At 61.9% G+C, this 56,846-nt stretch carries 55 protein-coding genes (1 of these 55 only partly in view); 26 read left to right on the top strand and 29 right to left on the bottom strand.

Annotated features, from left to right (window positions below; genetic code table 11):
* The 4 genes in view from DQ397_RS02500 to DQ397_RS02485 are tightly spaced (each overlapping or abutting the next) and all read left to right on the top strand, a layout consistent with a single transcriptional unit that may run on beyond the window.
* On the top strand, nt 1-370 hold the final stretch of the coding sequence (locus DQ397_RS02500; RefSeq protein ID WP_043213880.1) for a monovalent cation/H+ antiporter subunit D. It extends 1,310 nt beyond the left edge of the window; only the last 370 of its 1,680 coding nucleotides appear in the window; the start codon falls outside the window, past its left edge; the stop codon is at nt 368-370.
* Nucleotides 367-855: a Na+/H+ antiporter subunit E gene (locus DQ397_RS02495; protein WP_043213879.1), complete on the top strand. Its 489-nt coding sequence runs from the start codon at nt 367-369 to the stop codon at nt 853-855. Before DQ397_RS02500 ends, DQ397_RS02495 begins: the two co-directional genes overlap by 4 nt.
* Nucleotides 852-1,130: a K+/H+ antiporter subunit F gene (locus tag DQ397_RS02490; protein WP_043213878.1), complete on the top strand. Its 279-nt coding sequence runs from the start codon at nt 852-854 to the stop codon at nt 1,128-1,130. The genes DQ397_RS02495 and DQ397_RS02490 overlap by 4 nt, the downstream gene beginning before the upstream one ends.
* Nucleotides 1,127-1,492 (top strand): Na+/H+ antiporter subunit G, encoded by a 366-nt coding sequence (locus DQ397_RS02485; RefSeq protein ID WP_043213876.1) that lies wholly within the window; start codon nt 1,127-1,129, stop codon nt 1,490-1,492. Before DQ397_RS02490 ends, DQ397_RS02485 begins: the two co-directional genes overlap by 4 nt.
* Nucleotides 1,493-1,520: 28 nt before the next feature.
* On the opposite strand, the gene DQ397_RS02480 is transcribed toward DQ397_RS02485, so the two are convergent.
* The 5 genes from DQ397_RS02480 to DQ397_RS02460 form a co-directional block, all read right to left on the bottom strand.
* Nucleotides 1,521-1,727 carry a hypothetical protein gene (locus tag DQ397_RS02480; protein WP_043213874.1) on the bottom strand — a complete coding sequence of 69 codons (207 nt, stop codon included), beginning with the start codon at nt 1,725-1,727 and terminating at the stop codon, nt 1,521-1,523.
* Nucleotides 1,724-2,194, bottom strand: coding sequence for a hypothetical protein (locus DQ397_RS02475; RefSeq protein WP_043213872.1), 471 nt, complete (start codon nt 2,192-2,194; stop codon nt 1,724-1,726). The genes DQ397_RS02480 and DQ397_RS02475 overlap by 4 nt, the downstream gene beginning before the upstream one ends.
* Before the next feature lie 277 nt (nt 2,195-2,471).
* Entirely contained in the window at nt 2,472-2,750 is a 279-nt protein-coding gene (locus DQ397_RS24445) for a hypothetical protein (protein WP_167358110.1), read from the bottom strand.
* Nucleotides 2,702-2,896 (bottom strand): hypothetical protein, encoded by a 195-nt coding sequence (locus DQ397_RS24660; RefSeq protein ID WP_043213867.1) that lies wholly within the window; start codon nt 2,894-2,896, stop codon nt 2,702-2,704. Before DQ397_RS24660 ends, DQ397_RS24445 begins: the two co-directional genes overlap by 49 nt.
* 179 nt (nt 2,897-3,075) lie before the next feature.
* Nucleotides 3,076-3,480 (bottom strand): TraR/DksA C4-type zinc finger protein, encoded by a 405-nt coding sequence (locus DQ397_RS02460; RefSeq protein WP_043213866.1) that lies wholly within the window; start codon nt 3,478-3,480, stop codon nt 3,076-3,078.
* A gap of 327 nt (nt 3,481-3,807) precedes the next feature.
* Between DQ397_RS02460 and DQ397_RS02455 the strand changes: the two genes are divergently transcribed.
* A complete protein-coding gene (locus DQ397_RS02455; protein WP_148921461.1) occupies nt 3,808-8,352 on the top strand; it encodes a DUF6543 domain-containing protein in 4,545 nt (1,514 codons plus the stop codon).
* Between the two features lie 35 nt (nt 8,353-8,387).
* Here DQ397_RS02455 and DQ397_RS02450 read toward each other — a convergent pair whose 3' ends face one another.
* The 8 genes from DQ397_RS02450 to DQ397_RS02415 all read right to left on the bottom strand — a co-directional run bounded on the left by DQ397_RS02450 (nt 8,388) and on the right by DQ397_RS02415 (nt 20,614).
* Entirely contained in the window at nt 8,388-9,161 is a 774-nt protein-coding gene (locus tag DQ397_RS02450) for an enoyl-CoA hydratase (RefSeq protein WP_043213863.1), read from the bottom strand.
* Between the two features lie 13 nt (nt 9,162-9,174).
* Complete coding sequence (locus tag DQ397_RS02445) at nt 9,175-10,302, bottom strand: acyl-CoA dehydrogenase (RefSeq protein ID WP_043213860.1); 1,128 nt, start codon at nt 10,300-10,302, stop codon at nt 9,175-9,177.
* An 8-nt stretch (nt 10,303-10,310) separates the two neighbouring features.
* Nucleotides 10,311-11,504: an acetyl-CoA C-acyltransferase gene (locus DQ397_RS02440; protein ID WP_043213858.1), complete on the bottom strand. Its 1,194-nt coding sequence runs from the start codon at nt 11,502-11,504 to the stop codon at nt 10,311-10,313.
* Nucleotides 11,505-11,516: 12 nt separating this feature from the next.
* Nucleotides 11,517-12,284 (bottom strand): SDR family NAD(P)-dependent oxidoreductase, encoded by a 768-nt coding sequence (locus DQ397_RS02435; protein ID WP_043213855.1) that lies wholly within the window; start codon nt 12,282-12,284, stop codon nt 11,517-11,519.
* An 11-nt stretch (nt 12,285-12,295) separates the two neighbouring features.
* Nucleotides 12,296-13,942 carry an AMP-binding protein gene (locus DQ397_RS02430; RefSeq protein WP_043213853.1) on the bottom strand — a complete coding sequence of 549 codons (1,647 nt, stop codon included), beginning with the start codon at nt 13,940-13,942 and terminating at the stop codon, nt 12,296-12,298.
* Between the two features lie 121 nt (nt 13,943-14,063).
* Nucleotides 14,064-18,551 carry an NEL-type E3 ubiquitin ligase domain-containing protein gene (locus DQ397_RS02425; protein WP_148921460.1) on the bottom strand — a complete coding sequence of 1,496 codons (4,488 nt, stop codon included), beginning with the start codon at nt 18,549-18,551 and terminating at the stop codon, nt 14,064-14,066.
* 69 nt (nt 18,552-18,620) lie between these two features.
* Nucleotides 18,621-19,652: an AraC family transcriptional regulator gene (locus DQ397_RS02420; RefSeq protein ID WP_043214117.1), complete on the bottom strand. Its 1,032-nt coding sequence runs from the start codon at nt 19,650-19,652 to the stop codon at nt 18,621-18,623.
* 98 nt (nt 19,653-19,750) lie between these two features.
* Nucleotides 19,751-20,614 carry a LysR substrate-binding domain-containing protein gene (locus DQ397_RS02415; protein ID WP_043214119.1) on the bottom strand — a complete coding sequence of 288 codons (864 nt, stop codon included), beginning with the start codon at nt 20,612-20,614 and terminating at the stop codon, nt 19,751-19,753.
* A gap of 113 nt (nt 20,615-20,727) precedes the next feature.
* Here DQ397_RS02415 and DQ397_RS02410 point away from each other — a divergent pair, with 113 nt between their 5' ends.
* Together DQ397_RS02410 and phnX are read left to right on the top strand one after the other, a co-directional pair.
* Entirely contained in the window at nt 20,728-21,834 is a 1,107-nt protein-coding gene (locus DQ397_RS02410; protein WP_043214121.1) for a 2-aminoethylphosphonate--pyruvate transaminase, read from the top strand.
* A gap of 37 nt (nt 21,835-21,871) precedes the next feature.
* Entirely contained in the window at nt 21,872-22,699 is an 828-nt protein-coding gene (phnX, locus tag DQ397_RS02405) for a phosphonoacetaldehyde hydrolase (protein WP_043214125.1), read from the top strand.
* A gap of 100 nt (nt 22,700-22,799) precedes the next feature.
* Here phnX and chrR read toward each other — a convergent pair whose 3' ends face one another.
* Nucleotides 22,800-23,357, bottom strand: a complete 558-nt coding sequence (gene chrR / locus DQ397_RS02400; RefSeq protein WP_043214127.1) for a class I chromate reductase ChrR — start codon at nt 23,355-23,357, stop codon at nt 22,800-22,802.
* 154 nt (nt 23,358-23,511) lie between these two features.
* Between chrR and DQ397_RS02395 the strand changes: the two genes are divergently transcribed.
* Nucleotides 23,512-23,730: a hypothetical protein gene (locus DQ397_RS02395; RefSeq protein ID WP_043214129.1), complete on the top strand. Its 219-nt coding sequence runs from the start codon at nt 23,512-23,514 to the stop codon at nt 23,728-23,730.
* Here DQ397_RS02395 and DQ397_RS02390 read toward each other — a convergent pair.
* From DQ397_RS02390 to DQ397_RS02375, 4 genes are all read right to left on the bottom strand, one after another.
* Entirely contained in the window at nt 23,714-25,975 is a 2,262-nt protein-coding gene (locus tag DQ397_RS02390; protein ID WP_043214131.1) for an Orn/Lys/Arg decarboxylase N-terminal domain-containing protein, read from the bottom strand. The two genes, DQ397_RS02395 and DQ397_RS02390, sit on opposite strands and share 17 nt — an antisense overlap.
* Before the next feature lie 129 nt (nt 25,976-26,104).
* A complete protein-coding gene (gene dnaQ / locus DQ397_RS02385) occupies nt 26,105-26,881 on the bottom strand; it encodes a DNA polymerase III subunit epsilon (protein ID WP_043214132.1) in 777 nt (258 codons plus the stop codon).
* Between the two features lie 131 nt (nt 26,882-27,012).
* On the bottom strand, nt 27,013-27,459 hold the full coding sequence (gene rnhA / locus DQ397_RS02380) for a ribonuclease HI (RefSeq protein ID WP_043214135.1): 447 nt from the start codon (nt 27,457-27,459) through the stop codon (nt 27,013-27,015).
* 39 nt (nt 27,460-27,498) lie between these two features.
* Nucleotides 27,499-28,257, bottom strand: a complete 759-nt coding sequence (locus tag DQ397_RS02375) for a class I SAM-dependent methyltransferase (protein WP_043214136.1) — start codon at nt 28,255-28,257, stop codon at nt 27,499-27,501.
* An 82-nt stretch (nt 28,258-28,339) separates the two neighbouring features.
* On the opposite strand from DQ397_RS02375, the gene gloB reads away from it, so the two are divergent.
* The 11 genes from gloB to DQ397_RS02320 all read left to right on the top strand — a co-directional run bounded on the left by gloB (nt 28,340) and on the right by DQ397_RS02320 (nt 41,215).
* Entirely contained in the window at nt 28,340-29,107 is a 768-nt protein-coding gene (gloB, locus tag DQ397_RS02370; protein ID WP_043214138.1) for a hydroxyacylglutathione hydrolase, read from the top strand.
* Nucleotides 29,108-29,207: 100 nt separating this feature from the next.
* Entirely contained in the window at nt 29,208-30,635 is a 1,428-nt protein-coding gene (locus DQ397_RS02365) for a lytic transglycosylase domain-containing protein (RefSeq protein ID WP_043214141.1), read from the top strand.
* A 167-nt stretch (nt 30,636-30,802) separates the two neighbouring features.
* Entirely contained in the window at nt 30,803-32,635 is a 1,833-nt protein-coding gene (locus DQ397_RS02360) for an extracellular solute-binding protein (RefSeq protein WP_202959342.1), read from the top strand.
* Nucleotides 32,632-34,479 (top strand): extracellular solute-binding protein, encoded by a 1,848-nt coding sequence (locus DQ397_RS02355; RefSeq protein WP_043214145.1) that lies wholly within the window; start codon nt 32,632-32,634, stop codon nt 34,477-34,479. Before DQ397_RS02360 ends, DQ397_RS02355 begins: the two co-directional genes overlap by 4 nt.
* Nucleotide 34,480: 1 nt before the next feature.
* Nucleotides 34,481-35,554, top strand: a complete 1,074-nt coding sequence (locus DQ397_RS02350) for a microcin C ABC transporter permease YejB (protein WP_043214147.1) — start codon at nt 34,481-34,483, stop codon at nt 35,552-35,554.
* Between the two features lies 1 nt (nt 35,555).
* Nucleotides 35,556-36,575, top strand: coding sequence for an ABC transporter permease (locus tag DQ397_RS02345; protein WP_043214149.1), 1,020 nt, complete (start codon nt 35,556-35,558; stop codon nt 36,573-36,575).
* Nucleotide 36,576: 1 nt separating this feature from the next.
* Nucleotides 36,577-38,175, top strand: a complete 1,599-nt coding sequence (locus tag DQ397_RS02340) for an ABC transporter ATP-binding protein (protein ID WP_043214151.1) — start codon at nt 36,577-36,579, stop codon at nt 38,173-38,175.
* 269 nt (nt 38,176-38,444) lie between these two features.
* Nucleotides 38,445-39,008 carry a TetR/AcrR family transcriptional regulator gene (locus DQ397_RS02335; RefSeq protein WP_043214153.1) on the top strand — a complete coding sequence of 188 codons (564 nt, stop codon included), beginning with the start codon at nt 38,445-38,447 and terminating at the stop codon, nt 39,006-39,008.
* A 45-nt stretch (nt 39,009-39,053) separates the two neighbouring features.
* On the top strand, nt 39,054-39,533 hold the full coding sequence (locus tag DQ397_RS02330; protein ID WP_043214154.1) for a nuclear transport factor 2 family protein: 480 nt from the start codon (nt 39,054-39,056) through the stop codon (nt 39,531-39,533).
* A 392-nt stretch (nt 39,534-39,925) separates the two neighbouring features.
* Nucleotides 39,926-40,171: a DUF2790 domain-containing protein gene (locus DQ397_RS02325; RefSeq protein ID WP_043214157.1), complete on the top strand. Its 246-nt coding sequence runs from the start codon at nt 39,926-39,928 to the stop codon at nt 40,169-40,171.
* A 27-nt stretch (nt 40,172-40,198) separates the two neighbouring features.
* Nucleotides 40,199-41,215 (top strand): alpha/beta hydrolase, encoded by a 1,017-nt coding sequence (locus DQ397_RS02320; RefSeq protein WP_043214159.1) that lies wholly within the window; start codon nt 40,199-40,201, stop codon nt 41,213-41,215.
* A 137-nt stretch (nt 41,216-41,352) separates the two neighbouring features.
* Here the strand turns inward: DQ397_RS02320 and DQ397_RS02315 are convergent, their stop codons facing one another.
* Nucleotides 41,353-42,354 carry a zinc-dependent alcohol dehydrogenase family protein gene (locus tag DQ397_RS02315; RefSeq protein ID WP_043214161.1) on the bottom strand — a complete coding sequence of 334 codons (1,002 nt, stop codon included), beginning with the start codon at nt 42,352-42,354 and terminating at the stop codon, nt 41,353-41,355.
* 109 nt (nt 42,355-42,463) lie between these two features.
* Here DQ397_RS02315 and DQ397_RS02310 point away from each other — a divergent pair, with 109 nt between their 5' ends.
* Entirely contained in the window at nt 42,464-43,363 is a 900-nt protein-coding gene (locus tag DQ397_RS02310) for a LysR family transcriptional regulator (protein ID WP_043214170.1), read from the top strand.
* A 43-nt stretch (nt 43,364-43,406) separates the two neighbouring features.
* Here the strand turns inward: DQ397_RS02310 and DQ397_RS02305 are convergent, their stop codons facing one another.
* The gene (locus DQ397_RS02305) at nt 43,407-44,231 is read right to left on the bottom strand and encodes an AraC family transcriptional regulator (RefSeq protein ID WP_043214165.1); all 825 of its coding nucleotides are present in this window, start codon (nt 44,229-44,231) and stop codon (nt 43,407-43,409) included.
* 130 nt (nt 44,232-44,361) lie between these two features.
* Between DQ397_RS02305 and DQ397_RS02300 the strand changes: the two genes are divergently transcribed.
* Together DQ397_RS02300 and grxC are read left to right on the top strand one after the other, a co-directional pair.
* The gene (locus tag DQ397_RS02300) at nt 44,362-44,880 is read left to right on the top strand and encodes a carboxymuconolactone decarboxylase family protein (RefSeq protein WP_043214166.1); all 519 of its coding nucleotides are present in this window, start codon (nt 44,362-44,364) and stop codon (nt 44,878-44,880) included.
* Between the two features lie 12 nt (nt 44,881-44,892).
* Entirely contained in the window at nt 44,893-45,147 is a 255-nt protein-coding gene (gene grxC / locus DQ397_RS02295; protein WP_043214168.1) for a glutaredoxin 3, read from the top strand.
* Nucleotides 45,148-45,339: 192 nt separating this feature from the next.
* Here the strand turns inward: grxC and DQ397_RS02290 are convergent, their stop codons facing one another.
* On the bottom strand, nt 45,340-46,248 hold the full coding sequence (locus DQ397_RS02290) for an AraC family transcriptional regulator (protein ID WP_043214172.1): 909 nt from the start codon (nt 46,246-46,248) through the stop codon (nt 45,340-45,342).
* 135 nt (nt 46,249-46,383) lie between these two features.
* On the bottom strand, nt 46,384-46,785 hold the full coding sequence (locus tag DQ397_RS02285) for a hypothetical protein (RefSeq protein ID WP_148921459.1): 402 nt from the start codon (nt 46,783-46,785) through the stop codon (nt 46,384-46,386).
* Between the two features lie 421 nt (nt 46,786-47,206).
* On the opposite strand from DQ397_RS02285, the gene DQ397_RS02280 reads away from it, so the two are divergent.
* From DQ397_RS02280 to DQ397_RS02270, 3 genes are all read left to right on the top strand, one after another.
* A complete protein-coding gene (locus tag DQ397_RS02280; RefSeq protein ID WP_043215692.1) occupies nt 47,207-47,944 on the top strand; it encodes an SDR family oxidoreductase in 738 nt (245 codons plus the stop codon).
* A 26-nt stretch (nt 47,945-47,970) separates the two neighbouring features.
* A complete protein-coding gene (locus tag DQ397_RS02275) occupies nt 47,971-48,225 on the top strand; it encodes an Atu4866 domain-containing protein (RefSeq protein ID WP_043215694.1) in 255 nt (84 codons plus the stop codon).
* A 211-nt stretch (nt 48,226-48,436) separates the two neighbouring features.
* The gene (locus tag DQ397_RS02270; RefSeq protein WP_043215696.1) at nt 48,437-49,336 is read left to right on the top strand and encodes an AraC family transcriptional regulator; all 900 of its coding nucleotides are present in this window, start codon (nt 48,437-48,439) and stop codon (nt 49,334-49,336) included.
* Between the two features lie 16 nt (nt 49,337-49,352).
* Here DQ397_RS02270 and DQ397_RS02265 read toward each other — a convergent pair whose 3' ends face one another.
* From DQ397_RS02265 to DQ397_RS02245, 5 genes are all read right to left on the bottom strand, one after another.
* Nucleotides 49,353-49,910 carry a flavin reductase family protein gene (locus DQ397_RS02265; protein ID WP_043215699.1) on the bottom strand — a complete coding sequence of 186 codons (558 nt, stop codon included), beginning with the start codon at nt 49,908-49,910 and terminating at the stop codon, nt 49,353-49,355.
* An 81-nt stretch (nt 49,911-49,991) separates the two neighbouring features.
* Nucleotides 49,992-50,753 (bottom strand): SDR family NAD(P)-dependent oxidoreductase, encoded by a 762-nt coding sequence (locus DQ397_RS02260; protein ID WP_043215701.1) that lies wholly within the window; start codon nt 50,751-50,753, stop codon nt 49,992-49,994.
* Nucleotides 50,754-50,946: 193 nt separating this feature from the next.
* Nucleotides 50,947-51,993, bottom strand: a complete 1,047-nt coding sequence (locus tag DQ397_RS02255) for a GNAT family N-acetyltransferase (RefSeq protein WP_043215703.1) — start codon at nt 51,991-51,993, stop codon at nt 50,947-50,949.
* A 222-nt stretch (nt 51,994-52,215) separates the two neighbouring features.
* The gene (locus DQ397_RS02250; protein ID WP_043215705.1) at nt 52,216-52,515 is read right to left on the bottom strand and encodes a hypothetical protein; all 300 of its coding nucleotides are present in this window, start codon (nt 52,513-52,515) and stop codon (nt 52,216-52,218) included.
* A 206-nt stretch (nt 52,516-52,721) separates the two neighbouring features.
* Nucleotides 52,722-53,177, bottom strand: coding sequence for a hypothetical protein (locus DQ397_RS02245; protein WP_052352525.1), 456 nt, complete (start codon nt 53,175-53,177; stop codon nt 52,722-52,724).
* Nucleotides 53,178-54,028: 851 nt separating this feature from the next.
* On the opposite strand from DQ397_RS02245, the gene DQ397_RS02240 reads away from it, so the two are divergent.
* Nucleotides 54,029-54,295 carry a DUF3077 domain-containing protein gene (locus DQ397_RS02240; RefSeq protein ID WP_043215707.1) on the top strand — a complete coding sequence of 89 codons (267 nt, stop codon included), beginning with the start codon at nt 54,029-54,031 and terminating at the stop codon, nt 54,293-54,295.
* A 71-nt stretch (nt 54,296-54,366) separates the two neighbouring features.
* Here the strand turns inward: DQ397_RS02240 and DQ397_RS02235 are convergent, their stop codons facing one another.
* Complete coding sequence (locus DQ397_RS02235) at nt 54,367-55,062, bottom strand: response regulator (RefSeq protein ID WP_043215708.1); 696 nt, start codon at nt 55,060-55,062, stop codon at nt 54,367-54,369.
* Nucleotides 55,059-56,846 (bottom strand): DUF4118 domain-containing protein (locus DQ397_RS02230; RefSeq protein ID WP_148921463.1); only part of this gene is annotated, 1,788 nt, incomplete at its 5' end. The genes DQ397_RS02230 and DQ397_RS02235, both read right to left, overlap by 4 nt.

Here is a 56,846-nt window from a genome sequence, read left to right as displayed (position 1 = left end):
CAGCGCGTTGTTCAATCCCCAAGGTTTGGGTGTGCCGGCCGATCAGCCGCTGTCCGCCTCCGCCTGGTGCCTGGTGGCGCTGTTGATCCTGTCGGGCATGGCCTCGCTGATCGCCTTTGGCCGTGTGGGTATCCAGCGTTTCTGGAAGCCAGAGGAGCGTCCTTCTCCCCTGCTGCGCCGCTATGAATGCCTGCCCATCGTCATCCTGCTAGGTCTGTGCATCCTGCTCAGCGTCCAGGCCGAACCCTTGCTGCGCTACACCCAGGACACCGCCGCCAGCCTGCAAACGCCCGATACTTATATCCAGGCGGTGATGGCGACGCGTCCGGTCCCTGGCCCGACCACCGCCGACATACAGGTGCAGCCATGAGCCGATTGATTCCCGCCCCACTGCTGTCACTGTCGCTGTTTGCCCTGTGGCTGCTGCTCAACCTGTCAATCAGCCCCGGCAACCTGTTGCTCGGCGCTGCCCTGGGTATCCTTGCGCCCCTGCTGATGGCCCCGCTGCGTCCCCAGCACGCCCATGTCCGGCGGCCGTGGGCGGTGGTGCGGCTGATCTGTCGTGTCGGCCTGGATGTCATCCATTCCAACCTGCTGGTGGCCCGCGGTGTGCTGTGCGCCGGCCATCGCCCGCCGCGCTCGGCATTCGTCCATATTCCCCTGGCGCTGCGCGATGCCCATGGTCTGGCGGCGTTGTCGATGATCACGACGGTGGTACCAGGCACGGTCTGGTCGGAGCTGGCGCTGGACCGCAGCGTCTTGCTGCTGCATGTGTTCGATCTGGAGGACGAAGCGGCTTTCATCGAGCACTTCAAGCACACTTACGAGCGCCCGCTGATGGAGATTTTCGAATGACCGGCCTGCTTGCCAACGCCGTCCTCGCCAGCCTGTTCATCTTTGCCATCGCCATGGCATTGGCACTGGTCAGGCTGTTCCGTGGTCCCTCCGCTCAAGACCGGGTCCTGGCCCTGGACTACCTCTATATCCTAGGCATGCTGATGATGTTGGTCCTGGGTATCCGCTATGCCAGCGACACTTATTTCGAAGGCGCCTTGCTGATCGCGCTGTTCGGCTTCGTCGGGTCCTTCGCCTTGGCTAAATTCCTTCTGCGTGGCGAGGTGATCGAATGAACGAAGCCTTCGATATACCGCTCTGGCTGGAGCTGGTCACCGCCTTACTGCTCTTGGCGGGCAGTCTGTTCGCCCTGATCGGCGCTGTGGGAATGTTGCGATTGAAAGATTATTTCCAGCGCATGCACCCACCGGCCCTGGCCTCGACCTTGGGCGCCTGGTGCGTGTGCCTGGCCTCGATCCTGTATTTCTCCTGGCTCAAGCAAGGCCCGGTATTGCACGCCTGGCTGATACCGGTGCTGCTGTCGATCACCGTACCTGTGACCACGCTGTTGCTGGCCAGGGCGGCGCTGTTCCGCAAGCGCACAGCGGGAGAGGCTGTACCAGAAGAAGTCAGCAGTGGGCGGGACGGCGGAAACTGACGCCCGCATCAAAACCTCGGGGGTGGCCTCACCCCTGCGACAGGCGTTGCAGCTCCCGGCGCACCATGGCGGCGAATTCAGGCGGGCTGAGTTGGTACAGCTGGCCTGCAACCCAGGCCAGCCAGGCATTGCCCAGTGCCTCGCGCTGCGCCAGCAGCCGCTCAGCCTGCTCGACGGCCTGCGCCTGATACTCTCGATGAAATTGCGCCCTGCCCGTGGGTGCTTTGTCGCTCATTCGCTGGCCTTGAACGTGGTCAGCTCGCCCTTTCGCCATTTGGCGACCTTGCCGGTCACGGCCTTGAGCAACTTGCCGAGGCCTTCCTGCACTTGTTGCTGCGCCGCGAACACCAGCATCACGCCATGGCCTTCACGAAAGACGATACCTTCACCTTCCGGCACCGAAACGAAGGCATAGTCACCAACGCCATAGACGTTCAGCTTGATTTCCCGAAAGCGCAGCTCCAGCTTACCGCCCTCGCGGCTGGGCAATACTGCCGCACGGAAGTGGTCGCCCACTTTCAATTCAAGGTGCTGCTTGTTGTCGACCACCAGAGCGTCATCGGTATCGATTTCGGCCATGTAAAGGCCATCGGGGCTCTGCTCGGTGACATAAACGAAACGCCCGTGAAACAGCTTGGCCAACTTGGCCCGCAAATCGCCCAGGGCGAACAACGCGTGGGTATCCAGTGTACTGACTGCCAATGAAGAATTCCTCGAACCGGTTACAGGCGCCCCAACCGAAGCCGGGGCGCAGACATATCAAGTCGATGTCATGAAAGACTAATGAAGCGATGCACGAAACGTCTGTGCAGGCATGCGATGCGGCAGGCAGGAATCGTTACTCTAGCTTGCCAGCCAAGACCCCAAGACGGCTTTTCGGCAGTTTCTTCAATAGGAAACGTAATGTTCTGACAACAAATTTGCAGGAAAAGATGCAATAGATAATGTCAGGCCCTTTGCAGTACAGGCCCGGTATCCATCAGCGCATTACAGGGGAAAGAATATGCACGAAAACACCGAAATCCGTCGAGAGTCCAAGCGCATTTCTTGCCTTAGCAGAAGCGACCCCCGGTTTATCGTCATTCCCGCCGGCATCGATTTCTTTCATATTGCCGAACGCACCACCGGCCGCATCAAGGGTTTTCGGCGTCGCCATCAGGACGCCTGCGACCTGGCACGCCGGCTTGAACAATAACGCCTGGCCACTGCTCAGGCGGCTTTGCCCTTTTCCAACTGTGCCAACCATGCCGCCTGGCATTCGACTGCCTCTTTGCGACTGCCAAAGGCCGTACCGCGGCGCTCGCCGTTGACCAACACCACCCAGCAGACACGCCGGCCCATGGCCTGCAGTGTCGCAGGTACACCTGAACCAATCATGACAGCGACATCGACTCGGCTATTCATCATCCCCTCCGGAACTTAATTAGCAACCTAACGATATCGCCATCATACGCCCGCCCGGCAAGCGGAAAAAGCGCGCACCAGCACAGCTGTATTGCATCTACGGCAACAAATGCGCCCAGCAGACGAAAACGCAAAAGGCCCCATGAATCGCTTCATGGGGCCTCTGCTGGACATGACGATCAGATCTGGCGCTGATGGCGGTCGAGCTGTTCGTGACGTTCCTGGGCTTCGATGCAGTATTTGGTGGTTGGGCTGATCAGCAGACGCTGCAGGCCGATAGGCTCACCGCTGTCGTCGCACCAGCCGAAGCTTTCGTCAGCGATGCGGCCCAGAGCCATTTCCAGCTGCGGCAGCAGGCGCTGGTCACGCTCGATGGCGTTGACCAGCCAGTGGCGCTCTTCTTCCACCGAGGCCACGTCGGCCGGATCCGAAGGCGTGTCCAGGCTTTCGATGGTGGCGCGGCTCAGCTCGATGCGCTCGTGGGTTTCGACTTTCATCGCTTGCAGCAGGCCAGTGAAGAAAGCCAACTGTTCGGCATTCATGTAGTCATCGGCCGACATAGCCAGCAACTGTTCCTTGGTCATCGATTTCTCTATGAAAATATAGGCATTTTGGGCGATTCGGGTGTCGCCAACGACAGTTCGTGGGCAACGAAATTCTTAAAGCGCCAACCGGCTCTGTTTTACAGGGGGCGGCAGTCTAAGGCGGCGGGCCGTGTGGGGCAACACCATTGATCCGTGAATTTACCCGAAATGCCCCTTGTTGCGACCAGCACCACGGCATCAGCTCGTCGGTTTTACGCTGCAAAAGGCAAAGCCAGGCGAGGCGCATGCACAACGTGGTAGCGGGCTACCGACCTCGGCGTCACGAAGGCGGCTTTGCTAATGGACCGTTCATATTCGGAGCTGTCCATGAGCAACCCTTCCCAACGCCCCGCAAGCCCAAGCCTGGAATGCCAGGTGGCGATCCGCTTCAGCACTCGCCCGAGCCTGTTCGACATCGCTGACCAGGTGCTTGCCGAACAATGGCTGACACGCCGCCTGCCGTCCAGTGCGGACCCTCGTGAGCTGTTTCTGGTCAGTCTCGGCCCGGCGTCGGCGCCACCTTTTATCCGCCCGTTGAGCCATGTGCTCGTCGAGCGTTATTGCCTGCGCCGTACGCTGAATCTGACGCCTCACGAAGATTACGTCACCTCCGTACCAGAACATGCGCCCCAGAAGGCATTGTCACTGGATCTTGACCCTCTGGCACTCATGATCAATGAATGCGGCCCGTTCATGCTGGAAGCCTATCAGCAAGCCCTGATCAGCTTCTGGAGCGATACCGATGACAAGGGACAGACGCCCTGGCAGTGGTACAGCGATTACCTGCAGCAACAGTTCACCCAGGCCGTTCTGGACAGCAAACGTGACACGACACTGCCTGAGCAGGCCCTGACGACGGCGCAATGGGTGCAGGCGCATCCTGACCCACGCACACACGCCAGCCTGGAGCCCTTCCAGATTCAGGTCAACAATCTGCGCATGGACTTCATGAACAACTGGCAGCTGGATCCGGAGCTCTCCAGTGCGCTATTGATCGAACACGGTGGCGCCCCAGCCGAGAAGAACACGACATTGCTCTTCACCCCTACCGGGAAATTGACGTCCTTCCCTTCACGCCAAGCGCTGCTGGCCCACACCGCCAGGCCCTGGCCATCGTTGCCCGGTGTATCCGGGCCAGACGTACACCTGATTGTTCCGACCTTGCCCTATTTTCAAAGCCAGGCACTCGGGGTGCTGTGCCAGCAGTTACATGGATCGCATCTGACAGCCTGGCCAGAAGACGATCTGGTCCGCGCGACCGATCTGTCGACCGCCCTGGACCGCCTGACATCGATGTTCGGCCTGTGCAGCCCGGCCGAGGCCACCCTGCACGAGCGCCTGGCAGGCCATTTGCCCGTCTGGCTGAAGGAAGCTTCCCCGAAAAAACTGTTGCGCTACAGCACGCTGCTGACCCAGATCGCCCAAGGCTATCATGACGCCCAGTACACCTCCTGGCTCGATGGCGTGCCCGATGCCCAGACATTCGCCACGCAGCAACTTCTGGCGCGCATTCAGAAGGATCACCCCGAGGCCAACCTGGACCTCTCGACGCTCAGAGTCGTCAATGCCCAAACCACCGTAGCCGCACTGCCGGTCCAGGAAACCATCGCCACGGACAATGCGCCACACACCGAAACCTTCACCCTGCCTCAACTGGCAATCAGCAACCTGGGGCTGTTACGCCCAGGCAAGGTCACGGTCCAGGCACTCGACGGCAAGCCGGTGCCGGACTGGTTCGATGAATCCTACTTGCGCAACCTCATCACCAAGGTGGATGTCGCACAGCACTACCCGGCCATGCTGCTTTCCACGCTGCTCGATGATCCGATGCAACGGTCTCGTCGGGAATCGTTGCTCAGACGGCAGTTGCACACACAACTCCCCGCCCTTGCCTTGGAACTGAACCTGCGAGGCAAACCAATAGGCTTCGACGTCATCAAGGATATCGGAGACGTATTTGGCGAGGCCCCGCAACGCAGTACTGCCTGGCAAATGCGCCCACTCGGATTGCTTAGAAGCCTGGATGCCAGCCCCGACCATCCGCTCAACACCTGGCTGATCGAAGCACAAACCGCCACCTCACAGCCCTGTCTGCTCTACCGCCCGCTGCACAGCGAGCCCTTGTTAGCTTTCGAGGACAGACAGGCGCTGCTTGACGCAATCGCCGCCCCCGGTCCACTACAAGATGACCTGCTCGAGCGTTTGCCCGAACAGGCCCGCAAGGTCTATGCCCATGGGGGCTTTCTCGAACCGCACCTGTTCCATCCCCTGGAAGATGACTGGGCCGTCCCGTTCGGCGCCCCCGCCCCGGTCACCCTGGCGCAGGAGCCAGCACTGACCGACCCGGCCCACGCCATCTACCACGGGTGCATCGATGAAACCATCAGCCAATTCCAAGCCCATGCCCAGACCAGCGCCCAGGCCCGTTGGGAGCGCTGGAAATCCCTGGGCTGGCTGCTGCTCAATACTGCACTGCCCTTCGCAGCCGAACCGTTGGCCGCACCGATCTGGACCATCCAGCTGGAAACCGCCTTCCTCGAACTGGTGGGCGAGCACCAATACCAGAGCGCGGGCGAACGCATCGCCTCCCTCGTGGAGTTTCTCGTCAATCTGGCGCTGCTTCTACTCAACCATGCTTTCAAGCGTATCGAGGTGGTGCGTGAAGCCGCTTCGCGCGGTTCTCAAGCCGACTCTGCCACAGCCTTGCTACCGGCCCTGCCGACCTTGACAGTGTCGCCACGTGAGCAAGTCCTCGACTTTTCCTGGGCGAACCCCAAACGCACGCTCGACCCGCTACAGCGAAAGACTCTAGAAGGACTCTGCGCGGATATCCCCTTGGCCCGGTTGGGCAAGCCCATCCCCAGCGGCCCCTTGAAGGAGCTGTTTCTCTATAAAGACAGAAGCTGGGTTGTGATCGACGACAAGGTCTACCAGGTCGAGTTCGACGCCAATCAGCAATGCCCGCGCATCGTCAACAGCAAAGACGAACTCATCAAAGGCCCTTGGCTGCGACGCGATGAAGCCGGTCGCTGGCAACTGGATCTGGGCCTGCGCCTGCGCGCTGGCATGCCCCTGCACCGCCGGGTCGAACAGTTGCGCAACGCCAACCAACAAGAGTTGGCAGCGCTGCAGGCTCAGATCCAGCAGGACGTGACCTACCAGAAAAGCCAACGAGAATACCTCGACAAGGTGGCACGGCTCGCCCACCGCCACGCACCCGACAGCATCCTGCGCAACTATCTGGCAAAGCTCGAGGACTTCACCACGTTCTGGCAAGAACACTTGAAACGCATCCATCAATTCAACGGCCTCAAGCCGCTGCACGAATACAAGATCAAACGCGCCTACGCCCTGTACCAGCAATTGCACTATGCAAAGAAAGTCGATGAAACCCTGACTTGGTTGCACGCGCCCATCCGGGAGCAAATCGATGAAATGATCAAGCGTCATCACGGGGGCTACGAGCTTACCGAGGCCGACAAACGTAGCCTGGGCCAACGCATCGAGACCTTGCTGCCACTGCTGAACAAGTTGCTGGACAACAGCCAGCACCTGGTCGATAGCATGGAGCAACTTCAGCGCCTTGCCAGCCGTTCGCAACCGAAGATCGTCGAGTATCGCGACGCGGCCGCGATCGATTGGGAGTTGGTCAAGTCGCCACTGGCGTGGCGCTGGTCGCGCATCGAGGCTTGCGTCAACCGCTTGTCGCTGCTCGAAGCACTCGACGACGACAGTGAGTATTGGCTGCAGCGCTGTGGCGAAAGCCTTGATCTGGCGTTCGCCCAGCGCCAGCAACTGCTTACCCTCGGGCAACCTAATGACGATGTGATCAGTCGGTTGGCCGTCAGCATCGACCGCCACTTCAAGACGGCTCGTCGTCAGCTGGGCAACCTCAAGACACACTTGGACCAGGACACAGCCCGACAGACCCTTGCCCGCCTCCAGGAAGACATCGACAGCGCTGCCCAGGAGCTGCAACCCACGCTCGACGAGTACGCGGCAACGCTCCCCCGCACCACCGTCAACCAGCTGCGCAAACAAGTGCCAGGCCTGATCGAAACCCAGGAAGGCGATGTGCTACTGGGCAATGTCCGTCCAGATGACGACACTGTCGTCGATATCCCCATTGCCTCGCACAATGCCGGTGCTCGCAGCTACAAACTGGAGAACGATCGGTGGGTGCAGTTGGCGACGAAAACACCTGCCAAACCCACAGCCGTGCGCAAGCTCAAACACGTACTCAAGGACAGCCAAGCGCGCCTACAGAGCGCACGCAAAGAACTGCAACGCCTGGAAGGCGGCACCTTCAGCCAGTACCTGCCCATTGAGATCGAAGAGCTGCTGCACCACCAGCGCGATCGCCTGCGTACCTTGCGCGAAGCGATCGAACAGCACCTGACGGCCGACAACCAGACAGACGAGGTCAGTGGCAACCGCGATGCCGCGGGGACGATCAAGGAACTGGAAGACCTGGACGCCCTGCTCACCCGCAAAGCGATCGAGCTGCGCACCAACGCGGCGCTGGAGCAAAAACCGCGCATGGCCGAGCTGCGTTTTCTGATTGACCAGGGAGTAGTGACCGTCCGCAGGGAGAACCCGCGCAAGCTGCTCGCCCGGGTCAAGGGCAGACCCGCGGACTACCTGGACGACTACGGGGTCTACAAGGGCGAATCATTGCTGTGGGTCGCGCACTTTCACTACCGTACGCTCGAGGCCGACCAGCGTGCCTTCGTCGCTGGCCACCTCAAGCCGGCAGCGCAGCGATACGCCCAAGGCGCGCAGGTCAATCGGCCGGACACGGGCCAGACCGAAGACGTCTACCGCAGCCCAATTTCCCTGGCCGACGCACAGCAGTACTTCTTCAACATCTGAAACGACCGGGGCGCCCTCAGGCGCCCCGACTGCTCTCAACGATCCTTGAATTGCGCCTCGCGCTTGGCGATGAAGGCGGCCATGCCTTCTTTCTGGTCCTCGGTGGCGAACGCTGCATGGAACACCCGGCGCTCGAAGCGCACCCCTTCGCTGAGGGTGACTTCGAAGGCGCGGTTGACGCTTTCCTTGACCATCATGCTCACCGGGATGGATTTGCTGGCGATGGTCGCGGCGACCTTCAGGGCCTCCTCGAGCAATTCAGCCTGCGGCACCACGCGGGCCACCAGGCCAGCGCGCTCGGCCTCTTCGGCGCCCATCAGGCGACCGGTCAGGCACAGTTCCATGGCCTTGGCCTTGCCCACCGCACGGGTCAGGCGCTGGGTACCGCCCATGCCAGGCAGCACGCCGAGGTTGATCTCAGGCTGGCCGAACTTGGCGTTGTCGGCGGCCAGGATGAAGTCGCACATCATCGCCAGCTCACAACCACCGCCCAAGGCAAAGCCGGACACAGCCGCGATGATCGGCTTGCGGCGGTTGGCGATACGGTCGGCGTCGCTGAACAGGTCTTCGACGTAGATCTGCGGATACTTGAGCTCGGCCATTTCCTTGATGTCAGCACCCGCGGCGAAGGCCTTGGCCGAGCCGGTGAGCACCACGCAGCCAATGTTCGGGTCACGCTCGAGCTGGTCCAAAGCCTGGTTGATCTCGCCGACGATCTGCGCGTTCAGGGCATTGAGCGCCTGGGGCCGGTTGAGGGTGATCAGGCCGACCTTGCCATGGATGTCCAACAGGATGGTTTCGAATGCCATGCAGACTGCTCCTTCAAAGATTGCGCGCAATGACCATGCGCTGAATGTCGCTGGTGCCTTCGTAGATCTGGCAGACCCGAACGTCGCGGTAGATCCGCTCCAGCGGGAAGTCGCTCAGATAGCCATAACCGCCGAGCGTCTGCAAGGCATCCGAACAGACCTTTTCTGCCATTTCCGAGGCGAAAAGCTTCGCCATGGAGGCTTCGACCAGCGCCGGACGGCCTGCGTCGCGCAGTGCCGCGGCATGCAGCACCATCTGCCGGGCCACGGCGATGCGCGTGGCCATATCGGCCAGGCGGAAGGCCACGGCCTGATGCTCGATCAGTGGCTTGCCGAAGCTCTGGCGCTCATTGGCGTAGTCGCGCGCCACTTCGAATGCCGCCCTGGCCATACCCACGGCCTGGGAGGCAATGCCGATGCGCCCGCCCTCAAGGTTGGCCAGGGCAATCTTGTAACCCTCGCCCTCTTCGCCCAGGCGATTGGCCACCGGCACACGCACCTCGTCGAACACGATCTGGCAAGTGTCGGAAGCGTGCTGACCCAGCTTGTCTTCGACCCGCGCCACCTGGTAACCCGGCGAATCGGTGGGCACGATGAACGCACTGATGCCACGCTTACCGGCCTCAGCGTCGGTCACGGCGAAGACAATCACCACCCCGGCGTTCTGTCCGGAGGTGATGAACTGTTTGCTGCCGCTGAGCACATAGTGGTCGCCGTCGCGGCGTGCGCGGGTTTTCAGGCTGCTGGCGTCGGAGCCGGCCTGGGGTTCGGTCAGGGCGAACGCGCCGAGCATTTGGCCGCTGGCCAGCGGCGTCAGGAACTGCGCTTTTTGCTGCTCGTTGCCAAAGCGCAGGATCGGCACGCAGCCGACCGAGTTGTGCACGCTCATGATGGTCGAACAGGCACCATCGCCCGCGGCGATTTCTTCCAGTGCCATGGCATAGGCCACATACCCGGTGTCGCTACCACCCCATTGCTCCGGCACCAGCATGCCGAACAGGCCCAGCTCAGCCATCTCGGCGATGGCCTCGCGAGGGAAGCGGTGCTCCTTGTCCCACTGCTCGGCAAAAGGTTTCAGGCGCTCCTGCGCGAATGCACGGACGGCGTCGGCGATCTGTTGTTGCTCGTCAGTTACCAGCATGGTTCACCTCAATACAGGCACTCGACGGCCATGGCCGTAGCCTCGCCACCGCCGATGCAGATGGCCGCCACGCCGCGGCGCAGATTGTTCTGGCGCAAGGCCGATAGCAAGGTCACCAGGATGCGTGCGCCGGAGGCACCGATCGGATGGCCCAGCGCGCAGGCGCCGCCATGGATATTGACCTTCTCGTGCGGCAGATCCAGGTGTTTCATGGCCGCCAAGGTGACCACCGCGAAGGCTTCGTTGATCTCGAACAGGTCCACCTCGGCCAGGTTCCAGCCAGTGCGCTTGATCAATTTGTCGATGGCGCCAATGGGTGCGGTGGGGAACAACGCCGGGGTGTCGGCGAAGGCCGCGTGGCCATGGATCACCGCCAGCGGCTTGAGCCCGCGCTTTTGCGCCTCGGAGCGGCGCATCAACACCAGCGCGGCAGCGCCATCGGAAATCGAGCTGGAGTTGGCGGCCGTCACGGTGCCGCCGTCGCGGAAGGCCGGGCGCAGTTGCGGGATCTTGTCCAGGCGAGCCTTCGGTGGCTGCTCGTCGTCGCTGACCAGGCGCTTCTCTTTGCCCTCGGTGACCTCCACCGGCACGATCTCTGCGGCGAAGCGGCCGTTCTTGATAGCGTCCTGAGCGCGGGTCAACGAGGCGATGGCGAACTGGTCCTGAGCCTCGCGGCTGAACCCATTGGCCTGGGCGCAATCCTCGGCGAAGGTGCCCATCAGACGGCCCTTGTCGTAGGCGTCTTCCAGACCGTCCATGAACATGTGGTCGATGATCTTGCCATGGCCCATGCGGTAGCCGCCGCGGGCTTTGTCCAGCAGGTATGGCGCATTGGTCATGCTTTCCATGCCGCCGGCCACCACCACATCGGCGCTGCCGGCCAGCAGCAGGTCATGGGCCATGATTGCCGCCTGCATGCCCGAGCCGCACATCTTGTTCAGGGTGGTACAGGTGGTGTGCTTGTTCAGCCCCGCGCCAAGCGCAGCCTGGCGTGCCGGTGCCTGGCCGAGGCCTGCCGGCAGGACACAACCGAACAGCACCTGCTCGACGCTGTCGCCCTGGATACCGGCACGCTCGACGGCGGCACGGATGGCGGCAGCGCCCAGCTGCGGCGCACTCAGGCTCTTGAGGTCGCCCTGCAGACCGCCCATGGGCGTGCGCACGGCGCTGACGATGACGATCGGGTCGTTGGCGAGTGTCATGTGCGGATCTCCTTACTTGGCAGCCATGCGCAAGGCACCGTCGAGGCGGATCACCTCGCCGTTGAGCATGCTGTTCTCGATGATATGGCGGGCCAGGGCTGCGTATTCCTGCGGGCGCCCAAGGCGCGGCGGGAACGGCACGCCAGCGGCCAGGGAGTCGCGGACCTCCTGGGTCATGCCGGCCATCATGGGCGTCTCGAAGATGCCTGGGGCAATGGTCATCACGCGGATACCGAAACGCGCCAGCTCACGGGCCGTCGGCAAGGTCAGGCTGGCGATGGCGCCTTTGGAAGCGGCATAGGCGGCCTGGCCGATCTGCCCGTCGTAGGCGGCGATCGAGGCGGTATTGATGATCACCCCGCGCTCGCCGCCTTCGTCCGCCGCCCCTTCGGCCATGGCCGCCGCCGCCAGGCGCAGCAGGTTGAAACTGCCGATCAGGTTGACGTTGATCACCTTGGCGAAGCTGGCCAGGCCATGGGGGCCATGTTTGCCTAGGACCTTCTCGGCGCCGACGATGCCGGCGCAATTGACCAGCCCGTGCAGGCTGCCGAAGGCGCTGACCGCAGCATCGACGGCCGCTTTGGCCGCCTGCTCGTCGCTGATGTCGGCGACGGCGAGGCGGGCCTGCTCGCCCAGCTCACGGGCCTTGGCCTCGACCGCTTCGGCATTGAGGTCGACCAGCATGACCTTGGCACCGGCGGCGACCAGCATCTGCGCGGTGGCAGCACCGAGCCCGGAAGCTGCGCCACTGACGATGAAATGCTTGTTGGCTATCTGCATGATGTACTTCCTCAGGCGCTGGCGTGTGAAGCCTGCGCGGCTTGTTGTAGGGCAATTTCCTGATTACGCAGGATGAAGCGTTGCAGCTTGCCGCTCGGCGTCTTGGGCAGCTCGCTGACGAATTCGATTTCCCTCGGGTAGGCATGGGCGTACAGACGCTGACGCACATGCTGGCGCAGGGCTTCCTCCAGTTCGGCGTTGCCTTCGAACCCCTTGGCCAGCACCACGAATGCCTTGATCAGTTCGGTGCGTTCCGGATCGGGTTTGCCGATCACCGCAGCCTCGATCACCGCTGGATGTTCGATCAGCGCACTCTCCACGTCGAACGGCCCGACCCGGTAGCCTGAGGTGGTGATCACATCGTCACTGCGACCGACAAAGCTGATGCTGCCATCGGCATTGAGCTCGACGGTGTCACCGCTCAGGTAGTACTTGCCGACGAAGGCCTTGGTCGGCAACCCGTGGTAGCCCCCGAACCAGCATAGCGGCGACTGTTCGCGATCGACGGCGAGGATGCCGGGCTGTCCGGACGGCAACTCGTTGCCCTGCTCGTTCAGCACCACGATGCGGTGGCCGGGGATGGCGAAACCGGCCGAGCCTGGGTGGACGGTATGCTTGAGCGCGTGGTGGTTGCACAGCACCATGCCGAGCTCGGTCTGGCCGTAATGGTCGTGGATGGTCACGCCCAGCTCGTCCGCGAACCAGCGAATGACCTCCGGGTTCAGCGGCTCGCCGGCACTGCTGACCACCCGCAGGCGACCTTTGATCGGTGCCGAGAAATCGCTGCCGGCGGCTATCAGCAGCCGATAAGCAGTCGGTGAGCCGGCCAGGTTGGTGATGCCGTGCTTGTCGATCATCCGTGCGCAGCTCTCGACGCTGAACGGGCCGTCGTAGAAGGTGGTGGCGTGCCCCAAGGCCAACGGGCCGGTGACGGCGTAGTAAAGACCATAGGCCCAGCCCGGGTCCGCCAGGTTCCAGAAGTTGTCGTCCGGGCGCAGATCGATGGCATCGCGCATGTAGCCCTGGAAGGCGACGATGGCCCGCAACGGCACCTCCAGTGGCTTGGCCGGCCCGGTGGTGCCGGAGGTGAACATCAGCAGGAAGGGGTCGTCCCCAGTACGCCACACAGGCTCGCATTCGTTGGGGGCAGCGTTGAGCTCGGTATGAAAATCCAGCTCACCGGCCGCCGCGCCCACCGTGATGATAGTCGGGCAATCCGCGACATCGTTGAGCTTGGGCCGGTTGTTGCGCTCGGTGACCACCACACGGGCGTGGGACTGCTCCAGGCGATGCTCGATCGCCTTGGGACCGAAGGCGGTGAATAGCGGCTGGTAGACCGCCCCCAGACGCCAGGTGGCGAGAATGCTCACCAACAACTCAGGGGTGCGTGGCATCAGGCCGGCGACCCGGTCACCGGCGCCGACGCCTTGAGCCTTCAACACATTGGCAAAGCGCTTGGCCAGGGCCTGCAGTTGGTCGAAGCTGTAGACCGCGCCATTACCGTCGCGATCCTCCCAGATCAACGCAGGCCGATCGCTGCCCACATGGCGGTCGCAGCATTCGACACAGGCATTCAGGGCCTGCAGGTTGCCCTGCAACGCAGCCTGGACAGCCTGGGTGTAATCGAACGCACGGGCGGCTTCGGCGTAGTCACGCATCGTCAGACTCCTGGTTATTGTTGTTGGAGTGGACCCTTTGTCTGACGATGTTCGCGCCGGTCACCCAGGCCGGCAATGGCCAAAGCTGTCAATCTGGATGACCGGTTTGGCCGTTGTCATCTCACGCCTGATCGAGGGCCTGCGACTCGAGGATTTCGCAGGTCAACAGCTCGACCCTCTTCTGCACCGCCGCCTCTCGCGCCTTCTGCAAACGCGCCCATCGCTCGGTGTACTCCTGGCTGGAGAGCCCTGTGCGGGCGTCGTCCAGTTCCGAGCCTTGCGCCTCGAAAGACGCGCCAAGATCGGCAAAGGCCGCCGGATGGCGGGCTTGCACGTAGTCGCGCCAGAACTGCCTCCCCCCCAGGCTCTCGGCCAGCGCTTGATTGGTTTGCGCAGCCTGCACGGTGCGCAAGGCCTCTTGCAACTGTGCTTCGCTGACGTTGGCCAGGTTCGTGAAGCGCATCGTGCGCGGCTGGAAAGGCAAGTCCAGGGTCTGGGCCAGGCGCACCCGGTAGAACAGATCGATCTCGACGGCATCGACGGCCCGCCCGGCAGCCACCCGCTGGGCAATGTCCCGGGAGGCGAAACGCTTCACCTGATCCAGGCGGAACAACTTGCGGCCCAGCTCCAGCAGCGCTTCGCCTGCGTCTTCAATACCCGTTCGATTTTCCACCTCGACCACCTGCCGGTGCACCAGCAGGTCACTGAACTGACGGGCAACGCTGTCGCTGCAGGTGCGCGGCTGATTGGCCCACGCATACAGACCGTCGCGCAGGGACGGGTTGTCGGCCAGGAACCCAATGAGTTCCCAGACTTGCTCGGCCAGATCCGCTGGCGTGCGTTGGTAATCCGATGTGCGTCGCAGTTCGCCCAATAGTTCGAACAGGCCGTTGCTTTCGGGTGTCGCGGCAAGGCTGTCCCATTGCGCCTGTCGAGCCTCGCGCAGATCGGCCTGGCCATCGTGCAGCCACCGGTCACGGGTTGTGATTGCTTCCACAACCTCGATGTCCAGCGGGTCATGGGGCAAATGGTCGATATCCAGCGCAACCAGGCGAGCCAATTCCCAAGACGGCAGCGGATTGCCCTCGATGATGAACGCCATCCGATGCGCCAAAGGCATGTGCAGCGTCTCGGTCGGAACACTGGCGATCAGGTTGTCACGCAGATCCACGTATGTGAGCCGTTCGCACAACTCGAGGCCCGACGGCCAGGTAGCCAGGCTGCATCGGCGCAGGCGTAGCTGATCCAGCCTTGGGAGATGGTTCCAGCGCATCTCCTGCGCCCCCAGTGGATTGAAGCTCAGGTCCAGCACCTGAAGCTCGGGCAATGTCGTGAGAATAGCGATGCCGGCGGCATCGAGCCGAATGCCGTTGCGCGCCAGCTGCAGGCTGCGCAGTTCGGACAGATACCCCAAGCCTTGGGGCACACGGCGCAGGCGGTTGTCGGCCAGGTTCAATCGCCGTACGGAACCGAAGCAGCGCAGGAACGGCGTAGGCACCTGCTCAAGATCCATGCTCGACAGTGACAGTTCCGTTACGTGCGCGAACTCGACCTCCGTGGGTATCTCAGGCAGGACCTGCGACGCGAAACCGCTCAGGTCCAAGCGCATGCCTTGTGGCTGCCCGTCTTCCCCGGTCACCGACTCCCCCTGCAGCCGCCAGCATTGGCGCAACCGCTGGCCCAGGTGTTGGCGCAGCGTGCGCCTGGATGCGCTCCCTTCAGCCGACACCCATCGGTTGAGCGCCTCGTCGAGCTGGGCATATTGGCTCTCCTGGACCAGCAACACTTCGAACGGCGAACCCGGTAAGCTGAGCAATTGCGCGAGAAATGCTTCCACCCGCTCGTCATCGAACTGCGGGTACAGGCTGCGAATACGTATCCGCAAGGTGTCCGCCGCACGCTGACGCACCGCGCCACGGCCACTGAGTGGATAGCCGAGCCGGCCATCGGTCAGGCGCCGGGGCAGATTGAGCGACGCTGCATGCTCCGGCCAGCTGAGCAGTTGCAACAGTGCCTTGCGCGTCGTCGGCAGTCGACCTTGAACCAGCAAACGCAACGCCTGTGGCACATCGCCGGCTGCCAAGCCCAACCGAGCGGCCTGCTCGGACGTCAGCGCGGCGCTGACCGCCTCGAAGATCCCGCCCGGTTCGGCGACGTCTGTTTCCAGCTCACGCCCATGGTAGTCATAGAGACGGAACCGGCCTTCCTTGCGCACCAGCAACGTTCGGGCCTCGTCACGCCTGGCCGTGGGCGCGATCACCGCCAGACGCGGGCCTGTGTCCGAACCTTCACGCAGCTCCAGGTTCACCTCTTGTGGCCAGTTGGGCACACGCGACAGCACGGCCAACACCAGTTCACCACACAGGTTGCTGTCGGCATGGGACAGGTAGACCCCTTCCAAGGCGCGCGCCAATCGAGCGTGCTGACTGAGCACGCGCGCCCTGCGCGCGAGCGCCAGAGGTATTCGGGACTCGGCCAACGCCAGGCTACGCTGCGCCGCGGACACATCGCTGATCGCGTCCTGAGCATAGGCCTCCGGTAATCCGGGAAAATCCCGCTTCAGCAGGGTGCGCAACGCATCGTCGGCCAGGGTCTCCTGGCTCAGGTGCTGGAGCAGTTGCTCGCGTAGCAGCGCCTGGTCACCCAGCAATTTTTCACGTCGGGCCGTCGGGCTCAGCGTCTGCAGTTCAGGTCGGGCATCGCACCATGCCTGGATCTGCGCCTCGCCCTCGGTGCCGGCGACCAGGTGATCGAAGAACGCCTCGATTCGTCCATGGGCCTCGAAACGCCGCAAGGTGCTGCGCAGTTGCACTGGCAATGGGCGGTTCTCCACCAGTAACGCGCGCAACTGGGTTTGGTCCATCACCGCGATGCGCAGAATCTGCTCGGCATGCTCGGCGTCCAGGGGCTCGGGCATCGGCCACAAGGTATCGAGCATTTGGGCGCTGTCGCTCCACTCCAGCGGGTTGTCCTGGCGCAGACGCCAGCAGCGCTCGCCATTGGTCTCGACGATCGGACCAAACGCGTCCTGGCGCTCAGGATGACGCAGACGCCAGGGGCCGTCCGATACCGGCCGGTGTACTTCGTAGTAGCGTTGCCCCCGGCGCAGCCAGCGCCGCTCGCCCGTGCCACAGAGCCCATCCGGCGCAGGCTGGGGGTCGGCCGGCGAACACGCATAGACACTCAAGTCGTTGTTCCAGAGCCGAGCCGTGCTGCCATCGACCGTCACCGGTTCCAGCGCATCGACGAACGCGCTGCGCTCAAACCCACTGGCCACGGCCTGGGCGCCGGTGGCCACCACGCCGGCCACCGCCAGGTTCTCTGCAACACCCAGCATATGATCAAGCGCCTCGTGCTGATGACCGCGCAGCCAGTCCACTGCCCCCTCGAACACATGAGCCAATGTCTGCACGACGAACTGCCCCAGCAGCACGGCCCCGACAGTAGGCACGAACAACCCGGCCAGATTGGCCAAGCCAAGCCCCGCGTCCTTCCAAGCCTGCAGCCTGGACTTGCTGGCCTGGTGGTCCACTTCGGCGGTCGGTACCAACAGCAGGCGGGCATCGGCTTTCAGGCGCTCAACCTGGCGCTGCACAAGGCCATCGAATACATCGCCAGGCACCGGTTCGCCTTCGATCTGCAGATCAGGCTGGGTATCGGCCAGGCGCAGTTTGAGCAGAGCCAGCCATTCTGGCCGCTGGCCGAGCGCGATTCGCTGGCTGAACGATCGTTGATACTCCGGCCGCTTGAGTGACTCAACCAGGGCCTGGTTCAAGGCCGAGCGGGAAGAATAATGGCGCACGGCATGCTCCGGATCCCCTCCCAGGTAGAGCACCTGCCCCACATCCTCACCTTCACTGTCGCGCAGTTGCACCAGCAACCCATCCACCAAAGGCTGCCCGAGTACCGTCAGCAAGCCGGGATAGGCGAGTGTCTGCTCGCCCTGCTCGCTGCCAGCATCCACCACCCGCTCCAAGGCCGCCTGCGCGCTGCTGTCCAGCCGTCCTTCCAGCCCAGCGACAGCGGCCGCAAGCTTCAGACCTGCGCGCTTTTCGCCAGCCAGGGCGGTGCAAGTGGACGGGTCGAATACCTTGTTCAGCAAAGCCTGATAGCCAGCACCGGCGTCCAATGCGCGGCATTGCCGGACCAGCTCGGTCAGGTCAGGTGTCAGCACGGTGTCTTTGCCCTCGGCCACCAAACCACTGCCGTCGTAGAACCGGGCGCCCTCGGTGAAGTTCTGCATCAGTCTCAGCAGACCGGGATGGCGACGCTCATCGGGCGTGTAATCCAGCCAACCGGTGCTCAATGGAACCTGCAGACTGGGCAGGATCTCGCGCCATTGCAGCGTATCGGGGGCCGGCGTGGTGGGCAGCAGCGGGCGCAGTTTTTCCTCCGCATACGCCTTGAGCCCGACCAGGGCTTCGGTCGCCTTGCTCACCTTGGCCTGGCTGGCCTTCAGAGCCTTGTAATGCGTCCGAAGCGCGCTGATCTGCCCAGGCGTGCCCTGCTCCAGCCAAGCAGGCAATCGCTTGATGATGAAGTCATCGGTAGCCGTGGCCAGCTTGGCTTTTTTTGCCGCATCCAGGGGTAGGTTGTCGCGCTTTGTCATGGTGAACCCTTCGTGTCGAAAGGCGCCACCTTGGCGACAGGCCGTCTCGCGCGGCAGACGGAAATCCGCCTAGGGCAGTGCCTTGGCCGGGCCGGACATTCCGCTCAGCTCACGGTAGTGCCCTGGGTTGCACCCAAACCATTTACGAAACGCCTTGTAGAAGGAGCTGCTGTCAGCGAACCCCAGACGTTCGGCGATAGTGCCCAGCCCTACCTCACAATCGGCCAGCCATTGGATCGCCAATTGGCGCCTTACGCTGTCCTTGAGGCCCTGGTAGGTTTGGCCTTCTTCGGCCAGACGACGGCGCAGCGTCGATGCAGACAGGCACAGCTGGCGTGCCAGCGTTTCGGCATCCGGCCAGGAGGCCGGGTCCAAGACCAGCAGGTCGTGGCGAATGCGCCGTGCCAGGCTGGCCGGATCGCGGTACTTGACGAGGATGTTGCCCGGCGCCTCGGCCAGAAAACGCTGCAGTTCCTCTGCTGTGCGCTTGAGCGGTACATCCAGGCAGTCGGCGGCGATGATCATGCGCGTGCGGGGTCGGTCGAACTGCAGGTTTTCCGAGAACATCACCCGGTAATCGTCGCAAAACGGCGGCTCGGCACAGCGCAAATCGATGGCCAGGATCGGGATGCGTCGCCCGGCCAGCCAGCAGGCCACGCCGTGGACGATCATCCAGAAGGTGAAGTAGGTAAAGGCGCGGCGCGGTGTCTCCCGCGGCTCGTTGATGACGATTTCGGCCAGGCTCTGCTGGCGCACCAGGCTCGGCTGCAGGTCCTCGAGCATCAATGACAGAAACGCCAGGGCAGTTTCCAGCCCTGCACCGAGGGTGGGTTGGGCCATGCTGGCCCGGCACAGGAACGCCAGGCTGCCACTGCGCAGGCCGCGCGGGTCCATGGCGAAGAATTCGTCATTGCAACGGCGCGCCAGCAGGCGCCAGAGCCGGGCGTAGGCTTCTGCACTGACCCGTGCCTGGGGCAGGTCGAGCTCGCTGGCGTCGATGCCAGCACGGGCCAGCAAGGGCGCGTCAGCCTGCCCGGCCGGGCAGGTCTGCAACAGCGCCTCGCGCACCAGTTGCATGGAAATGGTGTCTTTCTCGCTCATTGGCCATCCAGCGCCTGTGTTGTTTCAGCCGGCCATCTTAGGCCCGTGGGGGAAAAACGCCAGCGCCGGGCAGCGGGGCTTGCTGCGTGGCGCTTGCTTCAAAGGCTTGCGGCCAACCCCAGGAACGCCTGGATCAGCCGCAATTCCCGGCGCCGCTCCAGGCAGCCGATCATGTGCCGATTGACCAAGCCTTCCCCGGCCAATGGCCTGGCCACCACCCGAGGGTCGTGGGCCACCTCCATCGACGAGACGATGCCAAAGCCCAACTCGGCCGCCACCGCCTCGGTGACCGCCTCGCGGCTGTCCAGCTCCAGCAACACCCGAGGCTGCACCTTGGCCGCGGTGCAGGCCTGGTCGAAGGTGCGCCGGGTCATGGAGCTGGGTTCGCGCAGTACCATGATCTGGCGGTCCAGGTCAGCCAGAGGCAACTCGCCCTCGCCTGCAGCCCAAGGATGGCTGGCCGGCAACAACACGCACAGCCGCGAGTCCCCCAGGCTTTGCAAGTACAGGCCCTTGCGCGGCTCGACCTCGGTGAGCACGGCCACGTCGGCGTGCTCGGACAACAGCGCCGCCAAGGTCTCCTGGGCGTTGCCCAGGCGCAGGTTGACGGTGATGCCCGGATAGCGCGCCCGCAGCATGCCAAGCATCGGCATCACCCGATGCGGGCCATCGGCCGCGACCTCCAGGCGCCCAGTGAGCAATTGCCGATTGGCCTCGAGCATCGCCTGGGCCTCTTCGGCCAGGCTGAACATCGCCCGGGTGATGGCCGCCAGACGCGTGCCCTCCTCGGTCAACTCCACCCGTCGCGCGGTCCGGCGCAACAACGTGATCTGGTAGTGCTCCTCCAGCGCCTTGACGTGTCCGGTCACCGCCGGCTGGCTGATGAACAGGCGCGCCGCGGCGCGGGTGAAGCTGCCTTCGCGGGCCACCGCATCGAAGGCACGCAGTTGGAACAGGTTCATAGCTATCGGCCTTACTTATGGCTGGCATAACGACAAACAATTTGATTGATAACTCGGCAAATTGCAATTTAGGCCCCGTAAGTTTCAGCCCACCGCTTGTGAGGAATACCGGAATGAGCAACGCCCCGATCCTGCTGACCCCTGGCCCATTGACCACCTCGTCCCGCACCCGCCAAGCCATGCTGGTGGACTGGGGCTCCTGGGACCGCGACTTCAACCAGCTGACCGCCAGCCTGTGCGAGCAACTGCTGGCCATCGTCAACGGCGCGGCCACCCACCACTGCGTCCCTCTGCAGGGCAGCGGCACCTTCGCCGTGGAGGCCGCCATCGGCACCCTGGTGCCACGCGACGGCAAAGTGCTGGTGCTGATCAACGGTGCCTACGGCCAGCGCCTGGCCAAGATCTGCAAGGTCCTGGGCCGTGCCTACAGCACCTTCGAGACCGCCGAAGACCAACCGACCACCGCCGCCGATGTCGACCGCCTGCTGGCCGCCGACCCAGCCGTCACCCACGTGGCGCTGATCCACTGCGAAACCAGCACCGGCATCCTCAACCCGCTGCCCGAGATCGCCCAGGTGGTCAAACGCCACGGCAAGCGCCTGATCATCGACGCCATGAGTTCCTTCGGCGCCCTGCCGATCGATGCCGCACACGTACCTTTCGAGGCCCTTATCGCCGCCTCCGGCAAGTGCCTTGAAGGCGTACCGGGGATGGGCTTCGTCTTCGCCGAGAAAAACGCCCTGGCCGCCTCCGAAGGCAACTGCCACTCCCTGGCCATGGACCTGCAAGACCAGCAGGCGTACATGGCCAAGACCGGCCAATGGCGCTTCACCCCGCCCACTCACGTAGTGGCGGCGTTGCATGAAGCCCTGGTGCAATACAACGAGGAAGGCGGCCTGCCCGCTCGTCACCAACGCTACGCCGACAACTGCAAGACCCTGCTCGAGGGCATGGCCAAGCTCGGCCTGCGCAGCTTCCTGCCTGCCGAGATCCAGGCGCCGATCATCGTCACTTTCCATGCTCCGCGAGACGCTCGCTACCAGTTCAAGGACTTTTACGAGCGCGTCAAGGCCAAGGGTTTCATCCTCTATCCGGGCAAGCTGACCCAGGTGGAAACTTTCCGCGTCGGCTGCATCGGCGTGGTGGGTGCCGAGGGCATGCAAGCTGCCGTCGATGCCGTAGCCCAGGTGCTGCGGGAAATGGAAGTGCTGGACATCTAATTCAACGACCGACCCTTTTCTTCAGGAACCCGCGCACATGAACTACAGCAACCCAACCCAGCTGCAAGCCGCCATCCTCGACTGGGCCGGTACCGTGGTCGACTTCGGCTCCTTCGCCCCGACCCAGATCTTCGTCGAAGCCTTCGCCGAATTCGATGTCCAGGTATCCATCGAAGAAGCCCGTGGCCCGATGGGCATGGGCAAGTGGGATCACATCCGTACCCTGTGCGATGTGCCCGAGATTGCCGAGCGCTACCGCAAAGTGTTCGGCCGTACGCCGACCGATGACGATGTCACCGCCATCTACGAACGCTTCATGCCCCTGCAGATCGAGAAGATCGCCGTGCACTCGGCGCTGATCCCAGGCGCCCTGGACACCCTGACAGGCCTGCGCAAGGACGGCCTGAAGATCGGCTCCTGCTCCGGCTACCCGAAAGTGGTGATGGACAAGGTGGTGGAGCTGGCCAAGCAGAATGGGTATGTCGCCGACCACGTGGTGGCCACCGACGAAACCCCGAACGGTCGTCCGTGGCCGGCCCAGGCCCTGGCCAACGTGATCGCCCTGGGCATCGATGATGTCGCCGCCTGCGTCAAGGTCGACGACACCGTGCCAGGCATACTCGAAGGCCGTCGCGCCGGCATGTGGACCGTCGCTCTGGTCTGTTCGGGCAACGCCCTGGGCCTGACCTGGGAGGGTTACCGCGCCCTGAGCGCCGAGAAGCTCGAAAGCGAGCGCAAGCGCATCCACGCGATGTTCGAAAGCTCCCGCCCACACTATCTGATCGACACCATCAACGAGCTGCCAGAGGTCATCGCCGACATCAACCGTCGCCTGGCCAAAGGGGAAATGCCACAGGCCTCGTAAGCCTCAGGTGCCGCTCGCGGACAAGCCCCCACTTACAAGGGATGCACTGCCCCGTCAGTGCGGGCTCGTCCACGAATGGGTCGGATCGCTCATGCAGATGTCAGACCGCGCGGTTGAGCTTCACCCAGGCCGCGAACTTGTCGATGAAGGCCTGCAGGAACGGGCGAGTCTTGTCATTGAGCTTGCCCGAATCTTCGAACAGGCTCGCCGCCCCCCCGAGGTAGGCCTCCGGCATCTGCATGCAGGGCATGTCCAGGAACACCAGCGACTGACGCACCGCATGGTTGGCCCCGAACCCTCCAATCGCGCCCGGCGATACGCTCACCACCGCTGCTGGCTTGCCGCTCCAGGCGCTTTGCCCGTAGGGTCGCGAGCCCACATCGATGGCATTCTTCAGCCCACCAGGCACCGAGCGGTTGTATTCAGGGGTGACGAACAGCACCGCGTCGCTGCGCCGGATCTCGTCGCGAAAACGCTTCCAGGCCTCCGGCGCATTGGCCTCGACATCTTCGTTGTACAACGGCAGGTCGCCGATTTCGACGATCTTCAGCGCAAGGCTGGAGGGCGCCAACTCTCCCAGGGCCCGGGCCACCTTGCGGTTGTAGGAATCCTTACGCAAGCTGCCGACGACGACCGCTACCGAATAAACCTGGCTCATGGTGGTGTGCAACCTCTATTGGTTGGGGAAGTTGTAGTTATAGATGACCGCTCCCCATTCCCGGAGTTTTTTTCCCACCTGCGGAAAACTTCCCCCCGGTTTCATCGGTCTATGCCTGCAGATGTTTCCGATAATTTCAGAGGTTTTCTCGCAAATGGCAGCAATCCTGGTCGGCCAATTCCACGCTCGTGACGCCGAAGGCCGCATCTATCCCGTGCACGAGTTCCAGGAGTCGACGCTCCAGGCCGACGGCAGCACCCTCGGCGCCCCCATCGTCACCTACCGACTGCCCGTCGGCGACCGGGTCAATCACCTGGGCGAAGACCGCTTCGAACTGGCCCGCAGCGGCGTTGAACTCATCCGCATTCCTTGATGCAGTCGACCGTATAGACGGGGCCCTGGCCAGCGTCTTCGCATTGCAGGCCATGGACATCGGCGACAAAACCCGGAAAACCGCTGTTGAAGGCCCGGGCGAAGGCCAGATAGTCGATGATTGCCCGCGTGGAGTCGGTAAAGCGCTCCCCCGGCATGATCAACGGAATGCCCGGTGGATACGGCACCAGCATGACCGCCGAGACACGCCCCAGCAGCGCCTCGATCGGCACGGCCTCCACCTCTGCCCGCACGAGTTGGTCATAGGCTTGGGCCGGGCTCATGGCCATCGCCGGCAAACGGGTGAACAGCCGCTTGAGCTGCTTGGCCGTTGCATTGGTCCGGTAGCAGTCATGCAACTGCTCACACAGATCACGCAGCCCTAGGCCCTGATAGCGTGACGGCGCTACCGCCATCACGCTGGGCAGACAAAGACTCAACGGTGTGTTGCCATCGTAGTGGCGCTTGAACTCCAGAAGCTCGGTGAGCAAGGTGCTCCACTTGCCCTTGGTAATACCCATGGAGAACAACACCAGGAAGCTGTACAACCCGGTCTTCTCCACCACCAGCCCTCGCTCCCAGAGAAACTTACTCACCACCGCCGCCGGAATGCCGTGCTCGCCCAAGGCGCCCCCTGCCGTGAGCCCCGGCATCACCAGGGTGACCTTCAGCGGGTCGAGCAGCACGTAGTCCTGCTCCACTTCGCCAAAACCGTGCCACTCGGCGCCCGGCTGCAGCAGCCAGTCCTGCGCCGCCAGGCGGTGGATCCCTTCGGCTGCAGGTGGCTGCCAGATGCTGAACCACCAGTCATCAGCGGCGATGTGTTCACGCAGGTTAGCCAGTGCACGACGAAAGCTCAGGGCTTCGTCAAACATCTCCTGCAACAGCGAGCGCCCGGCCGGGCCTTCCATCATGCTCGACGCCACGTCCAGTGACGCCAAAATGCTGTACTGCGGCGAGGTGGAGATGTGCATCATGAAGGCTTCGTTGAAGCGGTCGCGGTCCAGTTGCCGCTGGCTGCCATCCTGCACGTGGATCATCGACGCCTGGCTGAACGCTGCCAGCAGTTTGTGGGTGGAATGGGTGCTGAACACCAGCGGGCTGCCGTCGCCACGCGCTGTGCCCATGGCATAGCGCCCGGCAAAGAACTCGTGGAAGGCGGCATAGGCGAACCAGGCTTCGTCGAAGTGCAGCACCTCGACACTGGCGCCGAGCTCCTGCTTGATCAGCCCTGCGTGATAGCACAAACCGTCATAGGTGGAGTTGGTCACCACGGCCAGGCGAATACGCGCCGCCCGCCCCCGGGCCAGAGGGTTGGCCTTGATTTTCGCCTGGATCGAGGCCGCGCTGAATTCGCTGAGCGGGATCGGACCGATGATGCCCAGTTCGTTGCGCTCCGGGCACAGGTAGATCGGGATGGCGCCAGTCATGATGATGGCGTGGACCACCGACTTGTGGCAGTTGCGATCCACCAGCACCAAGTCGTCGCGACCGACCATGGCATGCCAGACGATCTTGTTGGCGGTCGACGTGCCGTTGATCACGAAGAACGTGTGGTCGGCGCCGAAGTTACGCGCAGCTCGGGCTTCGGCCTCGGCCAAAGGGCCTGTGTGGTCGAGCAGTGAGCCGAGCTCGGGCACCGAGACCGACAGGTCCGAGCGCAAGGTGTTTTCCCCGAAGAACTGATGGAACGCCTGCCCCACCGGGCTCTTGCGGTAGGCCACGCCACCGCCATGGCCGGGCGTGTGCCAGGAATAGTTCGATTGCGCGGTGTGCTGCACCAGGGCCTTGAAGAACGGCGGCAACAAGCCGTCGAGATAGTTGTGGGCGGCGCGGGCGACTTGACGGGCAAGAAAGGGGACGGTGTCTTCGAACAGGTAGAGGATGCCGCGCAACTGGTTGAGCTCGCTCATGGCTTCAGCCGGGGCATATTCGAGGGTGACCTGTTCACCGAGGGCGAAGATCGGCAGGTCTGGCGCACGTTGTCGCGCCAGGCGAATCAGCTCAGCCATGCTTTGCAGCAGATGAGCGTCTTCTCCGACGCCTTCGGCGGCGATCAACATGCAGGCCAGGCCGTGATGGGTCGCCGCTACCAGCCTGGCTTCAGCCTGGTCGGCGGCGGCCAGGATGGCGAAACCGTCCTGGGCGAGCTCCTCGGCAATGCCGCGCACGCGCTCACCGGCGACGCTGTCGGCCTTGATCGCGCGGTGGACGATGAGGATGGGGAACTTGAGGTCCTTGTACATCGGCAACTACTCCCTTCGCAGGACAGGTCCGTCCTTTCAGGGTAGAAGCTGGCCGATCAGGCTGCGCATCTTTCTGCGGGCGCTGGCGTCGCCTGGGAAAGGGCCGCAGAGCGGCCCCGGTATAGCCAATCAGCTGGCGGCAGGCTCCGTGAGCGCCTGCCACATCGACGGCGCCCCCGCCGATTTGGCGATCGCTGCCAAGCGCTCGGCATGTGCTTCGAGCTCCTCGGCACTGGCCAGGATGACCCGCCCCGGCTGGCGCCCGACAATGCGGCGGATCTCGCTGCCGGTACCGCCTTCGCCGGACTCGTCGCCGTCTGCCCCATGGGCCGCCAGCGACAGGCTGGTCTGGCCACCGGTCATCGCCAGGTAGACGTCGGCCAGCAGTTCGGAGTCGAGCAGTGCGCCGTGCAGCTCACGACCGGAGTTGTCGATGCCATAGCGTTTGCACAACGCATCGAGGCTGTTGCGCTGGCCCGGGTGCCGCGCCCGCGCCAGCATCAGGGTGTCGATGACGGTGCAGTATTGGGAAACGTCGGCGCGGTCGTGCTGGCCCAGCAGGGCGAACTCGTTGTTGATGAAGCCAACGTCGAACGCCGCGTTGTGGATGACCAGGTGCGCGCCTTTGATGTACTCGAAGAACTCTTCGGCGACATCGGCGAATCGCGGTTTGCCGATCAGGAAGGCATCGGTGATGCCGTGCACCCCGATCGCGCCTTCGTCACTCTCGCGGTCCGGTTGCAGATAGACGTGGAAGTTGCGCCCGGTCAGGCGCCGGCCGATGACCTCGACGCAGCCGATCTCGATGATCCGGTGGCCTTCGGTGACCGGCATGCCGGTGGTTTCGGTATCGAGGACAACGTACCGGTTGACTTGCTGCTCCACGCGGGTGGCTCCAACTTGCATCAGGACAAAGCCGGGATTGTACCCCAAACGACAGGGTGGGGCGCTACGTCGGGTGAACCCGCTACCACCTGACCAACCCAGGCTTTGTGGCAGCGGCCATACCCGCTGCAGTGCACCTTTGACTCAAGGACTCAGCGCTTGGCACGCACTTCGTCGACACCGCGGTTGGCCAGTTGGTCGGCACGCTCGTTGCCAGGGTGGCCGATGTGTCCACGCACCCACTTCCAGGTAACCTTGTGACGGTTGACCTGCTCGTCGAGCTGCTGCCAGAGGTCGGCGTTTTTCACCGGTTCCTTGGCCGCCGTTTTCCAACCGCGCTTCTTCCAGTTGGCCATCCACTCGTTGATGCCTTTCATGACATATTGCGAATCGGTGGTGAGCACCACCTCGCATTCACGCTTGAGTGCCATCAGCCCCTGGATCGCAGCCATCAGTTCCATGCGGTTGTTGGTGGTTTCGCGCTCGCCGCCCCACAGCTCCTTCTCGACGCCTTTGTAAATCATCAGCACACCCCAGCCACCCGGGCCCGGGTTGCCCTTGCAGGCACCATCGGTGTAGATCTCGACGCTCTCGCTCATGTACCGCCTTTTCGCTCTGTGATATCGACCGCAGGCCCCTCAGGGCTCACTGTGGCGACGATTGACCTTGGCCAGCGGCAACGGCAGCAGTTTGCCCATGGGTTCGCGGCGCTCCAGGCGCAGCGGCCGCAGGCCCACCACCATCTTGCGCGCCACCACCAGGTAAACCCCGCCGCCAGCAGTCTGCCAACCGCCGGCCATGCGCTCCCAACCGGCCAGGCGCTGGTGCCAGGCCGGCGAAGCAAGCGGCGGACGATAGCACCCGAAGCGGCGTTTCTCCAGCGCGAAGCCCAGCAGGTTAAGCCAGTCGCCAAGACGCGACGGCGAGATGCAACGAGCCTTGCGCAACGCCCCGTGACTGAAGAAATGGCGCACGCCCCAACTGCTCCAGGGGTTGATCCCGACGATCAGCAGATGCCCGCCCGGGCGCACGGCGCTGGCGGCTTCACGCAACAAGCCATGGGGCGAGAGGCTGAAATCCAGGCCATGCTGCAGCACAACCACGTCGGCGGCATGCTCGGAAAGCGGCCAGGCCTGTTCTTCGCAGACGATTTCCACTCCCGGCAAGGGGGCGCCCAGGCGCACGTTGCGCTGCACTTGAGGCGCATTGGGCGGAGGCTCGGCACAGGGGCCGTAATGCACCAAAAAGCCGCCGAAGAAGCGGCCGAGTTCATCCTCGAGGAGTTTTTCCTCCTCGCGCAACATCAACTGCCCGAGCGGCCCGTTGAACCACTCACGGGCCAGGCTCATCAGCGCGATCCAGTCAGGATCGGCCTGGGCAAAGGCTTTGTCGGTCATTGCGTTCTCCCTCGAAGGTTCTCCGTCCGCGCCATCGCGGCTAAGATGCCTTCATGTTCACGCCAGGCGATTCGGTACGCACATGATACAGATCGATGCTCTTCCCGCTTTCTCCGACAATTACATCTGGCTGTTACAGGATACTGCCAAACGCCGCTGCGCGGTGGTCGACCCCGGCGATGCCGCCCCGGTGCAGGCCTGGCTTGCGGCCAACCCCGGCTGGGTGCTGGAAGACATCCTGATCACCCACCACCACCACGACCACGTCGGCGGCGTTGAAGCCCTTAAGCACGCCACCGGCGCACGCGTCTGCGGCCCGGCCCAGGAGCGCATTCCAGCCCGCGACCTGGCGCTGGACGACGGCGACCAAGTAAAGGTGTTGGGCCTGGACTTCGACATCATTGCCGTGCCCGGCCACACGCTGGGCCATATCGCTTACTACAGCGCGCCGCTGCTGTTTTGCGGCGACACCCTGTTTGCCGCCGGATGCGGTCGCCTGTTCGAAGGCACGCCCGAACAGATGCACCAGTCCCTGTCGCGGCTGGCCGCACTGCCCACCGAGACCCGAGTGTACTGCACCCACGAATACACCTTGAGCAACCTGCGTTTCGCCAAGGCCGTGGAGCCGGAAAACCTGCACGTTGCCCAACGATTTGCCGACGTTACCCGGTTGCGCGATGAAGATCGCATCAGCTTGCCCTCGACCATCGGTCTGGAACGGCTCACCAATCCCTTTCTTCGCACGGCTGAAACATCAGTTAAACAAAAAGCAGACGAATGGAAGGGACATTCCAATACAAGCCAAGCCTCTGTTTTTGCTGCCTTGAGGTCTTGGAAAGACACCTTCTGATAACCCCAAGATATATCGCAACCCGTTGTCAACGGTTGACCCGGGGGGGACCGGTTTCTAGAATCGCCGAAATTTTTCGCCCGGAAACCTGTCCCAGCCGATGTCTTCCCGTAGCCGCAGAACCTCTCATTCCGTCGCCCTGACGCGTCTGGCCCAAATCAGCGCGCTGGCTCTGGCCGCCACCTTGGTGGGCTGCCAGAGCACCCGTCAGCTCGACGAATCCGACAGCGTTCGCGCAAGCTACCAGACGCGCGTCAAGCACAAGCCTGCCCCGCTGATGGTCAAGAAAGCCGAGCAAGCCCCCCAGGATGTCTGGGAGCGCATGCGCCAGGGCTTCGCCTTGCAAGACAACATCGACGTCAACCCACGCATCGAGCAGCAACGCCTATGGTTCGCCAGCAACCCGTCGTTCCTGGAAAACGCTGGCGAGCGTGGCAGCCTCTATCTGCACTACATTGTCGAGCGCCTCGAAGAGCGCGACATGCCGCTGGAGCTGGCCCTGCTGCCAGCGATCGAAAGCGCCTACAACCCGATGGCCTACTCCCGCGCCCATGCGGTCGGCCTGTGGCAGTTCATCCCCTCGACCGGTCGCCACTTCAATCTGCGTCAAACCAATTTCTACGATGGCCGCCGCGACATCACCGCGTCGACCAACGCTGCGCTCGATTATCTGGGCCGCCTGCACGACATGTTCAACGGCGACTGGCTGCTGGCCCTGGCGGCCTACAACGCCGGTGAAGGTACCGTGAGCCGGGCTATCGAGCGCAACGAGCGCCTGGGCCTGCCCACCGACTACTGGAACCTGCCGCTGCCCCAGGAAACCCGCGACTACGTGCCCAAATTGCTGGCCCTGTCGCAAGTGGTCATGACTCCGCAAGCCTACGGCGTCAGCCTCAGCCCCATCGCCAACGAACCTTACTTCGAAGCCGTGGCCATCAACGATCGCCTGGACCTGTCGCGTGTTGCGGCATTCGCCGACATCGACGAGGACGAGCTCATTCAGCTCAATCCGGCCTTCAAGAAGCGCATGACCGTGGACGGTCCCAAGCAGCTGCTGGTGCCCACCGCCAAGGCCCAATTGCTGACCGACAGCCTGTCCAACCTCAAGCCTGAGGAACTGGTCAGCCTGCAACCGAACAAGGCCGTGTTCCAGGCTGCCCTGGCCGAGACCAAGGCACCTGCGGCGACCCGCAGCTACCGGGTCAAGCGTGGCGACAACCTGGGCGCCATCGCCAAGGCCAACCGCGTGTCGGTGAGCGACCTGAAGCGTTGGAACCGCCTCTCGGGCAACCACCTCAAGGCCGGCCAGGTGCTCGCCTTGCGCGGTGGCAACCCATCGAGCGGAGCCGCCAACCGTGTCGCGGCCTCCAAGCAGCGTTCCACTCAATACAAAGTCCGCAAGGGCGACTCCCTCTATGCGGTGGCCAAACGCTTCAACGTCGAGATGAAGCATCTCAAGCGCTGGAATCCACGTAGCGGCCATGCCCTCAAGCCTGGCCAGACGCTGACCGTCTACCTGTCGCACTGATCCGATTGCCTTGGGGCCGCTGCGATGGGTGACAAAGCAGCCCCCGAGGACAAATCCAGTCACACTCCCCCGCGCCCAGCCCCGCGCCAGACACCCTTTTTCCATCCCAGACAAGCTGTTACTGTAGCCCGACCAACGCCCCACGCTGCCTGGATCGGATCACCGACTTGATACGTCCCCTCCTGTTGCTTTCACTCAGCCTCGCCATGAGCCTTCCCGCTGCCGCAACGGTGAGCGAAAGCCACGGTTATGCGCAGTTCGGCACCCTCAAGTATCCAGCCACGTTCACCCATTTCGACTGGGTCAACCCGCAAGCACCCAAGGGCGGCACGTTGCGGGCAATGGCGTTCGGCACCTTCGATACGCTCAACCCTTACACCTTCAAAGGCTCGAGCCCGGTCACCACGCCGAATTTCCTGCAGTACGGGGTCAACGAGCTTAATGAGCCGCTGATGGTCGGCACTGGTCAGTACGATCCGTCCGGAGACGAGCCCACCTCCAGCTACGGACTGATCGCCCGCTCCGTTGAGTACAGCGAGGACCGCAGCTGGGTCGTGTTCAACCTGCGCCCCGAGGCGCGATTCCACGACGGCCACCCCATCACCTCAGCGGATGTCGCGTTCTCCTACCGCACCCTGCTCAAGGAAGGCCATCCGATCTACCGCACCAACCTGCAGGAAGTGCAGCGCGTGGACATCCTCGGCCCGCTGCGCATCCGCTTTGTCTTCAAGCGCGCCGGCAACCCGCTTTTGATCCTGCGCCTGGGCGAGATGCCGGTGTTGCCCAAGCACTACTGGAAAGGCCGCGACTTCAAGGCCACCACGTTCGAACCACCGCTGGGCAGCGGCCCGTACCGTATCACCGAAGTTCAGCCCGGCCGGCGTCTGGTGTTCGAGCGGGTGAAGAACTACTGGGGCAAGCACCTCGCCGTCAACCGCGGCAAGTACAACTTCGACCGTGTCGAGTACGAGTTCTACCGCGACGCCACGGTCGCCTTCGAAGCCTTCAAGGCCGGCGAGTTCGACATCTACATCGAGCATCAGGCCAAGAACTGGGCCAACGGTTACACCTTCCCGGCCATCCGCCGCGGCCAGGTGATCAAGGCGCAGATCCCGCACCGCATCCCGACGCAAACCCAGGGGCTGTTCATGAACAGCCGCCGGGCCAACTTTAGTGACCCGCGGGTGCGCCAGGCCCTGGGCCTGATGCTCGACTTCGAGTGGACCAACCGCGCCCTGTTCAGCAGTGCCTACCGCCGCTCGACCAGCTACTACCCCAACAGCGAGTTCGCCGCCAGCGGTCTGCCCAAGGGCAAGGAGTGGCTGCTGCTGGCGCCGTTCCGTGACGAACTGCCGCCCAAGCTGTTCACCGAACCCTACACGGTGAGCCACACCGACGGGCGCGGCATCAGCCGCCAGACCCTGCGCCAGGCCCTGGCGCTGTTCGCCCAGGCCGGCTGGAAGCTCGATGGCCAGCGTCTGGTCAATGCCAAGGGCCAACAGTTCCGCATGGAGTTGCTGCTGGTCAACCCGAACCTCGAACGCATCCTTCAGCCCTACGTGGAAAACCTCGCCAGCATGGGCATCGACGCCCACCTGCGCACGGTCGACCGCGCCCAGTACAAGCAGCGCCTGGATCAGTTCGACTTCGACATGATCCTCATGACTCTCAACCAGACCCTGAGCCCGGGCCTGGAGCAATGGCTGTACTTCCACTCGAGCCAAGCCTCGGTCAAGGGCAGCAAGAACTACGCTGGTGTGAAAGACCCTGTGGTCGATCACTTGCTCGACACCCTGCTCGCCGCCCGCACCCGCGCCGACCAGGTCGCTGCGGCCCGCGCCCTGGACCGGGTGCTGTCGTGGCAGTACTACATGATTCCCAACTGGTATCTCGACAATCACCGCCTGGCCTACCGCAACCGGTTCGCCTTCGTCACCACGCCGCCCTATACCCTGGGCCTGAACAGCTGGTGGCTCAAGACTTCGGAGAAAGCCCAATGATGCCAACGCACCCTTTGCGCCTGCTGGCCGGCAGCCTGTTGCTGGCCTGCCTGAGCCTACCGGCGATGGCCGCGCCGCAACACGCCCTGACCCTCTACGGCGAGCCGCCAAAATACCCGGCGGACTTCAAGCATTTCGCCTATGTAAACCCTGACGCCCCCAAGGGCGGCACCTTCCGCCAGTCCAGCTTCGGCGGTTTCGACAGCCTCAACCCGTTCATCAACAAGGGCGTGCCAGCCGACGACATCGGCCTGATCTACGACACCCTGATGCGCCAGAGCCTCGATGAGCCCTTCACCGAGTACGGCCTGGTGGCCGAGAAGATCGAAAAAGCCCCCGACAACGGCTGGGTACGCTTCTACCTGCGCCCCGAGGCACGCTTCCACGACGGCCACCCGATGCGCGCTGACGACGTGGTGTTCACTTTCAACGCGCTGATGAGCAAAGGCGCACCGCTGTACCGCGGCTACTACGCCGACGTCGCCGAGGTGATCGCCGAAGACCCGCTGCGGGTGCTGTTCAAGTTCAAGCACAAGAACAACCGCGAGCTGCCACTGATCCTCGGCCAGCTGCCGGTGCTGCCCAAGCACTGGTGGGAAGGCCGCGACTTCGACCGTGGCAACCTGGAGATTCCGCTGGGCAGCGGCCCGTACAAGGTCGCCCAGGTCAAGGCTGGGCGCTCGATCCGCTACGAGCGGGTCAAGGACTACTGGGCCAAGGACCTGCCGATCAACCGCGGCTTCTACAACTTCGATGTCATGACCTACGACGCGTATCGCGATAACACCGTCGCACTGGAAGCGCTCAAGGCCGGGCAGTTCGACTATTGGCTGGAGACCAGTGCGAAGAACTGGGCCACCGCCTACGACATCCCAGCGGTGCGCGAAGGCCGGCTGATCCGCGAGCAATTGGCCAACGGCAACCCCACCGGCATGCAGGGTTTCATCTTCAACTTGCGCCGCCCTGTGTTCCAGGACGTGCGGGTGCGCGAGGCGCTGAGTCTGCTGCTGGACTACGAATGGACCAACAAGCAGTTGTTCAACGGCGCCTACACTCGCACCGGCAGCTATTTCGAGAACTCCGAGATGGCCGCCAGCGGCCTGCCAGGGCCGGATGAACTGAAGATCCTCGAGCCCCTGCGCGGCAAGATCCCCGAGCAAGTCTTCACCCAAGCCTTCCGCAACCCGGTCAGCGATGGCAGCGGCATGATCCGCGACCAACAACGCAAGGCCTACAAACTGCTGCAGGAAGCCGGCTGGAAGATCGTCGACGACAAGATGGTCGATGCCCAGGGCAAACCGGTGTCCCTCGAGTTTCTGCTAGCCCAGACCGAGTTCGAGCGCATCCTGCTGCCGTTCAAGCGCAACCTCGCCGACCTTGGAATCGAGCTGAACATCCGCCGCGTCGACGTTTCCCAATACATCAACCGCCTGCGCTCGCGCGACTTCGACATGATCGTCGGCGGTTACCCGCAATCGAGCTCGCCGGGTAACGAGCAGCGTGAGTTCTGGACCAGCGCCGCCGCCGACAACCCAGGCAGCCGCAACTTCATCGGCCTGCGCGACCCGGCCATCGACCAACTGGTCGAGCAGTTGATCAACGCAGACTCGCGCCAGAGCCTGATCGCCCACACCCGCGCGCTGGACCGCGTGCTGCTGTGGGGCTACTACGTAATCCCCAACTGGCACATCAAGACCTGGCGCGTGGCCTACTGGAACCACATCGGCCATCCTGAGGTGTCGCCCAAGTACGACATCGGCATCAACACCTGGTGGATCAAGCCCGGTGCGAAGCCGGCCGAGGCCCAGGCCGAAGAAGCGGCAGCCGCGCAAGAGGCGAACTGACATGCTGGCCTACATCCTGCGTCGCCTGCTGCTGATTATCCCGACCCTGTTCGGCATCCTGATCATCAACTTCATCATCGTCCAGGCCGCTCCCGGCGGCCCGGTGGAACAGATGATCGCCAAACTCGAAGGCTTCGAAGGCGCTACCAGCCGCATCGCCGGCGGCGGCGCTGAAGTCTCGGTGGCCGGCTCCAACTACCGTGGCGCCCAAGGCCTGGACCCGGCCCTGATCGCCGAAATCGAGCGCATGTACGGTTTCGACAAGTCGGCGCCCGAACGCCTGTGGATCATGATCAAGAACTACGCCCGCCTGGACTTCGGCGAGAGCTTCTTCCGCGATGCCAAGGTCATCGATCTGATCGCCGAGAAGATGCCCGTGTCTATCTCCCTGGGGCTATGGAGCACGCTGATCATGTACCTGGTGTCGATCCCGCTCGGGATCGCCAAGGCCGTGCGCCATGGCAGCCACTTCGATGTCTGGACCAGTTCGGCAATCATCGTCGGCTACGCCATCCCCGCCTTCCTGTTCGCCATCCTGCTGATCGTGCTGTTCGCCGGCGGCAGCTACTTCGACTGGTTCCCCCTGCGCGGACTGACCTCCAACAACTTCGACGAGCTCTCCACCAGCGGCAAGATCCTCGATTACTTCTGGCACCTGGTGCTACCGATCACCGCGCTGGTCATCGGCAACTTCGCCACCATGACCCTGCTGACCAAGAACAGCTTCCTCGACGAGATCAACAAGCAATACGTGGTCACCGCCAAGGCCAAGGGCCTGAGCCGCTCGCGGGTGCTGTACGGTCATGTGTTCCGCAACGCCATGCTGCTGGTGATCGCCGGCTTCCCCTCGGCGTTCATCGGCATCTTCTTCACAGGGTCTCTGCTCATCGAGGTGATCTTCTCCCTCGACGGCCTGGGCCTGATGAGCTTCGAGGCAGCGATCAACCGCGACTACCCGGTGGTCTTCGGCACCCTGTTCATCTTCACCCTGCTGGGGCTGGTGGTGAAACTGATCGGCGACCTGACCTACACCCTGGTCGACCCCCGCATCGACTTCGCCAGCCGGGAGCATTGACATGGCACTCTCCCCTCTCAATCGCCGGCGCTTCGAGCGCTTCAAGGCCAACCGCCGCGGCTGGTGGTCACTGTGGATCTTCATCGTGCTGTTCGGCCTGAGCCTGGGCGCCGAACTGATCGCCAACGACAAACCCATCGCCGTACGCTACGAAGGCCAGTGGTACTTCCCCGCCTTCAAGCGTTACCCGGAGACCACCTTCGGCGGCGAATTCCCCTTGGAAGCGAACTACAAGAGCCCCTACATTCGCGAACTGCTCGCGGCCAAGGACAGCTGGGTGCTGTGGGCGCCCATCCCGTTCAGCTACCAGAGCATCAACTACGACCTCAAGGTCCCGGCCCCGGCACCGCCCTCGGCGGACAACTGGCTGGGCACCGACGATCAGGGCCGCGACGTGATGGCCCGGGTCATCTACGGCTTCCGCGTCTCGGTGCTGTTCGCCCTGACGCTGACCGTGCTCAGCTCCATCGTCGGCGTCATCGCCGGCGCCCTGCAGGGTTTCTATGGCGGCTGGGTGGATCTGGCCGGCCAGCGTTTCCTGGAGATCTGGTCGGGCTTGCCGGTGCTGTACCTGTTGATCATCCTCGCCAGCTTCGTACAGCCCAACTTCTGGTGGCTGCTGGGCATCATGCTGCTGTTCTCGTGGATGAGCCTGGTGGACGTGGTGCGCGCCGAGTTCCTACGCGGGCGCAACTTGGAATACGTGCGCGCCGCCCGTGCCCTGGGGATGCGCGACGGCCCGATCATGTTCCGGCACATCCTGCCCAACGCCATGATCTCCACCATGACCTTCATGCCGTTCATCCTCACAGGTGCCATCGGCACCCTCACTGCCCTGGACTTCCTCGGCTTCGGCCTGCCACCGGGCGCCCCCTCGCTCGGCGAGCTGGTGGCCCAAGGCAAGTCCAACCTGCAGGCACCGTGGCTTGGCATCAGCGCCTTCGCCGTGCTGGCGATCATGCTGAGCCTTCTGGTGTTCATCGGCGAATCCGCCCGCGATGCCTTCGACCCGAGGAAATGACATGAGCGAACACAACCTGATCGAAGTGCGCGACCTCTCGGTGGAGTTCGTCACCGGTGAACACGTGCATCGCGTGGTCGATGGCATCAGTTTCGACATCCGCAAGGGCGAGACCCTGGCCCTGGTCGGCGAAAGCGGCTCGGGCAAGTCCGTCACCGCGCATTCCATCCTGCGCCTGTTGCCCTACCCCCTGGCGCGCCACCCCAGCGGCAGCATCCGCTACAACGACCAGGACCTGCTGCAGCTCGGTGAAAAGCCCATGCGCCGCATCCGCGGGGACCGCATCGCGATGATCTTCCAAGAGCCGATGACCTCGCTGAATCCGCTGCACACCATCGAAAAGCAGGTCAACGAAATCCTCCTGCTGCACAAAGGCCTCACCGGCAAGCAGGCCACTGCCCATACCCTGGAGCTGCTGGAGATGGTCGGCATCCCCGACCCGCACAAGCGCCTCAAGGCCCTGCCCCACGAGCTGTCCGGCGGCCAGCGCCAACGCGTGATGATCGCCATGGCCCTGGCCAACGAGCCCGAGCTGCTGATCGCCGACGAGCCCACCACCGCGCTCGACGTCACCGTGCAGTTGAAGATCCTCGACCTGCTCAAGGAGCTGCAGGCCCGCCTGGGCATGGCCCTGCTGCTGATCAGTCACGACCTGAACCTCGTGCGACGCATCGCCCACCGCGTGTGCGTGATGCAGTGTGGGAAGATCGTCGAACAGGCCGACTGCACCACCCTATTCAAAGCCCCGCAGCACCCCTACACCCAAATGCTGATCAACGCCGAACCCAGCGGCGCCCCCGCCCACAACCCCGTGGGCGACCCCTTGCTGGAAGTCGAAGACCTACGCGTGTGGTTTCCCATCAAGAAAGGCCTGCTGCGCCGCACCGTCGACCACGTCAAAGCCGTGGACGGCATAGACTTCAGCCTGCCTCAGGGCCAGACCCTCGGCATCGTGGGTGAAAGCGGCTCCGGCAAATCCACCCTGGGCCTGGCCATCTTGAGGTTGATCGCCAGCCGCGGCGGCATCCGCTTCCACGGCCAGAACCTCGAAGGCCTCAGCCAGAAAGACGTGCGCCCCCTGCGACGGGAAATGCAGGTCGTGTTCCAAGACCCCTTCGGCAGCCTCAGCCCCCGCATGTGCGTGGCCGACATCGTCGGCGAAGGCCTGCGTATTCACCGCATCGGCTCCCCTGCAGAACAGGAAGCGGCGATCATTGCCGCGCTGGAGGAAGTCGGCCTGGACCCCCGCACCCGACACCGCTACCCACACGAATTCTCCGGCGGCCAACGCCAACGCATCGCCATCGCCCGCGCGCTGGTGTTGAAGCCTGCGTTGATTCTGCTGGATGAACCCACCTCCGCGCTGGACCGCACGGTACAGCGGCAGGTGGTGGAGTTGCTGAGGAATCTGCAGCACAAGTACAACCTGACGTACCTGTTCATCAGTCATGACCTGGCGGTGGTGAAGGCGTTGAGTCATCAGTTGATGGTGATCAAACATGGGCATGTGGTTGAACAGGGGGATGCGCAGACGATTTTTCATGCGCCGCAGCATGCGTATACGAAGCAGTTGCTGGAGGCGGCGTTTTTGGAGGTTTAGGGGCCAGGACGGACCTGTTACGCGCGTTTTAATGGCTAAGTGCAGGAGAGGTCTCGCCTGCACCTGGGTTTTGAAAGAGCCCCACGCGCAAAACGTACGTAAACCTCACCAGCATCCGTCAGGCGCACCGTCCTGAACGGCATCTCTATATCCTATCGAGCCAGATAACGTTGTATAAGCGCTTGTAAATCAAGCATATTTTATTTTTCTTTGAAACTGCTGTAGCGAGGGTATTGACCATGGAGAACGATCGTTCTACCATTGCCGACATGAACAGCGAAAATAGTAACGACACTAAAGAGCGGCTATTGAAGATCGGGGAAGACTTGATCTATCGCGGCGGAATTGCCGCAACCGGAATGGATCTTTTAGTAAAGACATCTGGTGTCGCTCGCAAGAGTATCTACCGCTATTTCGGCACTAAGGAGGCGCTCGTAATAGAAATTTTAAAGCGCCGCGACAGAAACTGGATGCGATGGTTCGAGTCGGAAGTAAATAAAGCCGATTCAGCAGCAGACAAGCTGCTACGCATGTTTGATGTGCTTTGCGACTGGTTCGCCTCTGAAAATTTCAGAGGATGCGCATTCATTAATACCGCCGGTGAAACAGGCGACCCAGAAGATCCAGTACGACGTGTGGATAAAGAGCACAAAGAAAACGTAAAAGCGTTTGTGCTCTCTCTCTGTAAAGAATATGGCTTCGATGATCCAGAGGCGCGTGCGCGCCAATTTCTGATTCTGATCGACGGCGCCATCACCGTTGCCCATTTACTTGGTGACAGCCGATCAGCAGTTGATGCAAAAGCCATTGCACAGCAACTGCTGAATCGTTAATCGCCAGTAGGCGGGCGATACCAGCCCAGTAAGCGAGGAATTAAAATGTCCGCTCATAACGAAGTACGCCCGCCCGTACCGCCATTCACACGTGAAACCGCCATTCTCAAAGTACGTCTGGCCGAAGATGGTTGGAATAGCCGCGACCCAGAAAAAGTCTCTCTGGCTTACTCCCTTGATACCCAATGGCGTAACCGCGCTGAATTTGCATTTAACCGTGAGCAAGCAAAGAATTTCCTGACTCGTAAATGGGCCAAAGAACATGAGTACCGTTTGATCAAGGAGCTGTGGGCATTCACCGAGAACCGCCTGGCCGTTCGCTATGCTTATGAATGGCACGACGATTCTGGTAACTGGTTCCGCTCGTACGGTAACGAAAACTGGGAGTTCGGTGATGACGGTCTGATGATCAACCGCTATGCCTGCATCAATGACATGCCCATTAAGGAATCCGAGCGCAAGTTCCATTGGCCTCAGGGCCGTCGTCCAGACGATCACCCAAGCTTGTCCGATCTGGGCTTGTAAACGTTTCCCGTGTACACGGAAGTTCACCCTATTTTCTCTATGTTCTCTCACTCTGTAATTGGCGTGGCGCCCGATGGGTTCCCAGAGGGTAAGCCACGCCTTTAAATGCTTTTGAAGCATGGCGCTGATACGCCGCTCTCCTTCCCTTCTGCTGCATGCTCGCTAGCGCGCTCTGCGTGGCTGACAGGCGGCCCTCGGTACTGACCACCAACGCCATCCGGCGGTCATTTCTGCCTGACTGCGGGACGCTTTCACACCGTGGGTTGGGTGATGCGATTGTTCAATGAGAACAATAGCGCAAATATATTTTGCGCGCTAACTATTCAGACGCAAAATAAACCCACGCAGCAAGCAGTCGCTGATCCCAATATCCACGCTCACGGAGAATCATCATGACTTTTAGCAAAGCACTCGCCATCGCCACCCTGACCTTTGGCACCAGCGTCGGCGCCTTTGCCCAGAGCGCCACCCCCTACCACTACGGCATGAACTTGGACATCGCTCGAGTGATCGCTGTAGACGCGCCGGCCAACACCGCCAGCTACGCCAGCACCGCCACCCTCACCTACCGCGACAGCCACGGCAAGCTGCAGAAAATCAGTTACCTGCGCCCCACCACCTCCGCCAACCAGAACTAATGACTCCAGCGTCCCAGGAACTTGACCATGAAAATGTCCCGCACCCTCACCGCCGGCCTGCTCGCCCTCGCCGTCAATAGCGCCTTCGCCGCTGGTAGCCCCGGTGTTGAAACCACCACTCAAGGCTTCCTGCAGGCCCTAGCCGCGGGTGGCGGTAAACCGTTGGAAACCCTGTCCCCGAAAGATGCCCGCGGCGTGCTCACTGGCGCCCAGGCCAGCGTGAAAGTGGATGTCTCCGGTATCCAAATCGAGCGCCGCAGCATTCAGGTCGACAGCCAGGCGCTGGAGATCCGCGTGATACGGCCACAAGGCGCGAAAGGCGAACTGCCTGTGTTCATGTTCTTCCACGGAGGTGGCTGGGTGTTGGGTGACTACCCGACGCACGAGCGCCTGATCCGCGACCTGGTGGTCGGCTCCGGTGCAGCAGCGGTCTATGTCGACTACACCCCGTCGCCGGAAGCCCAATTCCCCACGGCCATTAACCAGGCTTACGCCGCCACCCGCTGGGTTGCCGAGAATGGCAAACAGATTGGTGTCGATGGCAGCCGCCTGGCGGTGGTAGGCAACAGTGTCGGTGGCAACATGGCGGCGGTGGTCGCGATCAAAGCCAAGGAGGCCGGCACGCCCAAGCTGCGGTTCCAAGCCTTGTTGTGGCCGGTGACTGACGCCAACTTCAACAACGGCTCGTATAACCAGTTCGCTGAAGGTCACTTCCTGACCCGCAATATGATGCAGTGGTTCTGGGACAGCTATACCACCGATCCGAGGCAGCGTAACGACATCCATGCATCGCCACTGCGCGCCAGCCTGGATCAGTTGAAAGGCTTACCGCCAGCATTGGTGCAGACCGCCGAGATGGACGTGCTGCGCGACGAAGGCGAAGCCTATGCCCGCAAGCTGGAGGCTGCCGGTGTACCGGTGACCGCCGTGCGTTACAACGGCATGATCCACGACTTCGGCCTGCTCAACGTACTCAGCCAGGTGCCTGGAACCCGCAGTGCATTGGACCAGGCTGCCCAGGCGATCAAGCAACACCTGAAGTAATCGAGAGGGACCGAACCGGGGCGGCATTGACGCCCCGGTCGTGCTTGTAGGCTCATCGGCACCTTGTACCGGCCAGCCCACCGATCGGCATACCGTTCCCTGCGCGAAACGGTGCAAAGCCTTGAGCAGCCTCGGCTCTATTCGTTCACCAACTGGATTATCGTCTTGCCCTTGCCACGCCCTTGCGCGACTTGGCGAAATGCGTCGTTGACAGTGTCCAATCCAAAGCGTTGCTGATCCACCCGGACCGTCAGTTGCCCAGCATCAGCCAGGGCAGCTGCCTGGCGCAGGATGGCCCCGTGGTGTTCGCGGCCCATGCCGGTAAGTAAGGGTGTCAGGGTGAACACGCCCGAATACGTGGCGCTTCTGAACGACAGCGGCGCGAGGCTATGCTGCCCCCAGCCGAGGCAACTCAGAACGTGCCCTGTGTAAGGCTTCACCGCCTTGAATGATGCATCCAACGTGCTGCCACCAACGGTGTCATAGACGATGTCGAAACCTGCTCCGGCGGTATGTTCCTCGACATAGGCCTCCACACTTTGCGCTTGGTAATCGATCGCTATCGCCCCCAGTGAGCGTATGAAGTCGAGGCTCGCCGCCGAACCTGTGGCGTAAACTTTGGCTCCACGGGCCTTGGCCAGCTGGACAGCCGCTTGGCCAACGCCACCTGCGCCACCATGAATCAACACCTGCTGCCCACTGCGGACGTTGGCGCGATCCACCAAGCCTTCCCAAGCGGTGATGAATGCCAGGGGCAAAGCAGCTGCCTCGCCCATGCCTAGCGCGTGCGGCTTCGGGGCAATAAGCCGGGCGTCAACAGCGATGTATTCGGCCATGGCGCCCTGAGCGCCACCGACTCCGCCGGCCATACCGAAGACCTCCTGGCCAAGCGTGAAGCCCTCGACCGCCTCACCCAGCTCGACGACCGTACCGGCCAAGTCCAGACCGAGCACCGCCGGTAGCGCCTGCCGGGCGTGTGCTGCTGCGCCAGTTGCGATCTTAGTGTCGAGTGGGTTGACTCCAGCGGCGTGAACGCTGACAAGGACCTCTCCCTGACCGGGAACCGGGCGAGCGATACGCCGCACAGCCAAGGGTGCCTGAGCGGATTCAGCGATGGCGGCAAGCATGGTCTGATTCATGATGGAAGCCTCTGATTAAGTGTGACGAGTGACAGGTTGCTCCTCCTCTTTCATTCCGATAAGAGTCTAAAGTTGCATATCATTTATTCCCTAAAGAGGGCTAATGGCGGTGGACCTATTTCACACCATGCACATCTTCGTACGCGTCGTGGAGCGTGGGTCCTTCTCGGCAGTCGCTCGCGAGCTGAACATGGGACAGCCGGCGGTAAGCAAGCAGATCCGCGCACTGGAGCAGCATCTGGGCGGCCCCGTGTTCACTCGCAGCACCCGGCACCTGGCATTGACCGACCAGGGACAACGCTTCTACAGCCATTGCCAGGAAATTCTCGGACACCTCGAAACCGCTAAGCGCAGCTTTGCCAGCGGCCAGGAACAGGTTGCCGGGCCGCTGCGCGTTGCCGCGCCGGTCAGCTACGGAAGGTTGTGCATTGCACCAGTTATCGGCCGTTTTCTGCAGCGCTACCCGGATGTGCAGATCGACTTGCGGCTAAACGATCACAATGAAGACTTGCTCATGGAAAACATCGACCTGGCGATCAGGATCGGCGTGGTGGAGAGCGAGGGCCTGGTAGCCGTGCCCCTTGGCAGCAGTACCCGGCGAGTGTACGCCTCACACGCCTACCTGCAACGCCACGGCCTGCCACTGGAGCCGAGTGATCTGGCGAGTCACAACTGCATCGGCTTCACCTTGCTCACGCATTACGACCGTTGGCGCTTCATCCGTGACGGTGAGCCGCTCGATATCGTCATCAGAGGCAACGTCACCAGCAACAGCAGCGAGGCCATTCGTGAGATGGTCCTCAGTGGCTTGGGTATTTCCCTCTCGCCCGAATGGCTGTTCGCAGAAGAGGTCAAACAAGGCTTCGTGCGTACGTTGCTCGATGATTATCCGACCACTGCCCTGCCTGTGAGCGCCGTATTCAGCCATGAGCGACGACGTTCAGCACGGACAAAGGCGTTCATCGATTTTATGCGAGAGCACTTGCGCACTGCCCCACACGGAGCGTAAACCGCGCTGGACTGCCACAACCGATACGGCACGCGACCACGTATCATGCCGTGGTCTGCTGCAACCACTGCTTCGGACTTGCCCCCACCTTGCGGCGAAAAGTACGGGCCAACGCTGACGGGCTTTCATAGCCGACCTCATCGGCAATCAGGGCAATGGGGCGACCTTCCCGGAGACGTTTTTGCGTCAGACTGATTCGCCAGTTCGTCAGGTAATCCGCCGGGGTGACACCCACGGTCTGGCGAAAGTGCGCAGCAAAGCTTGCGCGCGACATCCCTGAGCGATCAGCCAGCTCCGCCACGGACCAATTGCGCTGTGGCTCGTTGTGGATACCCACGAGCGCACGGGACAGCTGAGCATTGGCCAATCCGGCCATCATTCCCGAGGCGATGCTACGGCTGGCGATGAGATGGCGAAGTAGCTGAATCACCATCAGCTCGAACAACCGATTGAGGATGACATCCCGTCCGCATTCATCGCCGACGGCTTCTTCGAATAGCCAGTCGAGGGTGCCATCAAGGCCCTGCAATTCGCGCAACGGCTTGATGATGAAATCCGGCAAAGCCAGGGTCAGCGGATTATTGGCACCGCCATCGAACTGCAAGGTGGCGCAAACCAACTCTGCGTTATCTGCTTCGCTGGCCAGCAGCTGATGCGTCTGCGGGCGCACCGCCAGAATCAGGCTGGGCTCCGTCAGTTCGGCGGGCTGGCCGCGTTTGTCCTTGAAGGCCAGGCGTCCTGATCGCAGCAAATGCACATGCCCGAACCTTTGCTGCCCATCGAAATGGGTCACTCCACAAAACCCACCCTGGTGAAAGGTGGACGCATGCAGGTTGAAGTGCTTGAGCAGTGTCGATAATCGGTCCATGGCGCACTCCAGATTTAGACGATCTGTTGCATAGATTCGACGATCAGAAGCCAAGAAGATAGCCCACGTCTCTAGGATTGATTCCAAGCTTGATCGACAAGCTCGTTAATCAACTTACTGGAGAACCACCATGACTCGTATCGCTGCTCTCTCGCTGGACCAAGCTCCTGCTGGCTCGCGCACTGCCCTCGAAGGCATTCAAAAAGGTCTCGGCTTCATTCCCAACGCCTTCAAGACCCTGGCTCACTCCCCGGCCGCGCTCAATGGCTATCTGGGCCTCGCCCAAGCCTTGGGCAAGAGTTCGCTGAACGCCGCCGAGCGTGAAGTCGTTGCGCTTGCCACGTCGCAAATCAACGGTTGCGACTATTGTCTCGCCGCGCACGCCTTCTTCGGTGCCAAGGCTGGCCTGAGCGATGAGGCCATCGGCCAGGCCCGCAATGGCACACTCAACGCGGTCGCCACGCTGGCGCGTCAGATTACCGAAAGCCGCGGGCAATTGAGCGATGGTCAAATCGCAGCAGCACGTGAAGCAGGCCTCACCGATGGCAAGATCGTGGAAGTGGTGGCTCAGGTCACGCTGTTGACCCTGACCAACTACCTGAACAATGTCGCCACGACCGATATCGACTTTCCACCATCGGCGCACTAAGGGGTAACTGCCATGAGCCATGTGACGATCTACACCACCCAGCACTGCCCTTACTGCATTAGTGCCAAGCGGCTGTTGGCGCAGAAAGGGGTCAGTGTCGTGGAAATCGACATCGAAGCATCGCCGAACCATCTGGCGCAAATGCTGCAGCGATCCCAGCGCAGGACCGTGCCGCAGATCTTTGTGGGTGAAGTTCATGTGGGAGGCTTTGATGACCTCAAACGCCTCGATCACAAAGGCGATCTCGACGCGTTGCTCCGTGCCTGAGGCACAACAGTGCTCCGGATGGCGCCGCCTCAAAGTGGACATCCATCCAGAGCACTTGGCCATTTTCGGACGATGCTATGGGTCGAAAGAAGGTCGCATCTGGCCGCTTTCGATCTATAGCGGCTATGCAGGCACGGCGGCTCTGGACCCAACGAGCGTCATCAGGATAGCGTTAGCCAAGGCAAGCCGCGCTCACCCGAGCGATCGAAGCTTTGCGATATCTCGGCTCGGTGGAGCACCAAACAGTCGGCTGTACTCACGGCTGAACTGTGACGGGCTTTCATAGCCCACCTTGAACCCAGCCGTAGAAACATCAAGCCCCTCTGAGATCATCAACCTGCGTGCGTGTTGCAGGCGAAGTTGTTTCTGATACTGCAAAGGACTCATGGCGGTGACAGCCTTGAATCGATGATGAAGCGTGGAGTTACTTAAATTGACGTAACTTGCGAGCTCATCGATGTGCAACGGCTGCGCATAGTTGTTGTTCAGCCATTCAATGGCCCGAGTGACGCGGTGGGTCTGGCAATCGGTGATGGCGATCTCATGTAAACGCTGGCCCTGCTGGCCTTTGAGCAGCCGGTAGAATATTTCCCTCAGCGCTAGCGGTGCCAATGCCGGGATGTCAGATGGCGCGTCCAACAGGCGTACCAGTCGCAACATCGCATCCAGCAGCGAGCTATCGACCTTGTCCAGGTAGAGCCCGCGGTGGGGCTGTTGGCTCGGCACGCCAATAGGGCTGACGTCTGCTATCAGCTGAGCGATGACTGCGGGATCGATATCCAGGCGGATGCAGAAATAGGGCTGTTCTGGGGACGCCTCGGTCACTTGACCCGCTAGAGGCAGCGTGACAGAGACGACCAGGTAGTTCAGGGGATCGTAGGTATAGCTCTCGTCCCACAACTGCACCTGTTTCCGGCCCTGCACAATGATGCATAGCCCAGGTTTATGCACGGTGTGGATCACATCGGTTGGGGTGTCGCTGCGTATGAAATGCAGCGGATCAATCGCCGTCTGATACACGCCGTATGTCGGAGCGAAACGTTGCATGGTAGATGCCAGTTCGGCCCTTAGGCGTTTCAGGTCTTCGTCCCGATCACTCACCACCCTTACCTCCCGTTAGGCTGTACCGATTGCAGAGGATAGGTGGGTCAGTCACCTTTTGGGTAGATGCTAGATCGACATATTTCATATGCAAAAGCCCGGCGGGCCGGGCTCTTGGTTGGGTGGATATGGGCGTCAGGCATAGAAGGCACGCTGCGCATCGTTTTTAGCCACCCGACGGCTATTGAGTCGGTCCGCACCACCTTCGGCCACACGACGCGTATTGAGTCGGTCCGCGCCGTCCTCAACCACGCGGCGGTCATTGAGTCGGTCCGCGCCGTCCTCGGCCACGCGGCGGTCGTTGAGTCGGTCCGCACCGCCCTCAGCCACACGACGGGTATTGAGCCGGTCCGCGCCGTCCTCGGCCACGCGGCGGTCATTGAGTCGGTCCGCACCGCCCTCAGCCACAAGTGGAGCCATCACTTCTTTACAGGGCTGATTACTCCAAATGCCGATTTCTTTGGCTGGCAGCGCCATAGAACCTGCGCTGACAACAGACAAGGCGATTCCAATCATCATTTTGTTAACAGTTTTCATGACAGCGATTCCGTAATTAGCAATGGATTCGTTGCCGGTTGTCAGTGCAAAGCGTGACGTTGACTCCTGTTTACTGCAGGCTCAGTCGCTCTGATGGCCGGCGGCAGAAGCGGTCTCGCTTTCTGCTTGGGCTCAGATTAAGGCGGCGCTGATGTGGCCGTTATTAGGTTCCTGCGAGGCTTTTGCACATTCCTGCGCCGGGCCGACTTATAAAGATTCACTCGCGCGCAGGGCCGGTAGAGAAATTTTGTCGGCGGATTGGATGCGCTGACCGGCAAGACCATTGCCGCATAGTGTTCATGCAGGATCGTGCATGACGTGCGTAGGAATCGCATAACCCTGCCCACCCCTGCCCTCTTACGCTTGCTTCACCACCTGCCTATCGGCGGGTGCCTCTTAAGCAATAGACAGGAGTGGGGAAATGCACGGCATCGAACAAAAAGTCATCGTGATCACTGGCGCCAGCAGTGGTATCGGCGAAGCAACAGCCCGCCTGCTTGCCAGCAAAGGCGCTCGCGTGGTTCTAGGTGCCCGCCGCACCGATCGCTTGGAAGCCCTTGCCAAGGAGATTCGTTCGACAGGCGGTATAGCTGATGTGCTTGCGCTGGACGTCACCCGCCTGGACGACATGCAATCCTTTATCGACTTCGCTATCGAATTGCATGGACGTGTCGACGTTCTCATCAACAACGCCGGCGTCATGCCGCTTTCGAAGCTCGAAGCGCTCAAGGTCGACGAGTGGAACCGGATGATTGATGTCAACATTCGCGGCGTCCTGCACGGCATTGCCGCAACGCTGCCGCTCATGCAACAACAGCGCGCCGGCCAAATCATCAATATTGCCTCCATTGGAGCCTACGCTGTGAGCCCGACAGCTGCGGTGTACTGCGCCACCAAATATGCCGTACGGGCCATTTCAGAGGGTTTGCGCCAAGAGGTGGGTGGTGATATCCGGGTCACGGTCATTGCACCAGGCGTTACCGAATCCGAACTGGCCGAAAGCATTTCCGATGAAGGCGGACGGACGGCGATGCGCGAGTTCCGCAAGATCGCCATTCCTGCCTCGGCCATTGCCCGGGCAATTGCCTACGCGGTAGAGCAGCCTGCGGATGTGGATGTCAGCGAACTGATCGTGCGTCCAACTGCAAGTCCATTCTGAGTGACCTGACGAGAGCGAGGAAGAAAATGGGCAAGCCATATGGAGACCAAGACAAATACGTTGGCATGTGGGTGACGGCCGACGGCCGCATTCGCCATGAACTCTTGCCTGGCGGCCGCTATGACGAAGCCCGCGCAGGGCAACAAAGCGCGTACCAAGGTCGGTACTGGCTGGAGGGTGATCACATCGAGTATGTGGATGACACAGGGTTCACTGCTGACGGAGAGTTTCGCGGCAACGTGTTGTATCACGCTGGGATGATTCTCTATCCCGAACGTTGAAGCGCAGGCCGGAATGGAGACATTCCGGCTTTTTTTCGACCATTCCTCTTCAGGCCCCACACCCAGCGCGAGGTTTCTGAATTATCCCTCCGGGAACGCTAACGAGCTTTACTGGCCCAATCTCTTGGGCTTGAAATGCGAGCCCACCCTGTGAGACCAATGCCCGAAATGGCTCGTTCGAGCCGGCTTACTGAATGAGGCGACAATTCCCATGGATGTTATAGAGCGGACTTCAGCCCATGGTTTGGAGGCGTATATCCGCGGTGAGCGGCTTGCCGCTTCAGACGTTCTAGCCGATCGGGACATGTTGGTGCAGATCTTTAACCGAGCGCGTGAAGAAGAAAGCTTCATCGTCCCTGCGGTAGCCGAGCCTTTACTGGTGTGGATCATTTCAGGGAATGCCGCCGTGCAGGAGCGTGAGCTTGACGGCGATTGGCAATGCAGCCACGTCGCTAAAGGTGATTTCTTTTTAACGACCTCGGCACAGCCGTACGAGATGCGTTGGAAAGTGGACGGCGCTGAACCCTTCGAGGTGATGCATATCTACCTCGGCATTCCGCTGTTGGATAAAGCCATTCATGAAGTTTTGGGCGGCTCCGTCGAAGCGGTTCGCCTACGTGAAGTGTCGGGCGGGCGTGACGATGGGTTGTCCGTTCTACTGGAACAGGTTCGGCTGGAGCTGACAGGACACAGGGCTAGCCCTCTTTATCTGCAAGGGCTGGCCCAGTGCATCGCCATTCACCTTGCCCGCAGCTACCTGGACAGCTCAGCGAACGATATCGTACGCCGCAACGCGTTGCCCGCTTACAAGTTGCGCCGCGTGCTGTCGGCAATGGAGGCGAATCTGGCCGGGGAATTTCATCTCGGGCACTTGGCCGAAATAGCGGGGATGAGCGAATACCACTTCAGCCGGCTGTTCAAGAAGGCCGCTGGTTACTCGCCGTCACAGTTCTTCATCAGGCTAAGAATGGCAAGAGCCCGGCAGCTCCTGGTCGAAACGGATCAGAGCGTGATTGATATAGGCTTGGAGGTCGGGTACAGCAGCCCAAGCCATTTTTCTCAGGTGTTCAAACGTGAGGTTGGCGTTACGCCCACTCAATACCGCAAATAGCGAGTGGGCACGCCATTCAGAGATTCTGGGGACGGAATCGCCGGTGAAAGTCCAGGGTTTCCCCCGCCACCATGAATTGACCGCGCCCTCTGTAGTGCAGCGTTTTCGGCTGTTTCACTGATCGGTCGACATGCGCTTTAACGACTTCCCAGACAAACAGACCGTATTCGCCAATGAGCTTCGAGTCGTACAACTGGCATTCGAAACTGGCATAACACTCTGCAATCAGGGGCGCTTCAACCCGAGTGGCCGGCGTCGCGGTGAGACCGAATTGGCCAAACTTTTCCACGTCACTGCCCGTACTGTTGCCCACCGCGACCACTTGGTCAGCCAGCTCCAAGGTGGGCACATTGATCACGCATTGCTGGCTATTGCGGATCAGCTCATAGCTGTGGTTTCCCGACCAGATGTAGCAGCCGAAAAGAGCAGGGTCGAATTGCATCATCATGTGCCAGCCCATGGTCATGATGTTGGTTTCGCCGTTCCAGGCTGAGGTCACGAGCACGATGGGCCCGGTTTCCAGATGCTGGCGAACGTCGATGAGAGGGAAGTCGGATTTTCGAAGTGCGGTCATGACGCCTCCGTTGAGTGGGGTCTGGTAGCAAGAGAACGCGTTGTGCCGGCCATGCAGCACAACGCGTTCGAAGGCCAAGGATCAACCCACCGGGACACTCATGCCGCCATCGGCCATGACCACCGAGCCGACGATGAAACTGGCGCGCTCGGAAGCCAGGAAGGATACGATCTCGGCGATCTCTTGCGGCGCTGCAGCTCGGCCGATCGGCGCGGATTTGCCATGCTCCTGCAGGAACCCGCGACCGTCCTCCATGAAGTGGTTCAAGAGGTTGGTAACGACATCTCCTACGCCGATGGCATTGACCCGAATGCCATGCTCGATCGCTTCGAGCGCCTGAGTACGCGTCAATTGCGCCAGCGCCCCCTTGGACGCGGTATAGGCCGCGATACCGGGGAAGGCGAAGTAGGACGCGTAGGAAGCGATGTTCACGATCGCGCCGCTCTTGTTCTTCATCATTTCCTTCATTGCCTCTCGGGAGTGAAGAAACGCACCCGTCACGTTGGTTTGCATCTGCCATTCCCAATCTTCGCGGGTCATCTCGATCAGGGGTTTGTACAGAATGCGACCGGCGTTGTTGACCAAGACGTCCAGTTTGCCGAACTGCTCGACAGCCAGCGCCACTGCCTGCTCGGCAGAGCCATCGACAGTGATGTCTGCGACAAAGGGAACCAGGCCAGGACGCTCAAGCGCGTTGACTGCAGGGTCGATGTCCTCGGCGATGATTTTCGCACCGCGAGCGTGAAGAAGCTCGGCGATGGCCTTACCGATGCCGCTAGCCGCCCCGGTCACCAGCACTACTTTGCCTGCCACTTCGTTTGGGGTTGGGGTGAAGTCAGTCATGTCATGTCTCCAAGTCAGGAATTGGTTGTCGCTTTCGACGGTGCCAATTTCTCCCTTTTCGACATTCCACTCCTTGGTGGCCTTGCTCTGCCTATCGGAGTTTTGCTTCTTTCGTTTCAACGTCCGCCAGGCGTGCTAGGGCATGTACGAGATGTGGTTGCACAAAGCGTACGTCCTTGCTCTTCAAAGAAGGTCAATCACCAAGCCGCCACTCAAGGATCGGAAGACTTCGGGCCTCGCCATTGATCGGGCGCGATACATCGCCCACATGCCGGGCCCCGAGCCGCTCGTAGAAGGCCCTGGCGGAAGGATCCGACTCAACCGCTAGAATGGTTACGCCCAGCCCGCGTGCTACAGCCAGGGCGTGGTCTACCAGGCGCCGTCCGTGCCCTCTTCCCATGGCCCAGGGATCAACCCAGCAATGCTCCAGCTGCCAGCCATCCTCGCCGTGCTCCAGCCCATAGAAGCCCAACAATGCGCCATCCGCTGCGGTCAGCACCGCATAATGGCCGGTCAGTTGCGTAGAGTGGATGGTCAGCGCGCCCTCCCACGCATTCATCCAAGCTTCGGGATAACCCCAATGAGCCTTGCTGCGCCGGGCCAAGGCGCTCAGAGCCTGCGCATCCGCCTCACGTGCCGGACGCAGCGTTGGGGTGTCGTCCATCAGCATCGCTAGCGCCGCCGGGTCGGTAGCCAGCAGACTGAACTGGTGCAGGCTGAGGAAGCGCCCGCCCTTGTACTCCACATCTCGCAACGTTCCCTCCAGCACAAAGCCGAGGCGCTCCAGCAAGCGAGTACTGGCGGAGTTTTCAGGCTCGACATCTGCATGGATGCGGTGCACGCCTAGGGTATCGAAGGCGAAGCGGAGGATGGCGAGCAGGCAATCCTGCATCAGCCCCTGGCCCCAGTTTTCAGGCATCAGCCAATAGCCGATATCCACGCTGCGATCGGCTTTAGACCAATCATTGAAGCCACAAGCACCTATCAGTTCGTCTCGACCCGGTAAGGCGATACCCCACCAGATGCCTCGATCCTCCTCCAGCAGCGCGTCGTACCAAAGCATTTGCTCGTGGGTCGCCTCGATGCTATCGAAAGACACACCATAGTGAGCAATAACTTGCGGGTGGGAAAGTCCGGTAAAAATCGCCGCTACATCGCCGCAATGTATGCGGCGCAGTGTGCAACGCGGGAGCAAGAATTCGGGAAACTCGACAGAAAAGTCCATCATTATCAAATTCACAGGCCTGGATCACCGGAAAATCTTCTCAACAAAGGACGCGGGTCTACAAGGACTGTCAGGAGAGGGATGGCAGAACAGAAAAATAGGGCGATTGCGTGGTGTCGCCATCAAGCGGTTTGGGACGGCAGTTGCTGAAAGCGACTGGCAGGTATGGGTCGAAAGCAGCCGGTCACGACTGACCGTTATCGACCCAAAGCTGACGTTCAGGTAGGTGAACCTAAGTCATCTCGTGGATGGCATCTCCAAGGACTTTGCGATTCGGTCTAGAATGGCCATGCACTTTTCAGAAACAACAAGCGGTGGTTCGTCAATCATGTAAAGCAGATGCTCGAACGCTAACCCAGCCTCGTGGTGATTGACATAGTCAAGAACGATTTCACCCCCGTTCTCCAAGCCTGCTTGAGCTAATGCATGGTCTTGCGGTACTGGGCCAAGCTGTTCGTATGCCATGGACATCAGCGTCGAGATCTCCTTAAGTGCTTCAACGAAATCGGCCCTCAAGTCGTTGCCAAGGTGGCTCATCACAAATATTCCTTCGATCAAGGTGATCTGGGTTCCGTTCTTGCCTGGTCGACGGTGCCCAAAACCAAGTCTTTGTGCAGGCACTTGGAGAGCTAAGTTCGACTGCCTGCTCTTGGGTTACGCTCCTCGTACGAGGCATCGACGAACGTGATGTGTTCGCCCAAAGCAGACGCGACAAAAAGAGGCGGTCTCATCCATCCGCCAATTCACATCTCAGACGCAGCTTTGACAGCGCGTGCATACGGGGCTGAGCTGAAGCTAAATGGGCCAAGATCAGGGATCACGCGAGGCTCTTCATATCCATTTTCGTACGCAAATGCCTCCCAAATAATCTCGGTACTCAGCCTGCGAATCTGCACTGAGTAGGCTCCGCACCCGATGTCGCCGCACTCTGGGCAGATGTAAATGAGCACTCGATAAGGTTCCACTTCAGGCTGCTCGCATCGGAGCAGGCTATTGGCGAACCGGAGATTCTGTTCTGAAAAACCCGATACGAAACCGCTCATGAAGTCAGAGTGCCCCCCACCAGCGGTCGCCAAAATTTCCAGTAAGGAACGCCCGTCGATTCGAAAATCGGAAAAGCAGCGCTCAACGGTGGTACAGCCGTTTGACGAGGTTCCGGGGCGAACAGTGTTCTGAAAGGTCAGTGTGCTGCGATGCATGCTGTGCTCTTTGCGTAAAAACGATCACGATTACACACATCGGGCGTGAATCAGGCAAGCCTGCAGCTTCCAGCGATTGTCCGCTTCTGGCCGTTTGCTGCTTTGCACGAACGGCCGCTATAGGTCGAGAGCGGCCACTCGTGATTGGAGATTTCGTCCCAAAGCGGACGCTAAATCTTGCTGCTTTGTAGCAGCCTATCGCCGGCCCCTTCACCTATCCTCTGCTCTTCCAAATGCTCCGAAACCGTAGAAAAAATCAGATTCCCCCTCTTCCTCGTAGTCCATTTCCCAAACACACTCCCGCCACCTTTTTTCCGTTGCGGGTGCTCTGGCAGGGCTCTAGTCTCGGCGAGTCGTTGCACTTCAACGACGCGGCTTTGACAGGCCGCAACGGAACGCAGGGGCATAGCTTGGCCTTCAATGGCGGCTGTGTGTGGGGCACGTTCGCGTGCGCCGGTCTTCCTGTATTCCACCGGTCTGTCAACCCATACGCAGCTGCCACCCACCTGTTTGACAGCAGGTCGTGTGCAGCACTATCGGGAATACAGGAGTTGCCATGCTGAAAAACGATCTTCGATCCATCTCGCTATCCCTTTCTCAAAGCACGATCCCCAGCCTCAACGCAAATTCAATCCATTCGGATCGTAGCTCACCATCCAATCCCGCTACTCCCACTTTCGATTCAGGTTTTGGGCTTGCGTGTCCAACCCTAAGACGCTGCATTTAAGCCTTTAACCATGTGCTATCTGCGCCGGCCCATTCGCGAGTGAATCCGCACCCACAGGGGTTTTGCGTTGTTGGGCAGCGGTGTGCCTGCGGGGCGGCGCTGATCATTTCAGGGAGATCGAACAATGACCACGAAGGACATCGAGCCGAGAACGGTGGGCAGGACGAAGTTCTACCAGGGCGAGGGCATGACCGCGCCGCTGTTTTGCATCGAGCCTGGTATCTCGTGCCAGCACGCACGCGAGCAGGCTTCGGAGTTGATGGGGTATGTGCGGGACATGACCCTAACAGGCGTGATGGACGACAAGCCGCAGTTGGTATGGGCGTCGCACTATCTGGCGGCGTTAGCGAAGGCGCTGATGGATGATGCGGAGTTGGGCATGATGGGCTGAGGTCAAGGTGCTGTTGGATTCAGGGCTGCTTTGCAGCCCTTGCGCCGCGTTGGGGCGCGAAGCGGCACCGGTCAGGGCCCCGGGGCAACCAGGCGATAGCCTACGCCGGCTTCGGTGATAATGAACCGCGGCGCAGTCGGATCATCCCCCAACTTCTGCCGCACGTGGGCGACGACGATGCGCAGGTAATGGGTGTCATCGACATGCGTCGGCCCCCAGATGTCCTTGAGCAGTTGCTGCTGGGTGATGACGCGGCCGGGGTGGCCGGCGAGCTGGGCGAGCAATGCGTACTCTTTGCGGGTCAGGGCTACTTCCGCACCGTCGAGGGTCACCTTGCGAAACGCAAAGTCCACCACCAAGGGGCCGAAGCTTACGCTCGACTGGACAGCGTCGGCCTGGGACGTCTGGCGCAGCAAGGCGCGGATGCGGGCGAGGAATTCCTGGATGCCGAAAGGTTTGGTCACGTAGTCGTTGGCGCCGCCATCGAGTGCGTCGACTTTCTGTACTTCACTCGCGCGCACCGAGAGCACCAGCACTGGCACGGTGCTCCATTCACGCAGCTCGCGCAGCACCTGTTGGCCGTCCATGTCGGGTAGGCCAAGGTCGAGCACCACCAGGTCCGGCTTGCTCAGCGCGGCCTGGGCGAGGCCTTCGGCGCCGGTGGCGGCTTCGATGACTTTGTAGCCTTGTGAGGCGAGGCTGATGCGCAGGAACTTGCGGATCTGCGGTTCATCGTCGATGACCAGCAGGGTGGCGGACTGACTCATGGGGCTTCGCTTTCAGGCTCAGGTTGTGGAGGCAACGGCAAGCATAGAGTGATGCAGGTGCCCTGACCATCGATGCCGTCGCCGACGAGGATCTGCCCGCCGTGGGCGCCGATCATGCCTTGGCAGATGGCAAGGCCAAGGCCGGTGCCCTGCCCTCCCCGGTCGCCGCGGGCTGCGGTGTAGAACATGTCGAAAATCTTCTCGCGCTCACTCACCGGAATGCCCGGGCCTTGGTCGCTGACGGCGAAGTGCAGTTGCTCGTTCTGCTCAGAGACTTGCAACGCCAGGCGCCCGTTGACCGGCGAGAAACGGGCGGCGTTTTCCAGCACGTTGACCAGCGCCTGTTCGATCAGCGCCGCATGCACGAACAGCAACGGCAGCTCGGGCGGCACATCGGTGTGCACGCGCAGCGGAGCCAGGACCACGCGCAGGCGGTTGAGGGCGCTGCCGACGATATCGGCCGGGGCGACCCAGTCGCGGGCGAGCTTGAGGCCGCCGTGGCCGAGACGGGTCATGTCCAAGAGGTTCTGGATATAGCGGTCCAAGCGTTCGGCTTCGTTACGGGTGCCTTCGAGCAGCTCTTGGCGATCGGCCGGGGGGATGGCGTCGCCCAGGGCCAGCAGGCTGTCGATACTGCCGCGCATGGCGGTCAGGGGGGTGCGCAGGTCGTGGGAAACAGAGGCCAGCAGTGCACTGCGCAGTTGTTCGGTCTCGCCATGCAGGCGCGCGGCCTCCAGTTGCTCGCCCAGGCGGGCGCGGGCCAGGGCCTGGGCCAGGGGTTGGCCGAGAGACATCAACAGGCGTCGGCGTTGGGGGCTCAAGGTCTCCCCTGTGCGTGGGCGCACGCCAAGCAGGGCCAGGGGTTGATCGTCCACCGCGAGCGGCCACCACCACCAACGCCCATCAGGCAAGGTGTCGCTGCCGTGCCCGGCGGCCTGGCCGTGCTGCCAGGCCCATTCGGCGGCGGCGCGTTCGTTGTCGGTCAGTTGCGGTTCGTGGCTGCTGGTGGCTTGCAGCAGGCCCTCAGCATTGCGCTCGAGCAGGCAGGCCTGCATGTCCTGCCAGGCGCCCAGGTGCTGGCCGGCGGCGTTGAACACAGCCTGGCGGTCCGTGGCCACGGTGAGACGACGTGAGAGGTCCAGCAGTTGCGTGGTCTCGGCCTGGGTTTCGCGCAGGGCCTGCAACTGACGGCGCTGGCGGGCGGCGAGGTTGCCGGTGAGGCCCGCCATGAGCAGGAAGAACACCAGGGTGAGCACGTCTTCTTCGCGCTGGATGGCGAAGGAGAAGTTCGGCGGGATGAACAGAAAGTCATAGGTGAGAAACGACAGCGCCGCGCAGGCCAGCGCCGGCCCCAGGCTGCTGCGCACCGCCACCAGCAGCACGGCAGCGAGGAACACCAAGGAAATATTGGGCAGCGCCAGCACACTGGATACCGCCCACGACAACCCTGCTGCCAGCACGGTGGCCACCAATGCCAGCAGGTAATGGCGCCAGACCCACACGCGCTGCACCGCCGAGGGTGCTGTGCGGGGTTGGGTGTCGCGGTCGAGGACGTTGATTTCCAGGCCGTGGCTTTCTCGCAGCAGGCGCGCGGCCACGCCTGCGCCGAACAAGCGACGGCGCAGCCGATCGCGGGACTGGCCTACCAGCACCAGGCTGGCCCGGCGTTCGCTGGCGTGCTGGATCAGGGTGCGGGCCACTTCGCCGGCACGCAGCACCACCACTTCGCCGCCCAGACGCTCGGCCAGTTGCTGGGCGGCCTGCAGGCGCTGGCGGGCGGTCTC

The sequence above is a fragment of the Pseudomonas sp. CK-NBRI-02 genome (assembly GCF_008124495.1).
Lineage (GTDB): Bacteria > Pseudomonadota > Gammaproteobacteria > Pseudomonadales > Pseudomonadaceae > Aquipseudomonas > Aquipseudomonas guariconensis.
The sequence above is the reverse complement of the archived record's forward strand: the minus strand, read 5'-3'. Positions and strand labels throughout refer to the sequence as shown.

Coding starts and splice junctions, on each gene's coding strand:
- DQ397_RS02495 (WP_043213879.1), top strand. CDS start 367: ATGAGCCGATTGATTCCCGCCCCACTGCTGTCACTGTCGCTGTTTGCC.
- DQ397_RS02490 (WP_043213878.1), top strand. CDS start 852: ATGACCGGCCTGCTTGCCAACGCCGTCCTCGCCAGCCTGTTCATCTTT.
- DQ397_RS02485 (WP_043213876.1), top strand. CDS start 1,127: ATGAACGAAGCCTTCGATATACCGCTCTGGCTGGAGCTGGTCACCGCC.
- DQ397_RS02480 (WP_043213874.1), bottom strand. CDS start 1,727: ATGAGCGACAAAGCACCCACGGGCAGGGCGCAATTTCATCGAGAGTAT.
- DQ397_RS24445 (WP_167358110.1), bottom strand. CDS start 2,750: ATGCCAGGCGGCATGGTTGGCACAGTTGGAAAAGGGCAAAGCCGCCTG.
- DQ397_RS24660 (WP_043213867.1), bottom strand. CDS start 2,896: ATGAATAGCCGAGTCGATGTCGCTGTCATGATTGGTTCAGGTGTACCT.
- DQ397_RS02460 (WP_043213866.1), bottom strand. CDS start 3,480: ATGACCAAGGAACAGTTGCTGGCTATGTCGGCCGATGACTACATGAAT.
- DQ397_RS02455 (WP_148921461.1), top strand. CDS start 3,808: ATGAGCAACCCTTCCCAACGCCCCGCAAGCCCAAGCCTGGAATGCCAG.
- DQ397_RS02450 (WP_043213863.1), bottom strand. CDS start 9,161: ATGGCATTCGAAACCATCCTGTTGGACATCCATGGCAAGGTCGGCCTG.
- DQ397_RS02445 (WP_043213860.1), bottom strand. CDS start 10,302: ATGCTGGTAACTGACGAGCAACAACAGATCGCCGACGCCGTCCGTGCA.
- DQ397_RS02440 (WP_043213858.1), bottom strand. CDS start 11,504: ATGACACTCGCCAACGACCCGATCGTCATCGTCAGCGCCGTGCGCACG.
- DQ397_RS02435 (WP_043213855.1), bottom strand. CDS start 12,284: ATGCAGATAGCCAACAAGCATTTCATCGTCAGTGGCGCAGCTTCCGGG.
- DQ397_RS02430 (WP_043213853.1), bottom strand. CDS start 13,942: ATGCGTGACTACGCCGAAGCCGCCCGTGCGTTCGATTACACCCAGGCT.
- DQ397_RS02425 (WP_148921460.1), bottom strand. CDS start 18,551: ATGACAAAGCGCGACAACCTACCCCTGGATGCGGCAAAAAAAGCCAAG.
- DQ397_RS02420 (WP_043214117.1), bottom strand. CDS start 19,652: ATGAGCGAGAAAGACACCATTTCCATGCAACTGGTGCGCGAGGCGCTG.
- DQ397_RS02415 (WP_043214119.1), bottom strand. CDS start 20,614: ATGAACCTGTTCCAACTGCGTGCCTTCGATGCGGTGGCCCGCGAAGGC.
- DQ397_RS02410 (WP_043214121.1), top strand. CDS start 20,728: ATGAGCAACGCCCCGATCCTGCTGACCCCTGGCCCATTGACCACCTCG.
- phnX (WP_043214125.1), top strand. CDS start 21,872: ATGAACTACAGCAACCCAACCCAGCTGCAAGCCGCCATCCTCGACTGG.
- chrR (WP_043214127.1), bottom strand. CDS start 23,357: ATGAGCCAGGTTTATTCGGTAGCGGTCGTCGTCGGCAGCTTGCGTAAG.
- DQ397_RS02395 (WP_043214129.1), top strand. CDS start 23,512: ATGGCAGCAATCCTGGTCGGCCAATTCCACGCTCGTGACGCCGAAGGC.
- DQ397_RS02390 (WP_043214131.1), bottom strand. CDS start 25,975: ATGTACAAGGACCTCAAGTTCCCCATCCTCATCGTCCACCGCGCGATC.
- dnaQ (WP_043214132.1), bottom strand. CDS start 26,881: ATGCAAGTTGGAGCCACCCGCGTGGAGCAGCAAGTCAACCGGTACGTT.
- rnhA (WP_043214135.1), bottom strand. CDS start 27,459: ATGAGCGAGAGCGTCGAGATCTACACCGATGGTGCCTGCAAGGGCAAC.
- DQ397_RS02375 (WP_043214136.1), bottom strand. CDS start 28,257: ATGACCGACAAAGCCTTTGCCCAGGCCGATCCTGACTGGATCGCGCTG.
- gloB (WP_043214138.1), top strand. CDS start 28,340: ATGATACAGATCGATGCTCTTCCCGCTTTCTCCGACAATTACATCTGG.
- DQ397_RS02365 (WP_043214141.1), top strand. CDS start 29,208: ATGTCTTCCCGTAGCCGCAGAACCTCTCATTCCGTCGCCCTGACGCGT.
- DQ397_RS02355 (WP_043214145.1), top strand. CDS start 32,632: ATGATGCCAACGCACCCTTTGCGCCTGCTGGCCGGCAGCCTGTTGCTG.
- DQ397_RS02350 (WP_043214147.1), top strand. CDS start 34,481: ATGCTGGCCTACATCCTGCGTCGCCTGCTGCTGATTATCCCGACCCTG.
- DQ397_RS02345 (WP_043214149.1), top strand. CDS start 35,556: ATGGCACTCTCCCCTCTCAATCGCCGGCGCTTCGAGCGCTTCAAGGCC.
- DQ397_RS02340 (WP_043214151.1), top strand. CDS start 36,577: ATGAGCGAACACAACCTGATCGAAGTGCGCGACCTCTCGGTGGAGTTC.
- DQ397_RS02335 (WP_043214153.1), top strand. CDS start 38,445: ATGAACAGCGAAAATAGTAACGACACTAAAGAGCGGCTATTGAAGATC.
- DQ397_RS02330 (WP_043214154.1), top strand. CDS start 39,054: ATGTCCGCTCATAACGAAGTACGCCCGCCCGTACCGCCATTCACACGT.
- DQ397_RS02325 (WP_043214157.1), top strand. CDS start 39,926: ATGACTTTTAGCAAAGCACTCGCCATCGCCACCCTGACCTTTGGCACC.
- DQ397_RS02320 (WP_043214159.1), top strand. CDS start 40,199: ATGAAAATGTCCCGCACCCTCACCGCCGGCCTGCTCGCCCTCGCCGTC.
- DQ397_RS02315 (WP_043214161.1), bottom strand. CDS start 42,354: ATGAATCAGACCATGCTTGCCGCCATCGCTGAATCCGCTCAGGCACCC.
- DQ397_RS02305 (WP_043214165.1), bottom strand. CDS start 44,231: ATGGACCGATTATCGACACTGCTCAAGCACTTCAACCTGCATGCGTCC.
- DQ397_RS02300 (WP_043214166.1), top strand. CDS start 44,362: ATGACTCGTATCGCTGCTCTCTCGCTGGACCAAGCTCCTGCTGGCTCG.
- grxC (WP_043214168.1), top strand. CDS start 44,893: ATGAGCCATGTGACGATCTACACCACCCAGCACTGCCCTTACTGCATT.
- DQ397_RS02285 (WP_148921459.1), bottom strand. CDS start 46,785: ATGAAAACTGTTAACAAAATGATGATTGGAATCGCCTTGTCTGTTGTC.
- DQ397_RS02280 (WP_043215692.1), top strand. CDS start 47,207: ATGCACGGCATCGAACAAAAAGTCATCGTGATCACTGGCGCCAGCAGT.
- DQ397_RS02275 (WP_043215694.1), top strand. CDS start 47,971: ATGGGCAAGCCATATGGAGACCAAGACAAATACGTTGGCATGTGGGTG.
- DQ397_RS02270 (WP_043215696.1), top strand. CDS start 48,437: ATGGATGTTATAGAGCGGACTTCAGCCCATGGTTTGGAGGCGTATATC.
- DQ397_RS02265 (WP_043215699.1), bottom strand. CDS start 49,910: ATGACCGCACTTCGAAAATCCGACTTCCCTCTCATCGACGTTCGCCAG.
- DQ397_RS02260 (WP_043215701.1), bottom strand. CDS start 50,753: ATGACTGACTTCACCCCAACCCCAAACGAAGTGGCAGGCAAAGTAGTG.
- DQ397_RS02250 (WP_043215705.1), bottom strand. CDS start 52,515: ATGAGCCACCTTGGCAACGACTTGAGGGCCGATTTCGTTGAAGCACTT.
- DQ397_RS02245 (WP_052352525.1), bottom strand. CDS start 53,177: ATGCATCGCAGCACACTGACCTTTCAGAACACTGTTCGCCCCGGAACC.
- DQ397_RS02240 (WP_043215707.1), top strand. CDS start 54,029: ATGACCACGAAGGACATCGAGCCGAGAACGGTGGGCAGGACGAAGTTC.
- DQ397_RS02235 (WP_043215708.1), bottom strand. CDS start 55,062: ATGAGTCAGTCCGCCACCCTGCTGGTCATCGACGATGAACCGCAGATC.